Origin of the sequence: Luteolibacter sp. (assembly GCF_039920825.1) — a bacterium.
GTDB lineage: Bacteria > Verrucomicrobiota > Verrucomicrobiia > Verrucomicrobiales > Akkermansiaceae > Luteolibacter.
Window position 1 is genome coordinate 1 of sequence record NZ_JBDSCX010000086.1, and the last position, 44,015, is coordinate 44,015.

General features: G+C 59.3%; 33 protein-coding genes and 1 tRNA gene. 12 read left to right on the forward strand and 22 right to left on the reverse strand.

Annotation, left to right across the window (positions count from 1 at the left end):
• Positions 1 to 536: 536 nt before the first annotated feature.
• Positions 537 to 4,307 (forward strand): CotH kinase family protein, encoded by a 3,771-nt coding sequence (locus tag ABIQ96_RS25030; protein WP_348217396.1) that lies wholly within the window; start codon positions 537 to 539, stop codon positions 4,305 to 4,307.
• 179 nt (positions 4,308 to 4,486) lie between these two features.
• Here ABIQ96_RS25030 and ABIQ96_RS25035 read toward each other — a convergent pair whose 3' ends face one another.
• Positions 4,487 to 5,872: an FAD-linked oxidase C-terminal domain-containing protein gene (locus ABIQ96_RS25035; RefSeq protein WP_348217397.1), complete on the reverse strand. Its 1,386-nt coding sequence runs from the start codon at positions 5,870 to 5,872 to the stop codon at positions 4,487 to 4,489.
• A gap of 273 nt (positions 5,873 to 6,145) precedes the next feature.
• Here ABIQ96_RS25035 and ABIQ96_RS25040 point away from each other — a divergent pair, with 273 nt between their 5' ends.
• On the forward strand, positions 6,146 to 6,757 hold the full coding sequence (locus tag ABIQ96_RS25040) for a hypothetical protein (RefSeq protein WP_348217398.1): 612 nt from the start codon (positions 6,146 to 6,148) through the stop codon (positions 6,755 to 6,757).
• Positions 6,758 to 7,584: 827 nt separating this feature from the next.
• Here the strand turns inward: ABIQ96_RS25040 and glgP are convergent.
• The 7 genes from glgP to ABIQ96_RS25075 all read right to left on the reverse strand — a co-directional run bounded on the left by glgP (position 7,585) and on the right by ABIQ96_RS25075 (position 18,408).
• Entirely contained in the window at positions 7,585 to 9,246 is a 1,662-nt protein-coding gene (glgP, locus tag ABIQ96_RS25045) for an alpha-glucan family phosphorylase (protein ID WP_348217399.1), read from the reverse strand.
• A gap of 207 nt (positions 9,247 to 9,453) precedes the next feature.
• Positions 9,454 to 10,581 carry an acyltransferase gene (locus tag ABIQ96_RS25050; RefSeq protein ID WP_348217400.1) on the reverse strand — a complete coding sequence of 376 codons (1,128 nt, stop codon included), beginning with the start codon at positions 10,579 to 10,581 and terminating at the stop codon, positions 9,454 to 9,456.
• 49 nt (positions 10,582 to 10,630) lie between these two features.
• On the reverse strand, positions 10,631 to 13,339 hold the full coding sequence (locus ABIQ96_RS25055) for a hypothetical protein (protein WP_348217401.1): 2,709 nt from the start codon (positions 13,337 to 13,339) through the stop codon (positions 10,631 to 10,633).
• Complete coding sequence (locus ABIQ96_RS25060) at positions 13,336 to 15,807, reverse strand: hypothetical protein (protein ID WP_348217402.1); 2,472 nt, start codon at positions 15,805 to 15,807, stop codon at positions 13,336 to 13,338. The genes ABIQ96_RS25055 and ABIQ96_RS25060 overlap by 4 nt, the downstream gene beginning before the upstream one ends.
• Positions 15,808 to 15,809: 2 nt before the next feature.
• On the reverse strand, positions 15,810 to 16,535 hold the full coding sequence (locus ABIQ96_RS25065) for a hypothetical protein (RefSeq protein WP_348217403.1): 726 nt from the start codon (positions 16,533 to 16,535) through the stop codon (positions 15,810 to 15,812).
• Positions 16,532 to 17,677: an AAA family ATPase gene (locus ABIQ96_RS25070; protein ID WP_348217404.1), complete on the reverse strand. Its 1,146-nt coding sequence runs from the start codon at positions 17,675 to 17,677 to the stop codon at positions 16,532 to 16,534. Before ABIQ96_RS25070 ends, ABIQ96_RS25065 begins: the two co-directional genes overlap by 4 nt.
• Positions 17,674 to 18,408 (reverse strand): hypothetical protein, encoded by a 735-nt coding sequence (locus ABIQ96_RS25075; protein WP_348217405.1) that lies wholly within the window; start codon positions 18,406 to 18,408, stop codon positions 17,674 to 17,676. The genes ABIQ96_RS25070 and ABIQ96_RS25075 overlap by 4 nt, the downstream gene beginning before the upstream one ends.
• Positions 18,409 to 18,443: 35 nt before the next feature.
• Between ABIQ96_RS25075 and ABIQ96_RS25080 the strand changes: the two genes are divergently transcribed.
• Positions 18,444 to 18,791, forward strand: a complete 348-nt coding sequence (locus tag ABIQ96_RS25080) for a PQQ-binding-like beta-propeller repeat protein (RefSeq protein ID WP_348217406.1) — start codon at positions 18,444 to 18,446, stop codon at positions 18,789 to 18,791.
• Positions 18,792 to 18,797: 6 nt separating this feature from the next.
• Here the strand turns inward: ABIQ96_RS25080 and ABIQ96_RS25085 are convergent, their stop codons facing one another.
• Positions 18,798 to 23,168: a lamin tail domain-containing protein gene (locus tag ABIQ96_RS25085; protein WP_348217407.1), complete on the reverse strand. Its 4,371-nt coding sequence runs from the start codon at positions 23,166 to 23,168 to the stop codon at positions 18,798 to 18,800.
• Positions 23,169 to 23,369: 201 nt separating this feature from the next.
• Between ABIQ96_RS25085 and ABIQ96_RS25090 the strand changes: the two genes are divergently transcribed.
• Both ABIQ96_RS25090 and ABIQ96_RS25095 read left to right on the forward strand, forming a co-directional pair.
• Positions 23,370 to 25,712, forward strand: coding sequence for a choice-of-anchor D domain-containing protein (locus tag ABIQ96_RS25090; protein WP_348217408.1), 2,343 nt, complete (start codon positions 23,370 to 23,372; stop codon positions 25,710 to 25,712).
• Positions 25,713 to 25,749: 37 nt separating this feature from the next.
• The gene (locus ABIQ96_RS25095) at positions 25,750 to 26,256 is read left to right on the forward strand and encodes a GNAT family N-acetyltransferase (protein WP_348217409.1); all 507 of its coding nucleotides are present in this window, start codon (positions 25,750 to 25,752) and stop codon (positions 26,254 to 26,256) included.
• A 47-nt stretch (positions 26,257 to 26,303) separates the two neighbouring features.
• Here ABIQ96_RS25095 and ABIQ96_RS25100 read toward each other — a convergent pair whose 3' ends face one another.
• The 3 genes from ABIQ96_RS25100 to ABIQ96_RS25110 form a co-directional block, all read right to left on the reverse strand.
• A complete protein-coding gene (locus tag ABIQ96_RS25100) occupies positions 26,304 to 27,419 on the reverse strand; it encodes a hypothetical protein (RefSeq protein WP_348217410.1) in 1,116 nt (371 codons plus the stop codon).
• A gap of 4 nt (positions 27,420 to 27,423) precedes the next feature.
• Positions 27,424 to 27,792, reverse strand: coding sequence for a DUF2089 domain-containing protein (locus ABIQ96_RS25105; RefSeq protein WP_348217411.1), 369 nt, complete (start codon positions 27,790 to 27,792; stop codon positions 27,424 to 27,426).
• 130 nt (positions 27,793 to 27,922) lie between these two features.
• Complete coding sequence (locus ABIQ96_RS25110) at positions 27,923 to 30,718, reverse strand: hypothetical protein (protein ID WP_348217412.1); 2,796 nt, start codon at positions 30,716 to 30,718, stop codon at positions 27,923 to 27,925.
• A gap of 173 nt (positions 30,719 to 30,891) precedes the next feature.
• Between ABIQ96_RS25110 and ABIQ96_RS25115 the strand changes: the two genes are divergently transcribed.
• Positions 30,892 to 31,644, forward strand: a complete 753-nt coding sequence (locus ABIQ96_RS25115) for a hypothetical protein (protein ID WP_348217413.1) — start codon at positions 30,892 to 30,894, stop codon at positions 31,642 to 31,644.
• 202 nt (positions 31,645 to 31,846) lie between these two features.
• Here ABIQ96_RS25115 and ABIQ96_RS25120 read toward each other — a convergent pair whose 3' ends face one another.
• Positions 31,847 to 32,827, reverse strand: a complete 981-nt coding sequence (locus ABIQ96_RS25120; RefSeq protein ID WP_348217414.1) for an alpha/beta hydrolase-fold protein — start codon at positions 32,825 to 32,827, stop codon at positions 31,847 to 31,849.
• Between the two features lie 78 nt (positions 32,828 to 32,905).
• Positions 32,906 to 33,307, reverse strand: a complete 402-nt coding sequence (locus ABIQ96_RS25125; RefSeq protein ID WP_348217415.1) for a cupin domain-containing protein — start codon at positions 33,305 to 33,307, stop codon at positions 32,906 to 32,908.
• 87 nt (positions 33,308 to 33,394) lie between these two features.
• On the opposite strand from ABIQ96_RS25125, the gene bcp reads away from it, so the two are divergent.
• On the forward strand, positions 33,395 to 33,868 hold the full coding sequence (bcp, locus tag ABIQ96_RS25130; RefSeq protein WP_348217416.1) for a thioredoxin-dependent thiol peroxidase: 474 nt from the start codon (positions 33,395 to 33,397) through the stop codon (positions 33,866 to 33,868).
• 19 nt (positions 33,869 to 33,887) lie between these two features.
• Here bcp and solA read toward each other — a convergent pair whose 3' ends face one another.
• Both solA and ABIQ96_RS25140 read right to left on the reverse strand, forming a co-directional pair.
• On the reverse strand, positions 33,888 to 35,006 hold the full coding sequence (gene solA / locus ABIQ96_RS25135) for an N-methyl-L-tryptophan oxidase (RefSeq protein ID WP_348217417.1): 1,119 nt from the start codon (positions 35,004 to 35,006) through the stop codon (positions 33,888 to 33,890).
• Positions 35,007 to 35,244: 238 nt separating this feature from the next.
• The gene (locus ABIQ96_RS25140) at positions 35,245 to 35,811 is read right to left on the reverse strand and encodes an ATP-binding protein (RefSeq protein WP_348217418.1); all 567 of its coding nucleotides are present in this window, start codon (positions 35,809 to 35,811) and stop codon (positions 35,245 to 35,247) included.
• A gap of 209 nt (positions 35,812 to 36,020) precedes the next feature.
• On the opposite strand from ABIQ96_RS25140, the gene ABIQ96_RS25145 reads away from it, so the two are divergent.
• The gene (locus ABIQ96_RS25145) at positions 36,021 to 36,584 is read left to right on the forward strand and encodes a hypothetical protein (protein WP_348217419.1); all 564 of its coding nucleotides are present in this window, start codon (positions 36,021 to 36,023) and stop codon (positions 36,582 to 36,584) included.
• Positions 36,585 to 36,603: 19 nt separating this feature from the next.
• On the opposite strand, the gene ABIQ96_RS25150 is transcribed toward ABIQ96_RS25145, so the two are convergent.
• The 5 genes from ABIQ96_RS25150 to mutS all read right to left on the reverse strand — a co-directional run bounded on the left by ABIQ96_RS25150 (position 36,604) and on the right by mutS (position 40,597).
• Positions 36,604 to 36,759 (reverse strand): hypothetical protein, encoded by a 156-nt coding sequence (locus tag ABIQ96_RS25150; protein ID WP_348217420.1) that lies wholly within the window; start codon positions 36,757 to 36,759, stop codon positions 36,604 to 36,606.
• A 41-nt stretch (positions 36,760 to 36,800) separates the two neighbouring features.
• On the reverse strand, positions 36,801 to 37,028 hold the full coding sequence (locus ABIQ96_RS25155) for a toxin-antitoxin system HicB family antitoxin (protein ID WP_348217421.1): 228 nt from the start codon (positions 37,026 to 37,028) through the stop codon (positions 36,801 to 36,803).
• Positions 37,025 to 37,453, reverse strand: a complete 429-nt coding sequence (locus ABIQ96_RS25160; RefSeq protein WP_348217422.1) for a putative toxin-antitoxin system toxin component, PIN family — start codon at positions 37,451 to 37,453, stop codon at positions 37,025 to 37,027. Before ABIQ96_RS25160 ends, ABIQ96_RS25155 begins: the two co-directional genes overlap by 4 nt.
• 304 nt (positions 37,454 to 37,757) lie before the next feature.
• Positions 37,758 to 38,087 carry a hypothetical protein gene (locus tag ABIQ96_RS25165; RefSeq protein ID WP_348217423.1) on the reverse strand — a complete coding sequence of 110 codons (330 nt, stop codon included), beginning with the start codon at positions 38,085 to 38,087 and terminating at the stop codon, positions 37,758 to 37,760.
• A gap of 14 nt (positions 38,088 to 38,101) precedes the next feature.
• On the reverse strand, positions 38,102 to 40,597 hold the full coding sequence (gene mutS / locus ABIQ96_RS25170; protein WP_348217424.1) for a DNA mismatch repair protein MutS: 2,496 nt from the start codon (positions 40,595 to 40,597) through the stop codon (positions 38,102 to 38,104).
• A 112-nt stretch (positions 40,598 to 40,709) separates the two neighbouring features.
• Here mutS and ABIQ96_RS25175 point away from each other — a divergent pair, with 112 nt between their 5' ends.
• Positions 40,710 to 40,946 carry a type II toxin-antitoxin system VapB family antitoxin gene (locus ABIQ96_RS25175; RefSeq protein WP_348217425.1) on the forward strand — a complete coding sequence of 79 codons (237 nt, stop codon included), beginning with the start codon at positions 40,710 to 40,712 and terminating at the stop codon, positions 40,944 to 40,946.
• Positions 40,936 to 41,346, forward strand: a complete 411-nt coding sequence (locus ABIQ96_RS25180; RefSeq protein ID WP_348217426.1) for a PIN domain-containing protein — start codon at positions 40,936 to 40,938, stop codon at positions 41,344 to 41,346. The genes ABIQ96_RS25175 and ABIQ96_RS25180 overlap by 11 nt, the downstream gene beginning before the upstream one ends.
• A gap of 50 nt (positions 41,347 to 41,396) precedes the next feature.
• Here the strand turns inward: ABIQ96_RS25180 and ABIQ96_RS25185 are convergent, their stop codons facing one another.
• Entirely contained in the window at positions 41,397 to 42,962 is a 1,566-nt protein-coding gene (locus ABIQ96_RS25185) for a glycine--tRNA ligase (RefSeq protein WP_348217427.1), read from the reverse strand.
• A gap of 93 nt (positions 42,963 to 43,055) precedes the next feature.
• Between ABIQ96_RS25185 and ABIQ96_RS25190 the strand changes: the two genes are divergently transcribed.
• Both ABIQ96_RS25190 and ABIQ96_RS25195 read left to right on the forward strand, forming a co-directional pair.
• A complete protein-coding gene (locus ABIQ96_RS25190) occupies positions 43,056 to 43,607 on the forward strand; it encodes a DNA-3-methyladenine glycosylase I (RefSeq protein WP_348217428.1) in 552 nt (183 codons plus the stop codon).
• A gap of 316 nt (positions 43,608 to 43,923) precedes the next feature.
• A tRNA-His gene (locus tag ABIQ96_RS25195) sits at positions 43,924 to 43,998 on the forward strand.
• Positions 43,999 to 44,015 lie beyond the last annotated feature (17 nt).

Consider the following 44,015-nt stretch of genomic DNA (forward strand, 5'->3'; position numbering starts at 1 on the left):
CCGATTTCGTGTTCCTCGCCACTCCATCCTTGATTCAGAACCCATGCTCTCCTATCAATCTCCCGCATCCCAGCACCATAGCTTAGTTTAGCCCATCAGTGGCCGGACTTCTGGGGCCAGCTCAGAAGCCGCGACAGCAATATCGCGGCTTTTTTTATTTCAGCCCGGGAGCCTTCCGGAATCCAAGGGACGTTAGGATTCCGCGCCTCCTTGAACGGCCGGTGGATGGATATGCCGGGGGCGATTCATCGAGTTTCCACCCCACGGATTCCGTTGGGACCTCGAAAGCACCGCACCGGCCGAGCCGCACCTAATGGCGAAATTCCGAACCTACCGCCGCTTCCAAAGTGAGCCTGCGCTCCGGAAGTTCATTCTGGCAGCAACGGGTGCGGGAGGTTTTGACACCGGCCGGAACTCGGCTGCGGAAATTTCGCTTGAAGGGGAGTCAAAGTGGCGTGCAATTGGTTGCAATGATTGCCCGGTGCCTGCTGATGTTCACATGGATCCTCTCCTTTCTTCCGTGTGAGGGCGCGCCAATGATCTCGGAGTTTTCCGCCAGCAACGACAACGGCATCAAGGATGAGGATGGCAGCCGTGAGGATTGGATCGAAATCCGCAACCCGGATGCGACCGCCATCAATCTGGAAAACTGGTATCTCAGCGACCTTGCCACCAACAAGATGAAGTGGCGGTTTCCTGCGGTGACCATCCCCGCGAATGGCCATCTGGTGGTTTTCGCCTCCAGCAAGAACCGCGTGGTCGCCGGCTCGACCTTGCACACCAATTTCGCACTTTCGGCGGGCGGCGAGTATCTCGGGCTGACGCAGCCCGACGGCGTCACCACGGTCAGCGAGTATGCGCCGTCCTTTCCCGCTCAATTTTCCGACATTTCCTACGGCGTCCCGCGGGTGACGACGGTGACCACTGTGTTGCCCCAGAATTCGTCGGTAAAATGGACGGTGCCCACCTCGTCGTCGAACCCCGGAGCCGCCTGGATGACCACCGGATTTTCCGATGCCTCCTGGCATCAGGCGACCCAGGGGATCGGTTATTCCACCAGCAGCACCAGCGCTTTCCTGTCGGAAATCGGGACCGGCGGAAACACCCAGAGCGCGATCTATCAAAATACCCAGACCCAGAGTTGCTACGTGAGGATCCCGTTCACCGCTCCTGCAGGAGTGGTCTCGCTCAAGCTGCGGGTGAAATATGACGACGGGTTCGCGGGATGGATCAACGGCCAGCCCATCGTATCGGCGGGTAATGTTCTGACGCGCAACGCACCCGCCACACTGGCTTGGAACAGCATCGCCACCCAGACCCACAGCAACACCCTGGCGGTCGTCTACGAGGAGTTTGATATTTCGGGCAACGTTCCAAATCTGTTGGCGGGAAGCAACCTGATCGCCTTCCAGGTCATGAATCAAAGCTCCACCAGTTCCGACCTGTTATTCCGCGTCGAGGTGGTGGCGACCACCGAGAGCAATCCGGCGGGCGTCGCGCCGGGATATTTCGCCACGCCCACACCCGGTGTGGTCAACGGCGGCCCCGAAACTCTCGTGATTCCGAGGAAGGTCACATTTTCAAAACTCCAAGGAACCTTTGGTACGAACTTCTCATTGACCTTGGCCGGTGCGACGGGCCCGGAGGAAATCCGCTACACGCTCGACGGCAGCGCGCCCACCGCGTCGTCGACGCTCTACACGGCACCATTTTCCATCACAGGCACCCAGTTGGTCCGCGCACGACTGAGGGATACCGTTAGTGGGAAACTAGGCCTGTTGTCCTCCGCTCATTTTGAAAAACTGGAGACGAACCTCACGAACTACAAGGGAAGCGGCCAGCCGTTCCGCTCCGCCCTGCCAATCATCGTGCTCGACAACCTAGGATACTCTGGAGAGTTCCCCAACGACGGGGTGAAACGCATCATGCGCCTCCATGTCTTTGACCGCGATGAGTCGGGATATGCCACCATCACCGACGCTCCCTCTCTCTGCACCATCGCCAATGGCGCCATCCGCGGTTCCAGTTCGTCCGGCTTTGCGAAAAAGCCCTACAGCGTCGAGTTTGCCAACGAGGAAGGCAGCAGCGTCGACGCCACAATCCTCGGCATGACCGGCGAGGATTTCGCCCTGATCTCGTGTTATGACTACGACCGTGCGTTCATGCGCAACGCGTGGATCAATGAGGTTGCCCGCCAATCCGGCTACTGGGCCGCGCGCACGCGGCTGGTCGAGGTCTTTTTCAATCAGAACAATAACAATCTCTCTTACGACACCGTGACAGCCGCCGACTACCGCGGGGTCTATCTGCTTGCCGAGACCATCCGAAGCGACAGCGACCGGGTCGATATCACCAAGATAGAACCCTCCGACACCACCCAGCCGGCGGTGAGCGGCGGTTATATCCTGAAAGTGGACCGCTCGGATCCCGACGAGTTTGTCTGGCTCACCAACCGTGATCTGCCGACCGGTGACAGCGCGGGACTCGTCATCCACCGGCCGAAGCTCGCTGATCTCGTGCCCGCGCAAACAGCCTACATCAAAAATTATTTCCAGCAGTTCGAGGACGCGCTCTACACCGAGCAAGCCGCCGGATTTTCCACACGGAACTATCAGAAATATATCAATTCGCGATCATGGGCGGATGACAACCTGTTCAACATGTTTCCTAAGAATGTGGATGCCCTCCGCTTGAGCTGTTTCTATCAAAAAGACCGCGGCCGTCCGATCGAGGGTGGGACCGTCTGGGATTTCGACCGCTCCGCCGACAATGACGCGCTCGACAACCGCGATGCCAGTCCGACGGAATGGAATGGCACTGGTGACGCCACCACGTATTTCACCTACGATTGGTGGGGCAAGCTGTTTCTGGATCCCGAGTTCCGCCAGCTCTATGTCGACCGTTGGCAGACCCTGCGCCGCGGTCCGCTATCGCAGGCGAACATCAATGCCATCCTAACAAGTTATTACAACGAGTTCCGAAGTGACGCCGATAGTGCCGACAATCCCGCCAAGCGCGACTACGCGAAGTGGTACAGCGGGGCGGGCACGCTGGCTGGCTACACCGATAGACTGAAAAATTGGCTAACAGCGCGCGGAACCTGGATCGATTCCCAGTTCACCGTTCCGACCACCCATTCCCTCGCGGCCGGTCCGGTGACGGCCGGGACGCAGGTTTCCATTACGGTCCCGCCGCTTGCCACGGTCTATTACACCCTCAATGGCAGCGACCCGCGCGCGGTCAACGGCGGTGTCGCTGCGGGAGCGGTCGCTTACAACGGGGCCGTCGCGCTTCAAAACACCACGTTGCTGACCTCACGCGCGTTTCGTTCCGGCTCGTTCGCGATTCCGGTAACGAACTGGAGCGGTCCGCTTCAGTCACTTTACACCATCAATGAACCGTATGCCTCTCCCGGCAACCTGCTGGTGACCGCCATCCACTTCAATCCGGCGGCGCCGACGGCCGGCGAGAAGAGCGCCCTACCCGAGGTGGACGCGTCCGATTTCTCCTGGATCGAGATCCGCAACATCTCCGCCGGACCGATCAATCTGGATGGCATGTCATTGGTGAAATCGCGGCCGGTATCGGCGGTCACGCTGTTGCCGCGCACGCTGGCTCCTGGCGAGAAAGCCTTGCTGGTGAAAAACCGCGCCGCCTTCGTGCTGCGTTATGGCAGCGGAGCCGCGGCCAAAATCGCCGCGGAATGGCCCGGCGACAAACACCTCGGTCTGTTCATCGCGGACATGCGCTTGCTCGCCCGCGACGGTACGACGCGCATCGCCAATTTTACCTATCAGACGAGTTGGATCGGAGCCGCCGCAACGGCTGGCAACGCGATGGAATACACGTCCAAGCTCACCACCACCGCCGCCTATCAGACCGCGGGCAACTGGCGGGCCAGTACTGCCCTGGGTGGCAGCCCGGGCGAAATCGCGCCCGAAGGCTACGCCGCGTGGCTGCTCGAGGAGTTTGGCGGAGTAACCGCCAACACCGGCCCGCTCGACGATTTCGACCGGGATGGACTCGCGAACCTGATCGAGTATTTGTTAGGAAGTGATCCCAAGGCCTTCACTCCCGATCCCGGAACCTTTGTGAAATTGGGGGAAAGCGGGCTTGCCCTGGATTACACCTGCCGAAATGACCGCACGGACGCCACCCTCTCGGTCTGGCAATCCAACGGCCTCGATCTGTGGATACCTGCGGTGAGTGACACGCTCGTCTCCACCGAAGGCGATCTTCAGCACCGCCGCGCTCTTTTCCCGGCAGGCGGAAAAGGTTTCCTCCGCTTCAAGGCCGTCGCTCCCTGAGGACTTGGACCGATTCAGAAGTGATTGCCGAAACTCGCTCAGGCATGTGCCAACGAAAGGCTGTCCGGAGTTCACGGTTTACCGTGCTCTTCATGAAGACAAGCTGAAGCTTGAACTCCGGACAGTGGAAAGAAAACCTTTGCCGGGAACAAGTTTCGGTCATTCATTTTGTAAACGGGCTAATCCAGAAATTTTCCAGGATTCAGAATTCCGTTAGGATCGAGGGCGTTTTTGATCGTGCGGTGGGTGGCGAAGGACACCTCGCCGAGTGCCTCGTGGATCCAGGGTTTCTTGGCGAGACCGACGCCGTGCTCGCCAGTGATGGCTCCGTGATTTTCGAGGACCCAGGTGAATAACAGATCGAGCGCCGCATCGGCATGGGCGCGGATGGCGGGATCCTCGTAATTGCGGACCATGAGGTTGGTGTGGATGTTGCCGTCGCCCGCATGGCCGAAGCAGGCGATGGGGATGCCGGTGTCTTTTTCCAACTGCCGCGCGAAGGTAACCAGCTCGACGAGTTTGGAGCGGGGGACGACGATGTCCTCGTTGAGCTTGGTGAGTCCGGTGTCGCGCAGTGAAAAGGAAAACTCGCGGCGGAGTTTCCAGATGCGTTCGCACGACGCTTCGTCCGGAGCGCGCTCGATGAAAGTGGCTCCGAGGTCAGTTAGGAGCTGATGGAGTTCCTCGATCTCGGCGGCGGTGGCGGCCGGGCGGCCGTCCACTTCGACGATGAGATGGGCGTCGCCCGGTGGAAAGGTTTCCGCGCCGAGCTTTTTTCTCGCTGCTGCCAACGTGAAAGCGTCGGTGATTTCAAGAGCGGACGGAAGGTGGCCTGCGTTGAGGATGGCTTGCACGGCGGCGGCGGCCATTTCGAATTCGGGGAAAATCGCGGCGAGCATCGCACGGCTGGCGGGCTTCGGAATCAGGCGCAGGGTGGCTTCGGTGACGATGCCTAACATGCCCTCCGAGCCGGTGAAGATGCCGATCAGATCGAAGCCGGTTTTGTTTTTGTGGAGCCGTCCGCCGGTGCGGAGGATTTCCCCGCTGGCGAGCACGACTTCGAGGCCGAGCACGTAGCTACGGGTGACGCCGTATTTCAAACAGCGCGGACCGCCGGCATTGGTGGCGATGTTTCCGCCGATGGAGCAGTCCTTGAGCGAAGCCGGGTCCGGCGGGTATTCCCAACCCACGGCGTGGGCGGCGGCCTGCAGGTCGCCGGTGATGACGCCGGGCTGGACGATCGCCACGCCGTCTTCCGGATGGATGCCGAGGATCCGGTTCATCCGCAAGGTGGAAAGAACGATGCCACCATCGACCGGCACCGCGCCGCCGACGTAACCGAAGCCAGCACCACGGGTGGTGACCGGAATTTTTCGCTCGTTGGCGAACTTGAGAACGGCGGAAACGTCAGCCGTGGATTCGGCGAAAACCACGACGTCCGGCGAGTGGCTGGCGGACCATTTGTCACCGGAATGCGCCGCGAGGATCTCCGCGGCGGTGGTGACTTTTCCCCCGCCAATGAGGGAAATCAGGGGAGCGAGCCAGTCGGGCGAGGGGGCGTTCATCGGATGCCGGGCAGGTTCGGCAGCGGACCCGGCACCGTCAACTCAAGATCGGTCCTTTCAGGTCAGGATCGTGTTTTCCGCCGGCTCTTTCACATCATTGGGAAATCCACCGCACCTGTGAGCCTCTCATGACTCTATCGCGGCATCCACATCTCATCCACAGCGTCCTCCGGCGATACCGGAGCAGAGCCTGATTCCGTTCTGTTCCCTCCACGTGCCGAGGGTAATTCCACTGGACTTCGCCATTTGCCAAAACATTGTTACCTCATCTCCATGAAAAAATCCATTGCCGCGTCCGTCCTCATTGTTCTATCCGCCGGCCGCATGTCCGCCGCCGACGGCGAACTCTCCGGCGACTACGAAAAGCTTACCAAATCCTACCGGACCGCGCTGGAAGATCTCCAGAAACGAGCCGCCGTTGCCGCGGACAACACCACGGCGAAGAAAATCCAGAAGGACCTCACACAAATGGAGAGAGCTCCCTCCGATATCCCCGTTCCTGTCCCGGTAAAGGCAACCTCCAACGGAAAGCCGAACGCCAATTCGGCGTGGCAAGGAACCGTGACCATCAAGAAAGAAAGGGACCTCAACGATTACAGTGTCAAGGCGACCATCCTGGAGAGCGACGATTCGGGATTCACCCTTGATGCCAAGTTCCTGAACCGCGAATGGGTCTACAAGTTCAGGAAGGCTAACAACAAGCTTGAGCTTGCCAGTGCAGAAGCGAAATCAGGAGCCGGGATCGTGAAAGGCATCACGAAAATCTATGACAGCAAGATCGAGGTCATCACGGAAGCGGGAACGGATGTGATCAAGATCCATGCCGTGCGAAAGGACGGCAACGCCGTTATCGATGCGTCCTATGTCTTGAGACCCGAACCTTGAGAGAGCCATCCGCCGGGTGAATGACAGGCCTGACCGGCAGAGGGAAAAATTCTCAAAACGGGAGAAATGCCTGTGAGTCGAGACTCTTTAGATGGATTAGGGACCTTGAGGAACCGCTCCCAGAGAAACTGGAATCCTGACTAATTATGGGCGTATAATCCCCATGATGCCCTTACTCTGAAAAACATCTTCGATTATATTGTGCATCATCATGATCCATGCTGTCCCTCTACTGTCACCTTTGTCTCGCAATGCTTCGCACAAACTGTCAAAATTACTGCATCCATACTTAACGATGACGTCGGGGATGATAGACGGGCTTACGCTATCGAGACTGGGATCTATGGAGTGAGATAGGAATTCGAGCTGCCTTTGGGATGTAGCGGGATACCTATTTATGTAAGCAAGGACTGATTCTTTCGCCCAAATCGTGTAAAACTGTTGTTCAGTAATTTCGTGCACGACAAGACTATCAACAAATGAGCTCCCAGATATCGTGGCTTCGCGCTTCATTATTTGAAGCGCCCCCGCGAAATATTCAGCGTGGTCCTTAGCGCTCTTTTTATTCAGCGCGAAAGTGGCAGTGGTCAGAAGTTTGTTGAACATGTACTTCTATGATAGAGGTTGAAGTAGGGACATCAGTTGACCGGAGCCTCCCCGGAGCTCCTGGCGTATGGAATTACCGCCCTTGATAACTCCGCGTCCATGGTTGGTCTGTTTTCTTTTTCGGATCATGCACGCTCTCAGGTTGCGCCAATGTAGGATTACGAGCTTTTCTACCGCCGATGCGGCAAGTTCCGGTCACTTTCCAGTCACTTCGAAACGCTTCAGGCGTAGATGTTCTTGTAATACTCGTCCACCATGCGGTCGGCGTCGAAGAAGGGGACGACGTCGTTCATGGAGTTGAGGACGAGTTTGTTCCACTTGTCCGGAGTGTCGTAGTAGAGCGGGAGGATTTTCTCGTTCATCGCCGTGTAGAATCCTAACAAATCGTGGCGGTCGCGGTCCTCGTGGCTGAGCGACGGATCGGCGGGCGGGATGATGAAGGAGTTCTTGCCGTCCTTGGCGAATTCACAGACCCAGCCGTCGTAGGTGGAGAGGTTGACGGAGCCGTTCATGGCGGCGGTCATGCCGGAGGTGCCGGAGGCTTCGCGGGTGACGACGGGATTGTTGAGCCAGATGTCGGAGCCGTTTTTGAGGAACCGGGAAAGCTCGAGTTCGTAGCCGACGAGGACGGTGGCGTTCGGATAATCCTTGGTTAGGCGGATCAGGTGGTTGAACGTGTCGATGGCGGAGTAGTCGAACGGATAGGGCTTGCCGGCCCAGATGATCTGGATCGGGTATTTGTTGTTATGGACGAGCTCGCGGAAGAGCTTCATGTCGCGCGCGATGAGGTCGGGGCGTTTGTAACCGGCGAAACGGCGGGCCCAGACGAGGGTCAGGACATCGGGTTTGAAAAGCTTGCCGGTCTGGTCGGCGACGACGCGGAAGAGGCGTTCCTTGAGCTCGCGCTTGCGGTGTTTCAGCTCTTCGATGTCGCCGCGCTGACGGGCGTGTTCGAGTCCGTGGTCGGCCCAGTATTTCTTGTTCTGGGCGTTGGTGACGTGGGTGATCTTGCAGATGTTAGGGTAACCTTCCCACATGTGGCGGGAGACCTCGCCGTGGAGTTTCGAAACTCCGTTGGCGATGCGGGCGAGACGCAGGGCGGCGAGTGAGTGGTTGAATTCCTCGCCATCGATGCCGGTGATCTTTCTCACATCCTCCTCGGGGAGGCTGCCGAAGAACGAGAAGTCGTGAAGCAGCTTGAAGCCGTGTTTTTCATTTCCCGCTTCCTCGGGCGTGTGGGTGGTGAAGACGAGGCGCTTCTTCACCTCCTCCAAACTACGGTGTTTCTCGTAGATGTGGAAAGCGGCGGAAAGTCCGTGGGCTTCGTTGAGGTGCCAGACTTCGGGATCAATGCCGAGTTCGTCGAGCAGGCGCGCGCCACCGGCACCGAGAATGATGTATTGGGCGATGCGGCGGAGGTGGTCCTGGTCGTAGAGCCGGTGCGTGATCGCACGGGAGAGGCTGTCGTTTTCCTCGAGATCGGTGCTGAGGAAAAACATCGGCACCGTGTTGAAAATATCGCCCGGCAGGAACATCGCCTTCACCCATACCGGGTGGCCATGGACGGGGACGGTGAAACGGATGCCGGTGTCCTGAAGGAAGGCGTATTCCTTTTTGCGGAACTGGACGGCGAGTTCGCGATCCTCGCCGCGGGCTTGGTTGTAGTAGCCGTAAGTCCAGAGAATGCCGATGCCGCAGAGGTTCTGCTTCATGGCCGCGGCGGCGCGCATGTGGGAGCCGGCGAGGAAACCGAGGCCGCCGGAGTAGATCTTGAAACTCTGGTCGATGGCGAATTCGCAGGAGAAATAGACGGCGCTTTTCGCGTATTCGGGAGCGATTTCGTAGGTGTGGGCGAAAGGTTTGGGAAGAAAAGAAGATGCCATGAGGAGTCGGGTGGGTGATGGAAAGGGTTGTTTGGGAATGTCCGGTTGCGGGCGATGGTTATCGGCAAAAAGCCCGTTGCATGGATTTTCAGCGGGCGGGAAAGTGGGCGATCGGTCGGGAGTTGTCGAGTCCGGCGCAGGCAGCTCTGCGGATTTCATACCAAATCCGGGATATTTCCCGAATGAACTGAGGCCGGGAAATCCCGTTTATCGCGAGCCGATTTTCGCCCGGACTTCCTGTAGCGGGGTCTCGATCCAGCGCCACGACGCCATGGTCAGCGCCCAAGTGACCGCCGCGTAAACGGGAATCCGGATGATTTCGCCGTAGATATTGTCGAAGCAACCGAACCACAGGAACCAGAAAATTTTCCCCGCCACCAGCGGCGCGATGTTGTGAAACAAATAAATCCCGTAGGAAACCTGTCCGATCCGTTGCAACCGGCCGTTTTCGAGAAATCTTCCCAACGGCCCGCGAAATCCCACAAATCCCGCCGCGATGAATCCGCATAGCGCGATCGCCAGAAATGTTTGTTGCAGCGCGCGCAAGCCGTAGGTCGGCCAACCCAGCGCATGGGATCCGAAAATCACGACATAGCCGGCCAATCCCGCGACTGCCAATCCGCGCAGGACCGGGCTCTCCAATGACACCCCCCGGTGGACCGCCAGTGCCAGCAGCCCGCCGATTCCGAAGTAGTCGAAGGTGAACCACGTCAGCGTTTGTGGCCACGCGAACCACGGCAGGAACAGGTCATGATAATGCCGCGAAATCGGACCGATCGCTGAGAAAATCAGAATGGCGGGCAGCAGACATTTTCTCGGCAGGAACCAGATGACGAACGGCCAGATCAGGTAAAACTGCTGCTGGATCGCCAGCGACCAGAAGTGGTTCGTCCCGCCCGGCCAATCACCGAGCTTTGCGATGTGGAAATTCGAGAGATGGAAAAAATACCAAGGAAACCCCTGCCACGAGTCGGCGGCACGTCCCATCCATGCATCCGGTGCCTGGATGAGCAACGCAAGAGCAAGCGCGGCATAATACGGAGCGAGGATCCGCAGCCCGCGCCGGATCTGATAGGACTTCAGTCCTTCCCATTTCCACGGCCCGCCGCGAGCCTCCTTGCGGTCGCGTTCCCGCAGCAGCGAACCGGTGATCAGGTAGCCGGTCAGCACGAGGAAAAAGAACAGGAAGACCTCGAAGGGGAATATCCGCGGCCAGGTCGGCGGGCACCAGTGATCCCAGGAAATCGCGATCATCGCAACCGCCCGTAAACCATCCAGTTGCGTCGCACGGCCACTCACTCGATGTTTGAAACCATGATCCGGGGCTCCATGCACGCGCTTTCCTGCGAAAACGGCACTTTGCCGGCAAAAACGGCGGATCGGTTTACCTACCGAACACCACTAGATTGCCGGTCGAAGTGAGGATGGCGAATCCGCCGGTGCCGCGGGGACAGAGATCGACAGGAACTCCGGCATCCGCCGGAATGAAGAGTGTCGCACAGGGGTTCACCCGGTCTTTTGGCGAATAGATGACCCCGCCGCCCGGATAAGCGATGACTATCGAGCCATCCGGCAGGTAGCACGAAACCGGAGGTTTCGACGCGGATGGATTGGAGTAAAGGTTCACGGTTTCCAGATTCTTTCCGGCCTTGGGAATTTCTATCAGGAGCACGTCCGTCGAAAGCGAGATCAGCGCTTCTTGCGACGAAGCGACGGGTGAAAGCTGCAAGCTTGCCGGGCTTTCGCCGAGATTCATCGTCACTAACCGCCCTCCGGGATCGCGCCATGCGACAAATCCCTCCGCTGCCAGGCACAGGTCTCCGCCGCAACCGGCGATCCGCCAGTTCAGCCCGGCGACCTCGGGAGGAGCCAGGTCGATAGGAAGAGTGCGGCGCAGCACCGCAGCTTCGGAATAAATACTCACGCTGAGCGACGAGGTGTTGGTGAATTGAAGCAGAGCGAAATCGCCGTCGTCACCGTGGCGGCAGGCTGCCAGCACATTGCGGAGGGTGCCAATGGCATCGTCGTCCGGAGTCCGGATACGGTCGATGGCGCGGTAGTGGAGGCGCTTGAAGGCGGTGAAGTGAAACAAGCGGCTGGTTCCTCGGGCGGAGGTGACAGCCAGGTGCCGGACCTCGCTTTTGCCTGGATCGTCAGGCGTGCGCAAGGCGGAGGAATGGCAACCATTGTCCCGCAACTGGGCGACGCCGAGCATGTCCTGCCCATATCCGGCGATCGAGACTCCTTTCGGCAGAGTGGCCACGGAATCCCAGCGCATTTGGCTCGAAAGCGGGATCACTTGCTCCGGCTTCAACGCTCCCTGAGGCGGGCCGGTCACCGGAATTTTCGGCGGGTTCTTGCGAATCGAGAATCGTTTGGCATCGCGCGACAGAAGCAGATCGTCGGCATCGAGTTTGGGTAGAAAACCGAGCAACGTGGAACTGTCGCCCCGACCCGATGACAACACTTGGCCGATCCGGCGGTAAGCCTCGTTTTCCAACGCCGTGGACAGTGCCGGTTCTTCCCAGCGAGTGGCTTCCTGATGGCCGAGATTCAACTTCGCGATCAGCGGAAATGATCCGGACTCGCTATCAAACATTCTCGCTAACAGGGCGATGGCTTCCTTCATCGCCTCGTCCTCGCGATAGATGGTGAACATCGCCGCCAGCGCGAGTTCAGGCCGGTTTCCTGATTGCCAGGTGGATTCCAGCAGCGCGAGCGCCGCCGGTCGATCTCCAAGCTTTTTGGCAAGAATCCTCGCCTGCTCGATTGGGTCGCGCAGCGCATCGATTTCGGCCTGCCAAAGCTCGCGGGCCTGTGCGTCATTGCCCAAACGGGCGTGGAGATCGCCGGCTTTTTCAAACTGTTTGGCCTCGGCGTAAATCCCCGCGGCCTGAAGCAGCAATCCGGCGTCTTCGAGACAGCGCCCGGCGGCGGCCCGGTTGTTGAGCTTGTGCAGATAGATCGACACCGCATCGCGATGCCGCCCGCAATCGGCGAGGGTCTTGGCGGCGCTGTTCCAATCGCCTAGCAGGTTGCCGTAAATGTAGGCGGCTCGATCATGACGGCCGAGGGCGATCTCCCGCTTGGCCGCTTCGCGATACTGGCGTTCCAACTTGAGGCGGGCTTCGTTGGCGAGATCCCAACCGTTGATCGCCCCTCCGCCGTGGCCTTGGGAAAAACGCGTGCCGCGCTCGCCGAGTTTCCACGATGGCGCGGCAATCCCGCGCGATTGCTCGATGCCGGCCAGCGGCAACGCATAGCGCAACCCCGCGTCCGGATCCTTTTCCATCAGTTCCATCAACCGGTCGATCTCGCGGCTGCGGCTATCCACGAGATGTTGCCAGTTTTTCTCGGCCCACTCTCTCAGGCGGTCGAGCGAGCCGTTGGCCGGGCGTTGTGTGCCGCCGCCGATGAAATTCACGGCCTTCCCGATTCCTCCGAGAACCCAGCCGGCTCCGAGCAAGGTCCCTCCTGCCAATCCCATTCCCAGCAGGGCGGCATTGCCTAACATTCCTTCGCCATCCTTGATCGGTTTGCCGGATTGGTCGCTGATTTCCTGACCCGCGTCTGCTAACATCTCGCCCGGATCGGGTGGTTCGGCGATCAGGATTGCCTTGAGTGACGGTGCGAATCTTGCAACGGGGATCGCCAGGTTCCACCGACAGCTCCGCTCCGGGGGCATTGCCAGCAACTTCGCCGGTGACAGTTCGTCCTTCGGATCGAAGCCTATCAGCCCGATCGACGGATGGAAAAAGTGGATCTGATACGGGAAAAAGAACTCCCGCTCATTGGCCAGGAGTCCTGCTGACAAGGCGGCATCGAGTGGCGCGTGGACGCCCGGCATCAGCTCGGCCAACGGCAACACCCGAGGCCGGAATCGCGGCACTCCCTGGCGCGGTATCAGCAGGATTCCCACTGCGCGCGGATCCGCGGCGGAAGCCGACACCGGATAGATCGCCACCGCACAGCCTTGCGTCCGGCAATGGGCGATTTCCCTCAGCCACTCGGCCGGATCGGACGACGCCAGCCAGCCCGCCGACACGAGTGGTGCCGGGCGCGTGACGCGGATCAGTGCAAGTGGCTGATTCATGGCGAGGCAGGTTGTTCGTTTAGAAAATGACGAAGAAGCCACAGCTGACGGTCGTCCGGTTTTCCCGCATCGGGCAATCGCAGGCGCGGCTCCATCGAGCAAAGTCCCCAGTCCGCGTGCCAGGCGCTGGTGGCAACGGTTGAAAGCAGGATACTCCACGACGACTCGGGTTTCGCCGGTTGACGGAGGTGCAGCATACCCCGGGGATCGTGCCAGACCTCGATCCAAAGGCTCAGGCGCGCGACCTCTAACCGAATATCCGGGGCTGGTGAAAAATCGCTCTTCTCAAACGAGGCGAAGGGGATCTTTGATAGTATCGGTGCTTCATTCCACTCCACGTCGACCGGGTTGAATTCGTAAAATTTCTCTCCACATCTCACCGCCAGCAAGCCCGAAACAATCGCTACACCATCCGGCACGATGAAATGCGGCCAGGACGCTTCGCCGAATGGCCAACCCTTGAGCGGCAGGCCCGGCTCAGTTCCCGGGTCAATCAGCCGGATTTGCTCGCCATCGAAATCGATTACCCGATTACCCGACCAAGTTTTCACGGACAAGACCGCCACCCGTTTTCCCGAGCCAAGTGACAACGCCTCCACGCTGTCCGAATACGCGAGCAACACCGCGCCTCCGCTCACCGTGGCAAGCCGGGGAAAAGCATGTTGTGACGCTGCAATCGTGATTTCCAACAGACGATCCTGCTCGACCCGGAACACCCGGACCACATCGCCGGGCTTGCGGCCGGACGCGATGATGATGACTTCACGTTGTTCGTTGAACCCCATCCAATGCTGCCTGCCAGGAACCTTGGCCACCAATTCCTGTCCGCCCCAACCCGTCCGCGGCCACTGCATCAGCCGACGGCCGCTCGATACTCCGATGACCGGCGAATCCGGCAAATCATTTTCTGATAGAATTGCCGAGCCCTGCGGGATTTCCGGGAAAAGGAAAGGCAGCCGGTCGAGTGTGTAGATGTATAACAGCGCGTGCAACGGGTCCGGTTTGGCACGAAGGGGTGGCGCTATGGGTTGTTTCGGTGACTCCGGCGGCTTCGGAAAAATTTCATCAAGATCGACTTCTCCCCGGAACAACGTGCGGTTGCCGCCGGGCGACCACATTTGGACTTCGACTTCGCCGGTCCGACCCAATGCGATCACGCGGAACTGCCCGGCCTTGCCATGAATCCAGGTCGCTATTTCTCCCAGTAATCTCCGGGTGCTGGCGTCGCCGAGGTGGGCTTCCGCGGTGATGAAGGTAACGTCGGGCACGGCGTCGTCGTCCGCAGCCAGCGAGGCATCGTGCCAAGCGGTGAGAAACGCATCAGGCCCCGGGGCGGGGATGAGTTCTTCCAGTGCGGAATAGACCCCCGCCGGAGTTGCTAGATCGAGCGACGCGAAGCCGCCGATCAATGCCGCCACGCAATCGAAGGTTTCGCCGGTACGGCTCAACGCGGGGTGATGCCGCAGTCCGAGCGCCACACCGAGGGCGAACACCCGCCCGGTTCCCCACAGCCGCAAGCCTCGATCCAGCAGGATGGTGTGACCCACCACGAGATGCTGCGGCGGGATTTCCCGGCGGAAATAGAGCGCCTCGTTGTGGACCAGGCGCGCGGCGAGCACGAGATCGTCCCAAGCCAACTCGCCGGGCAGCAGCCGGTCCACCGTGCCGCGGTTGGTGATGTCCGAGATTCCGCCCACCGGCAGGTCGTGCGGGGTGCCGAAGCTGCCGGGTAGATTCATCATCGCGATGGTCCGCTTCGCAACGGCCGCAGCCGCCCCGCATTCGCCGCCGGTGATTGCCAGTCGGTCGAGTAAGAGCAACGGGTCGTCGGCCGGCGTTTCCGGAAATGATGTTGGCAGAATTGTGGAGTTTTCCAGCCCAGTACGGAGACGGGCTTCCAGACTGCCAGCGTCGTGGCGGGCGAGCCCGATCCGCAAGGCCCGCAGATCGCGGAGAAAGCGCGCCTTCGCGTTCATTTGAGGCGACGACCCTAGCAGACCGCGCGGACCGTGAATCGAAAGTTCCGCCAGGATCTTGTCCGATTCCTCCCTCGGCAAACTGTGTGGTCCGCCTTCGAATAGCGCGGAAACGAGAAGGCATTTTGCCGGGAAAGACGCCCTCAGATCCTTGGGCAGATCGTTCACGCTTTTCAGCCCTCGGACGATGAGGTCCTTGATTTCCGGGGAAATGGAGTCGCTGTTAGCCACGTCGAGAATCGACATGACCTTTTCGTGAAACGGAATGCACAATCCCAGCCACTCGTCCCGGCACGCCGCCAGCAGGAGCAACACAGCCCCCAATGGAGGCAGTCCGCTGTCATCGCCGAGAAATTTCAACACCCCGTGCAACTCCTGCCACATCGCCAGCGTCGAGCCATCATACCACTCGACGGCATCGTACTCAGGACTCCAGACCCAGAACGATCCGGGTGGCGGCGAGGCGTAGTTGATGGTGCGGTGGGAAAGCATGGTTAGGAGATGGCCGGGCTTCCGTGGCGTGTGGTTCTAACTGCCGCGCGGGTGGCGGGCACCAGATTCTCCTCATCGAGCTCCTCGTGGCTGCCGTCCGGATGGAGGATTGCCATCCGGTTGCGCCCGAGACCGAGCAATTCCTCGATCAGCTCGGGCCACGCGTGCTCCGGCAGGCGGTAGCCGCAGGGAAGCCACAACCTGCCGAGTCGGTGAAATCCCGCGCCGGGAACCGCCGGCAACGGCAGCCCCGCGACAAACGTGCGTCCATCCTCGCAGCAGGCGAAGCGCAGGCACTCCAAGCGCGGCGAGAAGGCCGTTTCCACCCACGCGGCGAAGATTTCACCGGTGCAAAGCAAAGCGTCCGCCGGATGATCCGCGTCGTCGGTTTCCAAATGAAAGGTGATTGCGGGCGGCGGCATTCCGGGCGTGCTTCGTAGCGGCTGCGTTACAGTTAGATAAGAGGCGGACGGCTGCCAGCCACTTGCAGGCAACACGGCTTCCGGCACGCGACGGCCGTCCCGGACCAGCGAGCCGGCGGCAGTGGACGTCCAACGGCCCAGCAGCGGGAGCTTCCGGAAAATTTCCTCATCTTCCGCCGGGACCCGCAGCCAGAACTCATGTGGCCCGGCGGGGCACAGCGACCAATCTGCCAGGCCGCGGCATCCGGCGAGCGCGGCGAGGTCCGTTGCTGCGATCAGGCCGACCCGATGTTCCGTTGCGCTCACTGGCTAACAGGTGCTGCGATTTTCCCCCACAGCGCGTCCACCCGGTTGGACAACGATTCCTTCGCGACACCAGCGGGAATCCAATCGAGCCGGCTGGCTAACAGTCGTAACTCGTCCGCCGCCGCCGTATCTGTGGGATTGCCAGCGAGACGCGCTTCCACGTCGTCGAGCCCGCGTGCCAAAACGTCGGGATCGGGCGACCGTGCCGCACGGGATTGCGGGTGGTCCGCCGGATCATCGTCCGCCGTGGCCAACGCGGCGGCAACGATCGATTCGATGACTTCGATCTGCTCCTCGCGGTCCCACACGTGGCGCAGAATCCATAGATCCGAGACTCGGCCTTCCAGCCTCCCGCAAAGCAGCGCACTCGCTGCGATGACCCGCTGCAACCGCACGGCGCGGCGGTCGGAAATGTCCATCCCGGCATGGCGCAGCTTGATCACCAGATCGAGATAGGACCCGCGCACCGGCGCGAGATCGACGCCGCGCACGGCTTTTTGAAACTCGCGAAGATCGCTTGCGGTGATCGACGCTACCTGAAGAATGCCTTCTTTTTCCAAATTCCAACCGGCTGATAGGACGCTGCCAAGCTGGCTCTCCGGCACCGGTCCGCAGCGCACGCGCAGCAGAAAGCGATCGAACAAAGCGCGCAGACCGTCATCTTCCGGCAGATGGTTGCTGGCCCCGGCAAAAAACAACGCCGGAATCGCCCGCGTTTCGCGACCGCGGCGGAAGATGCGTTCGTTCAAGGCCATCAGCAGGCTGTTGAGGATTGCGCTGTTGGCATTGAGCAGTTCGTCGAGGAAAACGATATCCGCCTCGGGCAGCATGCCTTCCGTGTTTGTCACCAAATCACCTTCACGCAGCCGCCGGATGTCGAAGGGACCGAAAAGCTCGTTAGGCTCGGTGAAGCGCGATAATAGATAATCGAAAGTATGGCCGTGGATGCGTCCGGCGAGCGAATGTACCAGCGCGCTTTTGGCGGTCCCCGGAGGTCCGAAGAGGAAAAGATTTTCTCTGGCGGCGAGGCTCACGCCCATCAGGTCGATGATTTCGTCCTTGCCGACATAGGCGTTTTTCAGCGGCTGCAGAACCTCGGAGTCCAAGCGGCGGGCGAGATCGGTGATGACGTCGTGGTTCATGATTCAAGTGAGGATGAGAGTAATCCGCGGCCGAGAGTGGCGGAGTAGGCACCGAGTTTCGAGCGCACAAATGTGCCGATTTCCGGAACGGCGAGGCTGGCATGATCGGCCCGCTCCAACGCGCGCTCCGCGAAAAACTGGCGCAGCCCCGCATGTCGCAGCACCACGCTGTCAGCAGAAACAGCCACGTTCATTCCCAAACAAGAGAGGGGGAATTCCACAGCCAGTCCGTGCATTACTTTCACCAGCGGATCGTCCTCCGAACGAGCGCGTGCCATGCGATAGAGGTGCGGCCAGTGGCGCAGGCAGAGATCTGCCGAAAAATGAGCCGCCGGGTTCGAGCTGTCCGGCATCGGGTCGCCCTGCAGCAGTTCGTGAATCTCCTTTTCACCAATTTCGCGGAAGGAAACGAGGCAGGCGGCCCGGAAGAGAAGAACGGAGCCCCAGATGGCGGCTTCTCCATGAAACCCGAGCGCCGGGCCTGCCAGATCCATCACCGCTTCCGCGTGCCAGCTTTCCAGCATTCGTCCGATCGTTAGGGCTTCTCGGGACTCCTTTCCCGCTGTTCTCAGGGCAGCAGCCAGATCGTGATCCGGCTGCGCAATCTCGGCGCGGCCGCAGTCATGGAGTGTTTGGAGAAAGCGCGGCAGCACACAGGTTAGAGGTGGCAACAAATTGTCAGCAGGGCTAGTCCATGCCAAGGCGTAAATCCCCGGCTGAGAAATCGACATTGAAAAGCCGGGACTGCCGGGTAAGGATTCGCGTTGTGAAAATTTCAGATATGGTCTTCACCGGGTTCAATCGCCGCGTCGCCGCGCTTCATCGCCTAACAGGCCAGATTGTCTGGCAATGGAAGGCGCCGAAAGGATCGAGTTATGTGAGCCTGCTTCTCGAGCAGGATCTGTTGGTGGTGTCGGTCGATGGTTACATGTATGGCCTCGATCCGCTCACGGGCGGACAGCTTTGGTACAATTCGATGGACGGCTTCGGAAGCGGAGTGACCTCGCTGGTTTCGGTCAATGGAGCCGCCTCCAATTCCGTAAGCATCGCCGCGGCGCAAATTGCCGCGAGGCAGGCTGCGGAATCGTCAGCCCATAACACGGCCGGCCATTGACGGCGCTTAGTTCGCCCGGGCTCTGAGGAATTTCACCGCGTCATCCCGGACGATGCGGTAGGTGGTCCGCACGTAGCCGGTCAGTGTGGGATGCGGGACTTCGGCAATCTGGGTCGGCGTGATGACCGACCAGTGGGTGAGATCGGCGGAGGATTCCAGGATGTAAACGAGCGACGGATCGTTCGAGCGGCGGGTGATCGTCCAATCCTGATTTCCGGAGGCGGCCATGATCGATTGGGCGGGCGCGCCGTCCGCAAGGCGGGGGTTGCCGCCGAAGATATATTCCGCGCGGTTGGTCCTGCCGTCTCCGTCGGGATCTCCGGTCGGATTGGCGGCGGTGGACCAGAGGTCGTTGGCAGCCGACCAAATGTCGTAAGGCGCGGTGAAGGTGGCGGGATCGGCGGCGGCGAAACCGGGTGATCCGAGATCGGCGACGACCTGGGTCGATGAAACCGCGGCGTATTTCCCGATCTGGCTGTAGCCCCCGGGAACGGCCAAGCCGTTGAGGAACCAGGCGCGGGATCTGCCACTGACATGCTCGGGGTAATCCGAGCGGGCGGTCTGGGTGCCGTTGGGCAGATAGACAACGACCGAATCACCATCGCCCAATGAGCGCAGGGAGGACTGGTTGAAATTCGCCCGGGTGAGGATTTTCACGCTAACAGGAAGATTCCAGACGGAGCGGAAGACCGCGGCTTCGTCGTCATCGTCTTCGTCGAGGATGATGGCGCTTTCCCCGGCGTTGAGGGTGAAGGGCGGGAAAATGATCTGGCCGGGGAGATTGCGATTGTCGTCCCATGAGAAACCGTCGAGGTCGAGCGAGGCGCTGCCGGTGTTGGTGATTTCCCACCAATCGCCATTGATCATGCTGTTGGTGTGGGCGCTGTTGGAAAGAATTTCAGTGACGGCCAGGTGCGCGGCGGGCGCGGCCGGATCCGCGGCGACCGTGGTTTGGGCGACGAGTCCGCCGGTGGCGTTTTCCAATCGTAGGTTTTCGCCATACTGCGAGAGGTGGCCGCTGTAGGGGCCGACCACGAGGCGGTTTTCGTTTTTCTTGGGGGAAACCGTGCGGTTGCGGAACGCGACGACGTTCGGCGAGATATAGATGGACCCTGCGGCGGGGATGACCGTGCCGCCTTTGAATTTAAACGGACCGCCCGAGCTGCGGAGAGTCCAGTCGCTGATGTCGATGGCGGCGGTACCGGGGTTGTTGAGCTGGATGTATTCCTGGTCCTGATTGCCTGTCGGGTGGGCGAGAACGGCGCCGAACGTGACGACCGGTGAGGCGATCTGCGCGTCTGGGATGCCGGCCTTGTTGTTGTTTCCGGTGCCGAGGGTTTTGGAGAGGTTGTTGATCGAGTGGGTGGTGTAGAAATGGGTGCGGCGCGGCGCGAGGAAGGAGGTCTTGAGCGTGGCCAGTCCCTGCGCGGGTGAGATGTTAGGGCCGAGGCCGTAGGCTCCGGAATTGGGCGGCCAACCCCAGCGGGTGCGGTCGATGTCCGCATCCGGCCCGATCAGCGCGCCTATGGTGTTGAAATTGGTTTCCAAGGACGAGGTGGCTGCGGTGGTGGACAGGTAGCGGTCGGTGAGCGTTCGGATGCGGCGCAGAAGCATTTCACGGGTGACCGGATTCTGGATGATGGCGTCGTAGAGACGGTTCCATTGGCCGATGTTGCCGGTGTTGGAAAGACAGGTGGACGAGCCGTAGAGCGGGTGGCTTTTGTTCGCGTCGTCGGTAGCATGGATCACGGTATTGGCAGACGAGCCTCCGTAGAAAAGCTGGCCGAAAGACAGGTTGAGGTCGAAGGGGATGGGGCGCCATTCGCCGGTGCCGTCGCTGTCCCGATAGATGACCATGTTCGCCCAGACATCGTCGGCTTCCTGTGCCAGACGGGCGACTGCCAGATAGTTGATGGTGGCGGGAAGATTGAGGTTGTCGAAAACATAGAGCGATTTCGTAGCGGCGGTGGCACCTGAGTAGATTCCGGCTTTGAAAGCGGTGTAGTCGGCGTTGGTTTCCCACTTTCGGGTTTTTTTCTCGCCACCCGCATTGGTGTCGAGCTGGCCGACCTGTTTGTAAAGCGCCCCCCGAGGATCAAGTCCCATGGTTTCTATCAACTCGCTGTCCGCCGAGTAGGAGTGGAACGCGAGCTGCCAGTTCACGCCGTTCATGAGCATGCGGACCGGGAAATGGAGGGTGCCCGCGTTGCCGGAGTCACGGTGCATCCAGAGCTGCTGGTTCTGCCGGAGGTAGCTCGGATCGTTGTACTCCGAGTTCATGTTCAGCTCGCGCTGGGCGGGGTGGTCGGGCGACCATTCGAAGTCTCGCCCCGGATTGAAATCGATGCGGTGGGAGCGCTTGAAGAGATTAAGGGAAGTGGTTCCCTTGATCCGGATCAGGACGTTGTCATAGAGTTTTCCATATCCAAAAACAGCGCCGCGCCCGCCGCCGGTGCTGTCGATACCGCTCTGGGAGGTGTTCACTGGAAATGTGTAGCCGGAAACGAATACCTGATAGACAGGGAGCGCCTGTCCGGCGGTGTTTCCACCGATGACCGTGCCCTCGTAAACCGGCAACGGCAGGGAACCTGTGGAATTAATCGGCCAGCGGGAGGTCACGGATTTGCTGACCAGCGAAGCCCTCCAGCGGACCATTTGCCCGGCGGTCGCTCCGGATGGGATCACAGCACCCCACAGGAGGTCTCCGGCGGCTCCGTCTCCATGCAGGCCGTCGTCGGCGAAATTCATCGGGATATCCGATCCATACATGACCCTGTAGTAGAGGACTGGCGGGGTGGTGAGCACGGCTTCCGGCGAGGTGCGGATGGTGACGGTGATGGGGTTGCCAGCCAGCGGGGCGGCAGGAGACCAGTTCATCGAGGAGATCGCCGCACCGGAATATGCCGTGCTTTGCGCGGCTGCGGGAGTGGGAGAGAGATATCGCCAGCCAGCCCTGCCGTCGGAGGGTTTCCCCGTAGCCAGCAGGCCGAATGAGACATTTCCCTCCTGATTCGGATAGCCGTCGAAGACATGGACGAGATTTCCAGATGGGTCCGACAGGGCGAGATAGCCGCCGTCGTCGGCGAGTTTGAAATCTGTATGCAAGGTGCCGGCGGCGACGGTGCGGTTTTTTCCCGAGGCGAAAACCAGCTTTCTAGCACCCGGGCTGAGAATGAGGGAGGGCAATACCCAGCGGCGGGGCTTCGAGGGATCATCGGTCAGGGCCCAGCCGGCGAGATTGACCGAGGCGGTGCCGGGATTGACCAGTTCGATCCAGTCCGGCGTATCGTGGTCCTCGTCCTCCTGGCCGCCGGCGTTTTTTGTCAGGAACTCGGCGATCATCAACTGTCCGGCAGGCAGGACGGGGACGAACAGGCAGGACCACCCCGCAGGTTGTGCGGGGACTCCGTTGAGCCCGGTGATGCCGTGGCCCGCGGCCCAGGTGAAATTCACGTCGCCTTGCGGAGGAGCGGTGAAGGTGAAGTGATAGTTCTTGGAATCGATGGCGTTCACGGCCGTGGCCGGCACTCCGTTGACGAGAAGGTCGGGTGCATCCACGCCGCTAACAGGAAATGAAAACGTGACGTCGGCTGCCACCAGCGCGGTCACGCTCTGGCCGGGCAGGGGAGCCGTGGTGGTGATCTGCGGATAGGAAATCGACTCGACGCCGGACTGGAAAACCGAGGTCATTTCAGCGCCGGTCAGCACGTGGTTGAACAATGCGACTTCATCGATGGCACCGGTGAAATTGTGGACCGCACCGTCCATGCGCGTGCCGATGTTGAGTCCGGCGGCGGCGTTGTTGGCGATGCTGCTGCCGAGGGTGTCGATGCCGGTGGTGGTCGCGGCCTGTATGCCGTCGATGTAGATTTTCACCCCGGCAGCGGTGCTGGAGCCATCGTAAGTGAAGGCGACGTGGTGCCACTGGTTGTTGAGGACGGGGGTGGTCGCGTTGACCTGGATGGCGATGGCCGGATAGTCGTTGATGAGCCAAACCGTCACGCTGTTCGCATTGCCGCCGTTTTCGATGGTGCCGACATGGAGTTCCCATCCTTGGAATTCCTCCGACTGGACCATGTCACCGATGATCGTGCTGTCCTGCGTCCCTCCCTTGATCCAAGCCGTGGCGGAAAATGTCTGGTGGCGCTCGAAATTGATACCGGTCCCGGCGTTCAGCCAAGTTCCGCCGAAAATCGCCGCAGCGGTGCTGTTCGGAGCTGCGACGGACGAGGTGTAGGCGGGTGCGCCGGTCCAAACCGCCGGAAAATCCGCCACTTGGTCGGCTGGGGATGAGTCCAGTTTCCAGTGAGCGAGAAGCCCGGCCCGCGCGGTCGCGCACAGCAGACAGGAAATCAAAATCAGACGGGAAAGGGTCATGGAAGCAGCTGGGTTTCTCGTAATCGTTCACGCTTCGGATCATATGGCAAAGGGGAAACGGAATTTCTTGCGGAATTGTCAGGCCGGATCGGGAAATCGCCAAAAAGTAATTTTCCCGGGCGGCGGTCCCGGTGGACTTCAACGCATCACCTTGACTGCGGCCTCGTTTTCAATGAGTTTCCCGACCCAGCCCGCCATTTCATGAAACCCATTTTTCTCATTTTCGCCCTGTGTTCCGTAGTCGCCCATGCGCAGCTCGTGATCACCGAAGTCATGGCGTCCAGCTCCCACCCTTCCCAATCCTCTCCCACCCCGGATGCGAATGGCGACTGGTGGGAACTGACCAACATCGGCTCCATCACGGTGAATTTGAGCGGATATACCTGGGATGACATTCCCACTCCGGCGAATCCGACCGTCAGCACGTTTCCGTCGGGCGTCAGCATCCTGCCCGGTGAATCGATCGTCATTCTGGAAGAGCCGGTGGAGAATGTTTCCACTTGGAGGGCGGCATGGGGGCTGACTTCCGCGACCAACGTGATCAACCGCACTCAGGTCTCGAACACTGGTGGCGAGGGGTTTTCCGGACTCGGTGTGAGCGGTGACGAGGTGAATTTGTATAACGTCGCGGGAACGCTGGTCGCTCACGTCGAGTTCGGCCCCAGCATTGTCGGCAGGTCGCAGGCGTTTCTCCGCGACGGCACGCCGATCCACGCCTTGCACAGCGTGGCCGGTCAGCAGGGGGCGGTCGCTTCCAATCTGAGCCCGTCCGATACCGGTTCGCCCGGAGATGCGGGGATCCATTTCACCAGCACCCCGGTGGCTAACGGGAAGTCCACCTACAGCTACCCGATCACCGCCGTAAAATCCGGTGCGGCAGCGCCGACGATCACAGCGACGGGATTGCCGTCATTCCTCACCCTCACGGCAGGAGCCGCTGGCACCGCCACTCTCGCCAACAACCGCCCGCTGACGATCGAAGACACCGGCGACTATCTCGTGCAGCTCACCGCGACCAGCGGTACCAGCACCATCCAACAATATGTGCTGACCATTTTGAATCCTCTGCCCTCGGTCATTCTCAACGAATACAACGCCGTGGCGGCTTCGAATTTCCTCAACGGCGGAACCGAACTGGCGGACGATGACGGCGGGCCGGCATCCGCCGACACTCATTTCGGCCGCGTCTTATGGAATGGCGGACAGTGGGTGGAGTTTGTCGTGGTGGGAGAAAGCGGATCGCCTGTGGACATGCGCGATTGGGAAGTGGAAATCGGAACCAACTCGGGCTCCGGCTTCACCGTGAGAAATACCGTGGTCTTCTCCAACAACACCGCCTGGCAGGCCGTCGCGCCCGGAACCATCCTGACAATGATCGACCGAACCACCGCTCAAGGTGGTTTGGACACGGGTTTCGCCTTGCGCGACCGCAGCGCCACCGTGGGCGACATCTGGACCAACGTCTGGATGGGAGATCCCACCTACATCACGTACACCAGTCTGGAAGTGAACGGCTACACCTCGGGGGCGGGCGTGGTCAGCGGCATTGTCATCGATAACAACGCCACGCAGTTCCGGGTGAGAAACAACTTGGGCCAAATCGTATTCGGCCCTGTCGGTGAGGGCGTGGCCCCGCGCAACGGCACCAGCAGCAAGGAAATTTTCGAACTGAAAGGACATCCCACGCCTGCGGTCTCACCGGTCGTCGCCGCCACCGCCTCCACTCGCGGCTATGACGATGGAGGATCCGAATCCACCTTTGGCTTCCCGAATAACTGGCCGGAGGGAGCCACTGTGGTCACCCAGGATTTCATCAATTTGACCGCGCCTGAAATCGTCGTGGAACAACAGCCCGCGGGCACCGACCTCGCCGACGGCAGCAACGTCAGTTTCGCCTCCCTGTACGTGGGAACCGACGTCAGTCTGACTTTCACCATCCGGAATTCCGGCACCGCCAATCTGACCGACCTCACCATCACCAAGGACGGGACCGACGCCGCTGATTTTACCATCACCGCCAACCCGACCGCTCCGTTGGCTGCGCCGGACGGAACCACGACCTTCACCGTGAAATTCGCTCCGACAGTGGCTGGCTCGAAGGTCGCCGCGATTCATATTGCGAGCAACGATGCGGACGAGGGCTCCTTCGACCTCAACCTTTTCGGCACAGCGCTCGTCAATCTGCCGGAAATCACCGTCAGCCAGCCTGCCGGCGTCAGCCTGAACGACGGCACCGCCAAGTTGAGCTTCGGCACGGTCGTAATCGGCAAAACCGGCACCGCCAAGAAATTCATCATCAAAAACAACGGCAAGGCCAATCTGACGGGTCTCGCGCTGACCAAGAACGGTCTCAACGCGGCGGATTTCGTGATCACCGCTCCGGCCGTGACCGTCCTTGCTCCCGGTAAGTCCACCTTTTTCAATGTGAGCTTCAAACCCACGGCGAAAGGCACCCGCAACGCCGCCATTCACCTCAAGAGCAACGATGCGAACGAAAACCCGTTCGACATCAAACTCACCGGTGCCGGAGCGGTGAAAAAATAGCCGGTGGTTGGGAAACATTCTCTCTTCCCGGACATCCATGTTGAAGATTCGAAGAGCTGTCCCGGCCGACTGCGGGAAGATCGCTAGGATCCAAGTTCGCGGATGGCAGGCGGCCTATCGTGGCATTCTTCCGGACGACTATCTCGATGGATTGGATGCCGGACGGAGACTGGTGGTTTGGCAACAATTTGTTCTCGATGGGGTGGGCACGATGCTGGTGGCGGAGGTGGGTGCGGAAGTCGTCGGTTTCTGCCACCTGATTCCTTCGCGCGATTCTGATGCGGATCATGCCGCCGAAATCGCGGCCATTTACATCGATCCCGATCATTTGCGAAGAGGCCATGGCACGCTGCTCTGCAAAGCCGCATGCGTTTCTGCCCGCGAACAGGATTTTCGCCGATTGACCTTGTGGGTTCTTCGCGACAATGCCTCCGGTCGCGATTTTTACACGAAGATGGGCTTGCTGCCGGATGGAACTACGAAGGTAGAGGAAAGGCCGGGGTTCACTCTGGAGGAAGTCCGCTACAGCATGGAACTGCGGTAATTCCGGAAGTTTCTACGAAATGGTGGTAGGCTCAAATTCGAAACATCTCAAGAGGCGCGGGACACCAGAGGACTCCGGCCTTCCCGGAAAACGCCGATGCCTTCCAGCACGTATCCGCAAAAAGCCATCACCAGTCCGATGCCTACGAAGCGTGGATTCTGAGTGACCAGATAGAGGACGATGATCCCGCCCATGCCGAGGCAAAGCATCCGGATAGTCCGCGCTGTGGCGGTATCGAGTGTGGTGGCAACGTAGGGAAGAAACGCTGCGATCAAGGCGAAGGCGAGAGTGGCCCAGCCCAGCCCGCGCTGGATGTCACCGCCGCTGACCGACACGGATTTCATCTGGATCGGTCCTTCGGAGAGCGATTCGGTACCCGGGAAATTCATTTCCATACCGAAGGACGAATTCATCGTGGATTGCATGTCGCTCATTGCCCGGTTCAGTTCTTTGCCGGGATTGATCACGAACCACGGCAGGAAAAAGCCGAGCCCGACCAATGCCGCGCCGATGAGCATCAGGCGCTGGCCGCTGGTCAGCGGCATCTGGCGTGGCGACGCGGGCGGGGATTGGCGGAGCGCCTGGAGCAGTTCGGCGCTTTCATCGGCGGTGAGTTTGCCGCTCTCTAACATGGTGAGGATTTTCTCACGTTCGGCGGAGAGGTCGTCGGCCACGGGCACTTCCACGGCAGCCGGCGATTCCATCCGGATCAACGGATAGGCGATGAGCGACCCGCCGATCGCAGCGGCGATGAGCCATGGAGAAAAATCGAAGCCCTGCCAAAGTGTCAGGACAAGAATCAGGCCGACCGTCATGTTTGCGGTGGAGAACCAAGCGCGCACTCCGGGTTGGCCGGGTTGGCGTTCTTCCCAAGTGGCGTTTTCCCCCACCCAACGGCCCCAGAGCCGGAGGACGAAAGCGGTCAGAAATACGATGGCGATCGCCGCGGCGGCATAGCGCATCATTATTTCCGCTTCATCATGGTGACTAAACATCGATTCGCGGCGAATCATGGGGACCATGACCAACACCACGCCGGCGACGACGCTGGCGGCAAGTGCAAGCAGTGCTTTTCCATGAGAGAGGCAGGTATAAGGGCGGAACCAGAACGGCCCGGTGAAGAGCAGGAGCGCGGGGATTCCGAGAATGGCGAGGTGGATCATGGATTCAGGTGGATTTGAGGAGTTGGGTTGCTTCTTGCACGGTGATCTCGCCGCGCTCGAGTTGTTCAAGAATGTCCTTTCGGCCGGAAGGGGCGGCCTGGTTGCCGAGGAGCACGTTCACCAGATCGAGGCGCTTGATGACCGTGGGGTAGGAGACGCCGAGTTCCTTTTCGACATCACGGATTTTCCCCTGGCAGCGCAGGAAGATCATGACGAATTCCTGCATGTCAGGCGGCAACCGGAAAAAGGCAGGAATCGGCAGCGTCGTCTCGATCGACGTATCGCACTGGACGCAGCCAAGACGGCTGATTTCCAGTTTCCCTTCACAGAACGGACAGCGGGAAATGAGTTTTTTGACAGGCTGAACGCTCATTTTTCAAGATTCATTGTTTAAATAACTTAATGCGTCAATTGAATAAATTCATTTTTAGGCCGTGATTCTTCAATGTGGCATCGAATTCGAGGAGGAGGACCGATTTCTCAAAACGCCCGGAAATCCAAGTTCAGGGAGTCTCGAAACGCAGCCGGGCAAATCCTTTCGAACCGCTGGCCAGCGCCAAACTCACCCGGTAGATGCTGCCGGAAACCAGCACGGGCGTGGTGTTGGTCCATGTGCCGGCAAGTGCGGCCTGGGTCTGACCGGTCACCTTCAGAGGCGGCCCGCCGCTGCCGTCGCGCAGCTCGAGAAAGCCGCCGTTAGTGGTGACGGTCAGGGCGGGATTGATTGTGAAATCGAGGCGCAGGTGGGTGGCGTTGCGGCTGACGGTGATCAGCCCGGCCCCGCTGCTGGCGGCGCTGTTAGGATTCGTCCCGAGCATCAGTTCGGTGGCGTTGTTCCTGCCGTCCTGATCGGGATCGGCACCCGGCAGGGCGTTGTTTCCACTGAGCGAATAGGCTGTCGTGAAGGCGGAATACAACGAGACGGACGGAACGGTGATCGTGAAGAAACGGTCGTTCACCTCCGGATAGTCATCGCCACCCTGCCCGTAGGAATTGGTTCCACCCGTTTTGTCGCGGACGAAAATCCGGACCTGCCACTGGCCCAGAGCGCTGCCCTGCGGCAGCGTTTTTGAAAACTGATAGGTCCCGGAGATATCATTGCCGCTGGTGCGGTTGGTTCCGTCGAGCATCGTGGACAGCGACCCTTGGAACACATTTGAGGGATTGTAGAAATACGCGAAAGCCTGAAGCAGTCCGCTGACGTCGTCCTGAATTGATACCGTCACTTGGATCTGGGCGGAACCGTTGGTGGTGACAATCTGCGACGGGGTAACATCCATGGAAGTCACCACGGGATCGTTCAAGTCGATGGTCCCCGTATCGGTTACGGTGAAATTTTCGAGGACATCACTGGGGAAATTGAGGTCGTAGGGATACTCAAGGTCGTTTCCAGCCGTATCGATTGCATAACAACCGACCGACCATGTTCCCGGCCTGCCGTGTTGGGGGACGATAATCTGGAGTTGATAGATTCCGTTGAACGCGTCGCCCGAGATCCGTTTTGAGCCGTCGAAATCGTAGGAACCCGTCCACCCGTCCAAGGGGTTGTAAACCGACACGTTGCCGAAGTCGAAGCCCGCGATCGTATCGGTGACCTGCAGCGTGACCGTGGCGGTTGCCGGGCCCGTGCTGACATTCACCGCGCCCGGAGTGACTTCGAGCGCCCGGACGAGCGGCTTGGTGGTATCGGAGGCAGACGGGTTTCCCGCGTGGAACGATTCGATCGAACTGATAGGAAACGCTTCGCCGGTCGGGCCATAGTGCCGGGTCGCGTTCGAGCCAGCTTCGGTCAGCGTGATTTCCGCCCGCCACATGCCGAATCCGGCGGTGTTGGAAACCGGCAGGCTAACCTCGTAGGTGCCGGCCAGCGAGTCACCTTGAATCCGACTGGATCCATTGAACGTGGTGCTGGACCGCGGATTTCCCGATGGATCGAACAACTGGATGATCCCCCCCGACAGACCGTTGGCATCATCCGTCACGTCGATTTGAAACGTCACGTTTTGCGGTCCACCGTTGAGATTCACCGATCGCGACGACATCCTCAAATCCTGCAACTGCGGAAGCGATTGATCGGTGCTTCGCTGGAAGCGCACCTCGTCCACCCAGCCACGGTCATCGCCATCGGCCGAGCTACCGTTCTTTGCATAACGCCAGACTACGGTGTGGGAACCGGCAGTTAGATTGGTGGAAAACAGGGCCCAGTCCGTGTAACCGCTGATTCCATTGATGACATTGCCGTCGATCGAGACAGAAAGAAAATCGGCGCCCTCTTCCGAATCAACTCTCCACTGGAACGAAAGCGTGCCGGGGCCCGTGACCGTGGTTTGGAAAGTGCTTTGACCGTTGTCCGGAGTCGGCAGGCTCATCGCCGCATCCAAATCGTCGTGGCTGTCGATCGACTGCATGACCCAACCGCTGCCGCCGGTGGACCATGACAGCCCGATGGCATCCACCGCCTGGGCGAGGAAATTCCGCGTGGCGAGGGGAGCTGGTTGCGGGCCGGACGTGACGGTGACGCCGCCGGCTGAAGGGAACGACGAATTTCCCACCCTGTCCTTCAGATACACATCGAAAGTCCAGTCTCCCGCGTCGCTGCCTTGTGGCAGGGTGATCTGGATTTGATAGATTCCGTTCGCCGCATTTCCCGAAGTCCTCTGCGAATCGGAAAAATACGTGATCAGGCCGCTTTGGAGATCTCCGTTTGGATTGTTAGGGTAAATGAATCCGTAGTCGAGTCCGCTGGGTGAATCTCCGCAGTTGACGGTGATGGTGACGGTGGCCCCTCCATCCGTCACGTCGGCGGATTCCGGCGATATCAGGGCCGAGAACAACCCGGGAGGAGCGCTGTCAACGGCGCCGCTGTTAGCCAGCGTGAAGGTCATCGCCGCGGGGATGGGAAACGTGTCGGGATTTCCCGGGCCGATGTTGCGGCGGTTCAGATCCATGTCCTCGACCAAGGCATCCACCCGCCATGTGCCTGGAGCGGCATATTGAGGAACCGCCATCGTGATGGTGTAAATGCCGTCCAGCGCCGTGCCGCTGGTCCGCTGGGCACTGTCGAAATAGACGGCATCGATGAAATCACCCGTCGAGTTATACAGGAAAAGATTTCCAAAATGGACGCCACTCTCGCTGTCGGTGATCCGCAGGGTCGCCGTGATGGAGCCATTTCCGCTGCTCACATTGACGGACGAGGGTGAAATCGAAGCGGACGGAACAGAAGGTGCAACCACATCGGCGGCAAGGCGGGACGCGCAAACAAGCGCGACCGCTGCAAACAGACTTAGCGTTTTCATGGAGGATCGGGTGGGGGGATTCCCAAAGTATGAATCGCGCCTGTGGAACGACTCAAACCATCTCGGAACACGAACATACTAGTCATTCAGGAGAAACTGCCAAGGTTTCTTTAGCGTGAGATCGTCCTTGGAAATCAGCATTTGTTCACTAGTTTCGTGGGAAGAAACGAGATATGACTTCATACGACATCGCCGGAAAAAGCCGGGCCACGCGCGAAGTGACGGCATCGTGCATTTTCGTGATGTTCCTATTGGCCGCTTTCGCCGGGCTGTCATCCTCGGCACAGGCCGGGACTCTAACTGCCACCGACTACGAAGCCACCACGATCGAAGGCTGGACCGTGTGGATTGAGAAATCGCTGGATACGCATCCGCGGAAGGCCAGTGCGTTGAAATTGCTTTCAACCAAGCTGGCGAAGATCGAGACGGTGGTTCCTCCGGCGGCGTTGCCGAAGTTGAAGAAAGTGCCGATTTGGCTCAGCCGGGACGTGGCGCACGGCGCGGCGTATCATCCGTCTGCCGGATGGCTGAAAGCGAATAGGCGTGTGATCGAAATGGAACACTCCATCGAGATCGCGAATATTGACGATTTCATCGATTGGTCGGTGGCCCAGCCTGAAATGCTGCTGCATGAACTGGCCCATGCATGGCATCACCAAGTGTTGAACAAGGGCTACGACAATCCGGTCATTAAGAAGACTTATGATGCGGCCGTGGCGTCCGGCACCTACGAAAGCGTTCACTATTACGACGGCCAAATGCGGCGCGCCTATGCCTTGAACAACCAGATGGAATACTTCGCCGAGTGCACTGAAGCCTATTTCGGGAAAAACGATTTCGAACCCTTCAATCGCGACCAACTTAAGACCTTCGATCCCGAAGCCTACCGCATGATTCGAAAAATGTGGGGAGTCGCAACACCCTGAGATCGTGTCAATCACGATGTTCCATTGAATCCGGAAAGCTGCTAGGTTGAATTTTTTCGACCGTCGCAAACCACTTGGCACGCCGGATGCTTTTTTACTTCTGTCGCGACACAATAGGCGGCCCGACTGAGATGCTCCAAGGTTAATGGGTTTTCCAAGGGGATGATCAGTCGGGCCGCTTCTATTTTCGGCCATCGCCCGCTTACTTCGCCGGGCCGAGGAAAGAACGCTCCACCGCATCGTTCGGATCGGAGGAAACCAGGTGATCCCGCCACAGCCAGCGCATCATGCTGGGAAAAATCGCCCCTCCTTGTTTCTGCCCGTGATTCCCGATGCCCCACGTGTAGTTGAGGTCGTATCCCTTTTTCACAAGCGCGTCCTTGAGCCGCACGTTCTGATAGAACCAGTCCTTGTTCAAATTTTCCGGCCGGCGGTTGTCGTTGCGCCCGTCCTGCATGAAGAGCCGGATCGGCTTCTTTTCGCTCTCCGCCACCAATTCCGGATAGATGTGCTCGCCGCGGATGTCCGTGAAGCTTCCGACGAAGGTGATGACCTTGCGGAAATCATTCGGACGAAACCACGCCACCGAGAACGCCGCGCATCCGCCCGAGCTCGATCCCATGATGCCGTGCTGCTCCGGGTCCGGTGAAATGTTGTATTCCTTTTTCAAAGCGGGCATCAGCTCATCGACAATCACTCGCGCGTAATTTTCGTTAGGCGGATTGTATTCGTCCGCGCGGTTGGTCGTCTTGTCACCCCAGTCGCGGGGATTCGGTTCGGGCTGGTCCGGACGGCGGCCCGGGTTGATGAACACCCCTAACATCACCGGGATCTCGCGTCGATAGATCAGGTTGTCCAACACGCGGTGCGCCTGTACATCACCCGGCTCCGACATGATCGCCTGCCCGTCGTTGAAGATCATCACCGCCGTTGGCTTCGCCGGATCATACTGCGCCGGAACATACACCCAGTAGGTATGCTGCGTGCCGGGAAAGACGTTGCTCGGAAGCACCTTGGCCTCGGTGAATTTCCCCTGCGGCACCCCATCCTGCGGTTTGGAATCGCTGGTAAGCTGATAGAACCAGTCGTTGGATTTTTCCGGCGACGCTTTGGTTTCGCCCGGCGCGGCGGGCTGGGCGAAGATCCGGGTGACGAGCAGGAGAAATATCAGGGATTTTTTCATGATGGGTTGTTGAGGTATCGGAAAGAACGTTCGAGGCCGGCGCAAGTGTTCAACAAACTCTGCGGAAAGCCGCGGCCCTCAACAGGCGGAAAAACCTTCGGGAGTCTCCCCGACGAAGAACACATCCCGATCCGGCCGCGAGCCGGGACAATGGATGTCCAGCATCACCAGCGCTTCCTCGCCAGTGACGAAACAATGAGTCGTCCCCGGCGGCAGGCGCAGGAAATCGCCGGCTCCCAGAGGATACTCCACCCCATCCAGCACGGCGGTGCCGCTGCCGGAGAGAATTTGATAGATTTCCTCGGCGACGCGGTGATAGCTCACGGCTGTTCGTTGATGGGGCTCGATCCGCACGCGATAGGCGGTGGCGGCGCCCTCGTCCTCTTCGGCGATGAGGGTTTCGATTTCGTAAGGGCCGAGACGAGCTTTTGCGACATCGTGGTGTTCCTTCACATGGAGCAGGCGCAGTCCCGATTTCATGGAGGGTGGTTATTCAATCGTTGTCACCTTGCCAAGGTGGATTGCCTCTTGAATTTCCACCACACGCGTCCAGCTTCACATGATTCCATGAGCCAACAACCCCAGCCCGGCACCAAAGCTCCCGCATTCTCCGCCCAAGCCGTCGGCGGCACCTACGTCACCCCCGCGACCGTGAAACTCTCGGAACTGAAAGGCGAAACGGTCGTGCTCTATTTCTATCCGAAGGACGACACGCCCGGATGCACCAAACAAGCCTGCGCCCTCCGTGACGGCTGGAGTGAAATTTCCGCGAAAGCGAAAGTCTTCGGCGTCAGCATCGACCCGATCAAGAGCCACGAGAAATTCATCAAAAAGCACGGCCTGCCGTTTCCCATCCTCAGCGACGAGGACCACAAGATCGTCGAAGCCTACGGCGTCTGGGTGGAGAAAAGCTTGTATGGAAAAACCTACATGGGCACCGAGCGCGCCACCTTTATCATCGGGCCGGACGGGAAAATCAAAGCCGTGCTGCCGAAGGTGAAGCCGGACGAGCATTTTGCACAGGTGCTGGCGCTGCTTTGAATCCCGTCATGGATGTGGATCACCCCGCATTGAAGCGGTCCGCCCGCCAAGGTGCGAACACCGGATCTCGGGTGCCGGTGGTAGCCATCGCCGCGGCGACCGATCCTAACAAGGGGGTGAATTTGAAACCATGCCCGATGCAACCCGAAACCATCACGATCCGCCTCGACCCAGGCGCGAAATCCACGATGAAACGCTCGTCCGGAGTGATCGTGTAGAGACAGGATTGAGTGGAAATCACATCACCTGATAGATCCGGGAAACGCTTCATTGCGTGCGCAACCACTTGCTCAAGCGGCCCAGGCATCATGGGGCGGTCCGCCTCTTCGGGATCGAAGTCGGTTCCGGCGTTGTGCGATGCGATCTTGATGCCTGCCATCACGCAGTCGGAAGGAAAACCATAGTAATCGGAAGGATGCTCGATCCAGACCGGTAGTTTTTCCGGCTCGAAATTCTCCGGTCGCCGCGCGATGCCGAGATACACCACCTGGCGAAGTGCGGTCCGCAAAGGGAGATGAATGGGCTCCATAAGCTTTCCGATCCACGGTCCGGCCGTGACGATGACAGCATCGTAGCGACTGGTTTCTCCCGCGGTGGAGAGGAACACCTGCCCGGCGTTCTCCTCAATCCGCAGGATCCGGGAATGCTCGTGGATCTCGGCCCCCTGCGCCCGCGCGATCGCCACCTGGGCAAGCACGCAGCGGGTGGATCTCAGAAATCCCGATGCGGCTTGATAGATGGAGCACGCACCCTCGCCGATATCAATCGCCGGAAAACGGGAGCGCGTTTCGTCGCGGGACAGGATTTCAAAATCGATCGCCGCATCCTCCAGCGCGCGGCGAGTCAGCTCCAACGTCGGATCTCCAGTGGGACCGAACGTGATCCCGCCGCAGCGGACAAAAAGCCCCGGGCCGTGTTCCTGCTCCAGCTCGTCCCACAATTCATAAGCACGCGCCATCAGCCGGGTGTGGAAGGCGTCCGGGTAGGCGTGGCGGATGATGCGGCTGTGACCATGCGAGCTTCCCATCGCGTGACCGAGCTCGAAGCGTTCGTAGCCGACGACTTCGTGCCCGTCTCTAGCAAGAAACCGTGCCGCCGCCGAGCCACTCCCGCCCATGCCAACCACCGCGACTTTCATCGCAGCCAGCCTAACCAACGCAGCCGCCGCAGGTCAACTCCGTGATCGTCATGGGGTATAACTGAAAGTGGTGGTCAATATAAGGAGAGTGGACGTCTCGTCCACTTGCCGATGTGTGGCGAAAGCGGTAGCGCGAAGCTCGTTTCTTTCGCTTCCCATCGGCAGGTGGGCCGTACGGATAGCGCAAGCCGCTGCCCACCACTTTAAGTTACACCCATCGTCATGCACTGCCAAAAACTCACCTCGCGCGTGTGGACTCGCCCGACGTATCGATCCAGCGATGGGGGAAAACCGGTGCCGTCTCGCGGCAGGTTAGAACGTAGTTTTCCCAATCCGCCAGCTTCGGCAGATCCCTCGCCGCGCCACGGGCCTGCACCCGGGATTTTCGTTCGGAAGGTGTGCACCAGACAAAATGGAACTCCGGCATGACACCTAACTGTTCCTCCATTAGGGCGGGCCACGAAGGATCGCCACCCTCGCGGGTGAACGGTCCCGCGATCACCACCGGCAGGCGGCCAATGTGTGATTTCGCCAGATCAAACAGCGTCTCATAAACCGTGTCACGAAAGGCGGACTTGTAAGCCGGTGAATCGCGGTCGTCCGGATCCATCCCCGCTAAGGTCATCCCGGCACGGATCAGGCGTTCGGTGACCTCGTCGTTATCTAGCAGAACTGCGCCGAGCTGTCTGGCGAGCTGTCTCGCGTAAGTCGTCTTTCCCGCCGCGGGTGGGCCGAAGACGAGGTGGACATCACATTTTGTGCTTTCTGCCGGAGAATTCATTTCAAGATCGAGGCTGGAGTTCATCGGTGTGAGGAAGGTCGTGGCATAGACGGGGAGATGAGTTCGCGCAATCCGGGATTAAACTGGATATTCGGGATAAAGATTCCACAACGGCGGGAAATTCACATGTCCTTCATACGGATTGCATTAACGTCTGGGCTTGCTGGCGAATGATTTCGTTCAGACGTCTGGTCCAGTATCGGATTTATCTGGTTCTTCGCGCGATAGCGATCATGACTTTAGTTCTGGTTCTCGCAGTAATGGCGTTGATTTGGGTCTCTATGTTTCATCCCCAGAATGCCTCGGATGTTTTGGATCCCGTCGGGAAATCGAATCGGGCGTTCTCAGAAGTCAGCGGTTTTACCGATATTTCGGTGAATCTGTATGCATCTGACTGGCCGTGGACTTTCGTCAAACCTGTCTATTTGGGGGATCTATTCTGGCCGGAGATTTACACCAGCCAGGCATATTGGAGTAAGGATGGCTCCCTCCTCGTGTTCCAGATACACCGAAATGACGCCACCTCACCTGACTTTCTAGCAGTATACGACTATCAGCAGCACCGGGTGTTGAAGCCCGACTATCGCAGCCTCGGGACCGTCGAGTGTGATCTCAAAATCAGGTCGCTTTTGAAGCAGCGCGGCGGGATTGGGCTGCAAGAGGGACGCATTGGTGATTTCAGAGGTGACCCGACGGTGGTCTTTCCCTTTTGGGGGTGGCTGCCTCCGATGATGATTCTTGCTGCAGGCGTGATGATCCTGCTTCGGCTTCGTAGAAGAAGGGCCTTGGTTCCGTGATGGATTCACGGAGTGAACTTTAAAAATCCGCAAACAGATCCATCTGCGGGGCATTGGGCTTGGGAAGGACGTCTTGGTCTTGGACCATATTCTTCGCCTTGGGGCCCTGTTTCTTGGCCTCGGGTTTCACGGAGTGGAGTTCGAGGTGGGAGAGGATGGATTTCGCGCGTTCCACGACGGGTCTCAGAACCTTTGGTGAATTGAAGAGCATCCGCATCACTCATCCGCTGAAAATGCGGCGTCGAGTTTGTCGAGAATGGCGAGGCCCTTTTTCACGGATCCGCGGGCGGCAAGGGCGCGGAAGCGCGATTCCGCATCGAATTCGGCGATGCTGATGGTGGCGAGTTCCTCGACGAGTTTGTTCACGCTGATGTCGCGGTGCTTGGCGAGCTGGCGGAGACGCGCGTGCTTGTCGTCCGGGAGGCGGATGGTGAGAGTGCTCATGGCAGGTTGGCTAGGAATTGACGTGGACTGAGGATGTTGAGGCCGGGAAATCGAAGTTCGCCATTCCGAAGATCGGCGAGGTTGTTGGTGACGATGGTTTCTGCGGAGCCGGCGAGAGCCAGTTCGATCAGGTGGTTGTCCGCTTCGTCGGGAAGATTGGGCCTCCAGAGGAAATAGATTTTCACCCAATCCGCCACCGAGAGAAACGCGCCCAGCAGGGCTTTGCGCTCGGATGCTGAAATCGGACTTTTTGCCATCAACTCCGGGCGCGACAGCACATCCTCATATTCGTGAAACAGCGCTGCTCCCATGAGCGGCCGCACCTTCCCAAGCAGGCAGGCCCGCACGATTTCCCGGTTTTCTCCTGCGGGACTGAGGATTGCGGCGATGAAAACACTGGTATCCACGACGATTTTTGCGGGCACTGCTGAATGATAGCACATGTGCTGTCATTGGGTCAAATTCTTCTTCGGACGAAGTCGTTCGATTCGTGGGAATGGCAGGATGCCGGGGATGTTTTGAGGGGCTTGTGGAATGAATTGCCTGAGGGCGAGGTAATCAGGGCATTGCCAATTTGATCAATGCCTCCTGCTATCGCAGATTTCGGATTACGCGCTCCGGTTCAAAAATCCGCGATGAGGCCCATCTGCGGTGAATTTGGTTTCGGAAGGTCGTTTTGATCCTGAACCATCTTCTTCAACTTCGGACGCTGTTTCTTGGCCTCGGACTTCATGGAGTGGGAGACTGCGGATCTTGTGCAACCAAGGGTCGGATCTTTGCTTTTTCCGCATTTCTAATAGCAAGCCATCCAAGGACTCCTGTCACTGATATCCCGACGCCTATGAAGCCCAGGGTTTGACGATAGTTGTTATTCGCCCTGTAGCCGACATAGAAAGGGTCCTTTTCATAAAGAGTCCTATCTCCAGACTCCTCGACTTTTGAAATTGATGCTTGGTGTGGACCACCAAATGGGAATGTCGTTCTATGGTTCGCGTCGAACATCAGAAAGATGATGATTCCTAGAAATGCGGCATATGAACCAAGATAGATGTATTTCATGCCATTGAAACAGGTCAAAAATCCGCGAAAAGATCCATCTGCGGAGCGTTGGGCTTGGGAAGGGAGTCCTGGTCCTGCACCATGTTCTTCGCCTTGGGTCCTTGTTTCTTCGCCTCGGGTTTCACGGAGTGGAGTTCGAGGTGGGAAAGGATGGATTTAGCGCGTTCGACGACGGGCTTTGGCAAACCGGCGAGTCGGGCGACCTGGATGCCGTAACTCTTGTCGGCGGCTCCGGGGAGGATCTTGTGGAGGAAGATGATTTCCTCGTTCCATTCTCTAACGGCGACGTTGTAGTTGGCGACGGCTTGCTTGGTATTTGCTAGATCGGTGAGCTCGTGGTAGTGGGTGGCGAAGAGAGTGCGGCAGCCGATGGTGTCGTGCAAATGCTCGGCGACGGCCCAGGCGATGGAGAGTCCGTCGAAGGTGGCGGTGCCGCGGCCGATCTCGTCGAGGATGACGAGCGAGCGGTCAGTGGCGTGGTTGAGGATCAGGGCGGTCTCGCTCATCTCGACCATGAAGGTGGATTGGCCGCGGGAGAGATCGTCGGACGCGCCGACGCGGCAGAAGATGCGGTCTACAAGGCCGAGCGTGGCGGATTCTGCGGGGACGAAGGCACCGATCTGGGCCATCACGGCGATGAGCGCGATCTGGCGGATGTAGGTGGATTTACCGGCCATGTTGGGACCGGTGAGGATCTGCAGGCGGGCGATTTCGGGGTCGAGTTCGGTGTCGTTGGGGACGAACTTGACGTCGGTTAGGGTTTGTTCAAGGACCGGGTGGCGGCCGTTGGTGACGAAGAAGCCTTTTTCCTGATTGAGGACGGGACGGCAGTGGCGGTGGTATTGGGCGACTTCGGACAGGGCGCAGAGCACGTCGATTTCCGCGACGGCGGCGGCGGTTTCCTGGAGTGTGGGCAGGTGGGTGATGACCTGGGTGCGGAGCTGGGCGAAGAGCTCGGCTTCGAGTTGTTTCGAACGCTCTTCAGCTCCTAACACCTTGTTCTCCATTTCCTTGAGCGCGGGGGTGATGTAGCGCTCGGCGTTGGACATGGTTTGCTTGCGCGTGTAGTCGTCCGGGACTTTGGCGAGGTGGCTGGTGGTGATTTCGATGAAGTAACCGAAGACGTTGTTGAATTTGATCTTCAGCGAATCGATGCCGGTGCGCTTGCGTTCGTCTTCCTGCAGGCGGGCGATCCAGTCCTTGCCGCCGCGGGAGGCGTTGCGGAGTTCGTCGAGCTCGGGCGACCAGCCATCGCGGATGACGCCGCCGTCGCGAAGGTGCGAAGGTGGTTCATCGGTTAGGGCCTGGGTGAGCATTTCCGTGAGTTCGTGGAATTCATGGAGGCGAGAGCAAAGATGCGGCTGGAGAGAGGGCGCGTCGGGCAGGGAAGAAAGGTCCTCCTTGAGCGCGGGAATGTGCGAGAGGGAAACGCAGAGGGATTGGAGATCGCGGGCATTTCCCGAGCCTTGGGAAAGACGGGAGGTGGTGCGTTCGATATCGCGGATGCCTTTGAGGGCTTCGCGGCATTTCGAGAGCAGGTAAGGCTCTGCTAGAAATGAGGCGATGAGATCCTGCCGTGCGGTGAGCGCGGTGAGGTCGCGGAGCGGATGGAGGATCCAGTCACGGAGGAGCCGGGCACCCATCGGCGTGGCGGTGCGGTCGAGCACGCCGAGCAACGTGTGGGCCTTGCCGGAGCGTGAATCGACGAGATCGAGATTTCGTTGGGAAGATGCGTCGATGAGGACGTGGTCCGCGCTTTCTCTAACGTGCGGTGGGTGGAGGTGGCCGCACGGCCGGCGGAGCTGGTGGATGAGGTAGTGGAGCACCGCGCCGCCGGCACCGCTGGCGGCGTGGAGGCTGGCGCAACCGAAGCCGTCGAGCGAGTGGACGTTGAAATGGTCCTTGAGAAGCTGGTTGGCGTGCTCTGGAAGGAAAGTATAGCCTTCGTAAACGAGGCAGTTCGTGAGTTTTCCGAACTCGGCGGTCTGGTGATCCGGGATGAGTAACTCCGACGGTGAAATTCTAGCAAGTTCGTCCTCGAGCTGTCCGATGTCGGCGAATTCGGCGATGGTGAACTCGCCGGTGGTGTGATCGACACACGCAAGCCCGGCGAATTTTCCGTGACGGCAGACGGCGGCGAGGTAGTTCGGGCGTTGATCGTCTAGCAGCGAAATGTCATCGATGGAACCGGGCGTGAGGATGCGGGCGATTTCCCGCGAAACGAGTTTTCCGGCGACGGGCTCCGACGTCTGCTCGGCGATGGCGACGCGTTTTCCCGCCTTGAGCAGACGGGCGATGTAGCCTTGCGCCGCGTGATAGGGCACGCCGCACATCGGCGTGCCGCCGCGTTTGGTGAGGGCGACGTTCATGATCGGCGAGGCATTTTTCGCATCGTCGAAGAACATCTCGTAAAAGTCACCGAGCCGATAAAACAGGATCATATCCGCAGGCAGCGATCTCCGCATGGACTGGTATTGGGCCATCATGGGAGTCAGCGCGGGTTCGGACATGGGGGGAGACTGGAGGGGTGATTTGGAAGAATCAAGGAGCGAGGGGATTTAAGGAAATTTGGAAAAATGGTGGACAAGTAGAGTCGCTTGCCATACTGGGTATGGCATGAAAATGACGATGCATATCGATGAGGCGTTGTTGAAACGCGTCATGGAGGAATACGAATGCGAAACCAAAACCGAGGCCGTGGAAATGGCGTTGCGGGAAATGGACCGCCGCATGCGCTTCCGTGAGATAGGAAAGAAGGGAATGGGAGCTACCTCGGAAGAACTGAAGGCGGCCGTAGATCCGAATTATGATCTGGAGTCTCTCCGGGTAGCCGATACCCCAAGGAAATATGGCAAATGAAGTCCTCGTGGACAGCAATGTCTACATTCGGTTGCTGAAACACGGTAAGGATTCGGTGGCCACGCTCTTCGACTGGTCGGAAGCCGAGGGCCGCAATCTGGCCGTTTGCGGCATGGTCCGGCTGGAAGTGTTGCGAGGAGTGAAGGTGTCGAGGTTCTATCAGGCGATTTCCTCGCTGATGGACGTGATGGTGAATGTGCGCAGCGACAACCGATTGTGGGACGAGGCCACCCATCTTGCTTGGAAGCTGGACCGCAAGGGCTTCGTCATCCCCGGACCGGATGCTGTCATTGCCGCCAGCGCCCTCCGTCTTGGAGCTGCCATCATGACCTCTGATGCCCATTTCTCCAAGGTCGATGGCCTGCGCGTCATCGCTCCTCCGGCGGAGTGGTTCACATGAAAAAGCGGACCCCATTGCCGGAGTCCGCTTTTTGGAATGCTTTGGATCTGTTAGCGAACGCGCTCCAGCAGCCAGGCGAGCAATCCGCTGATCGGAATGCGCTCCTGCTCCATTGAGTCGCGGTGACGCACGGTGACGGTGCCTTTCAGCTCATCGCCTTGCTCGCCGAGCGTTTCGAAATCGACGGTCACGCAGAACGGCGTGCCGACTTCGTCCTGGCGGCGATAGCGGCGGCCAAGCGCACCACCGTCGTCGTAGAAAACGTTCATCCACGGCTGGAGCGTTTTCTGGATCTCCTTGCAAATGCGGACCTGCTCCTCGTTCTTCTTGAGCAGCGGGAAAATGCCGACTTTCACCGGAGCCATGCGCGGGACGAACCGCAACACCGTGCGGATGTCTTCCTTGCCCTTGTCGTCGGTTAGGGTTTCCTCGTCGAACGCTTCGCAAATCAATGCTAGCACCGTGCGGTCGCAACCGGCGGACGGCTCGACGACGTGCGGCAGGAACTTTTCCTTCGTCTCCTCGTCGAAATACAACTGAGACTTGCCAGAGCCCTTTTCGTGCACGCCGAGATCGTAGTCGGTGCGGTAAGCGACACCTTCGAGCTCCTGGATGCCGAAGGGGAATTCATATTCGATGTCGTAAGTTTTCTTCGAATAAAACGCGCGCTCGCCATCCGGGATGTCGAGGATGTGCAGCTTCTCGCGCGGGATGCCGATCTCACCGTAGAACTTGAGACGCTCTTCCAGCCATTCATCCGTTAGGCGGAGACCGTCGTCCGGGTGACAGAAGTATTCGATCTCCATTTGCTCGAACTCCCGCGAACGGAAGGTGAAATTCCGCGGGTTGATCTCGTTGCGGAACGACTTGCCGCACTGCGCGATGCCGAACGGGAGCTTCACCCGGTTAGAGTCGAGCACGTTCTTATATTGGCAGAAAATCGACTGCGCCGTTTCCGGGCGGAGATAAGCGATCTGGTCGCCGGTCGCGCCGAAGTTCGTTTGCAGCATCAGGTTGAACTGGCGTGGCTCGGTGAGCAGCGATCCGTTCTCCGGATTGAAGCCGGTCGTGCCGGTGACTTCCTCGCGGCGGTCTTCCGTTAGTTCGAGTTCCTTCGGGGAAATTTTCTTATCCGGCATCAGCTCGCCGTAGAATTTGCGTGCCGTCTTGTGCGACTCGATCGGATCCTTGCCCGGAGCCACCAACACCGCGAAATTCCGCTCGATGCTCCAGCCGGTCGCCGGATGTTTCGCGCCCGAGAAATAGACCGCCGTGCCATCCTGCGCCGGGATCTGATCCGCCCGCAGACGTGCTTTGGAAAGCAAACAGTCACACATCGGATCCGAAAAACCACCGACGTGGCCCGACGAAACCAGCACCTGCTCCATGGTCAAAATCGCGCCGTCCATGCCGAGCACGTCATCGCGTTCCTGCACGGTTTTCCGCCACCAGTAGTCCTTCAAATTCCGCTTCAGCTCCGCACCCAGCGGGCCGTAGTCCCAGCAACCGTTCAGGCCGCCATAAATCTCCCCAGCTTGGAAAATGAAGCCGCGGCGTTTGCACAGCGACACGATTTTTTCCATGCGGGCGGGATCGGTAACGTCTTTATTGGCCATAGTTGGATCAGGTTGGGGCGCGAAGGGAAGCAGGCGCGGCGGCGGGCGGCAAGACGGGATTGCGTTCCCGGTCCGGATGGGGAAAATGCCGCTATGACTCGCTGCCCGTGGCTCCCGCTCCAACATCCGCTCTATGTCGAATACCACGACACCGAGTGGGGCGTGCCGTCCCGCGATCCCCGCTATCTCTTCGAGTGCATCTGCCTCGAAGGCGCGCAAGCCGGGCTTTCCTGGTGGACCGTCCTCCAGAAGCGCGAGCACTACCGCAAGGTTTTCCATAATTTCGAACCCGCGAAGGTCGCGAAAATGACGGACACCCAGTTGGACAAACTCGTCCTCGATCCCGGCATCATCCGCCACCGCTGGAAAATTCTATCCGTCCGCCAGAATGCCCAGGCGTGGCTGAAACTTGAGGACCCGGTGGACTGGCTCTGGAATTTCGTCGGCGGGAAACCCATCGTGAACAACCGGAAATCCGTCTCCGACTTCATCTCCACCTCGCCCGAATCCGACGCGCTTTCCAAAGCCCTGAGGAAAGCCGGTTTCAACTTCGTCGGCACCACCACGATGTATGCCTTCATGCAGGGCGTCGGCATGGTGAACGATCACACGGCTGATTGCTGCTGCAAAAAACAGCCCGTTTAGCGGCGGTACGTCATTGCGTAGTAGCCTTATGGCCGGAAATGGGATATCTCTTTTCCTGTCGCCGCAAGCAACCCCCCCCTCGACAGCGGGCGGTGACAAACCAGCACTCCCCCCGTGTTGAACCTTCCCCCCGAGGTTTGAAAAGGTCGGCGCAAATCGAGTTCCCCCCCGCTTCGATTTCCGCCGGCCTCTTTTTTGCCCATATCCCGGATCTAACTGCGGGTTTCCCTTCCCGCAGGGGCAAAATCTCACCTCGGACGATTTTTCCCTTCCCAAATGGGCATTCACTGCTTACTCCTCGCGCCCGCCTGAAATGGTGGTCGTAGTTCAATGGTAGAGCCCCAGATTGTGATTCTGGTTGTTGCGGGTTCGAGTCCCGTCGATCACCCCATCTTTCCCATCGGGACC

Coding starts and splice junctions, on each gene's coding strand:
- ABIQ96_RS25030 (WP_348217396.1), top strand. CDS start 537: ATGATCTCGGAGTTTTCCGCCAGCAACGACAACGGCATCAAGGATGAG.
- ABIQ96_RS25035 (WP_348217397.1), bottom strand. CDS start 5,872: ATGAACGCCCCCTCGCCCGACTGGCTCGCTCCCCTGATTTCCCTCATT.
- ABIQ96_RS25040 (WP_348217398.1), top strand. CDS start 6,146: ATGAAAAAATCCATTGCCGCGTCCGTCCTCATTGTTCTATCCGCCGGC.
- glgP (WP_348217399.1), bottom strand. CDS start 9,246: ATGGCATCTTCTTTTCTTCCCAAACCTTTCGCCCACACCTACGAAATC.
- ABIQ96_RS25055 (WP_348217401.1), bottom strand. CDS start 13,339: ATGAATCAGCCACTTGCACTGATCCGCGTCACGCGCCCGGCACCACTC.
- ABIQ96_RS25060 (WP_348217402.1), bottom strand. CDS start 15,807: ATGCTTTCCCACCGCACCATCAACTACGCCTCGCCGCCACCCGGATCG.
- ABIQ96_RS25070 (WP_348217404.1), bottom strand. CDS start 17,677: ATGAACCACGACGTCATCACCGATCTCGCCCGCCGCTTGGACTCCGAG.
- ABIQ96_RS25075 (WP_348217405.1), bottom strand. CDS start 18,408: ATGTCGATTTCTCAGCCGGGGATTTACGCCTTGGCATGGACTAGCCCT.
- ABIQ96_RS25085 (WP_348217407.1), bottom strand. CDS start 23,168: ATGACCCTTTCCCGTCTGATTTTGATTTCCTGTCTGCTGTGCGCGACC.
- ABIQ96_RS25090 (WP_348217408.1), top strand. CDS start 23,370: ATGAAACCCATTTTTCTCATTTTCGCCCTGTGTTCCGTAGTCGCCCAT.
- ABIQ96_RS25095 (WP_348217409.1), top strand. CDS start 25,750: ATGTTGAAGATTCGAAGAGCTGTCCCGGCCGACTGCGGGAAGATCGCT.
- ABIQ96_RS25100 (WP_348217410.1), bottom strand. CDS start 27,419: ATGATCCACCTCGCCATTCTCGGAATCCCCGCGCTCCTGCTCTTCACC.
- ABIQ96_RS25105 (WP_348217411.1), bottom strand. CDS start 27,792: ATGAGCGTTCAGCCTGTCAAAAAACTCATTTCCCGCTGTCCGTTCTGT.
- ABIQ96_RS25110 (WP_348217412.1), bottom strand. CDS start 30,718: ATGAAAACGCTAAGTCTGTTTGCAGCGGTCGCGCTTGTTTGCGCGTCC.
- ABIQ96_RS25115 (WP_348217413.1), top strand. CDS start 30,892: ATGACTTCATACGACATCGCCGGAAAAAGCCGGGCCACGCGCGAAGTG.
- ABIQ96_RS25120 (WP_348217414.1), bottom strand. CDS start 32,827: ATGAAAAAATCCCTGATATTTCTCCTGCTCGTCACCCGGATCTTCGCC.
- ABIQ96_RS25125 (WP_348217415.1), bottom strand. CDS start 33,307: ATGAAATCGGGACTGCGCCTGCTCCATGTGAAGGAACACCACGATGTC.
- bcp (WP_348217416.1), top strand. CDS start 33,395: ATGAGCCAACAACCCCAGCCCGGCACCAAAGCTCCCGCATTCTCCGCC.
- solA (WP_348217417.1), bottom strand. CDS start 35,006: ATGAAAGTCGCGGTGGTTGGCATGGGCGGGAGTGGCTCGGCGGCGGCA.
- ABIQ96_RS25140 (WP_348217418.1), bottom strand. CDS start 35,811: ATGAACTCCAGCCTCGATCTTGAAATGAATTCTCCGGCAGAAAGCACA.
- ABIQ96_RS25145 (WP_348217419.1), top strand. CDS start 36,021: ATGACTTTAGTTCTGGTTCTCGCAGTAATGGCGTTGATTTGGGTCTCT.
- ABIQ96_RS25155 (WP_348217421.1), bottom strand. CDS start 37,028: ATGAGCACTCTCACCATCCGCCTCCCGGACGACAAGCACGCGCGTCTC.
- ABIQ96_RS25165 (WP_348217423.1), bottom strand. CDS start 38,087: ATGAAATACATCTATCTTGGTTCATATGCCGCATTTCTAGGAATCATC.
- mutS (WP_348217424.1), bottom strand. CDS start 40,597: ATGTCCGAACCCGCGCTGACTCCCATGATGGCCCAATACCAGTCCATG.
- ABIQ96_RS25175 (WP_348217425.1), top strand. CDS start 40,710: ATGACGATGCATATCGATGAGGCGTTGTTGAAACGCGTCATGGAGGAA.
- ABIQ96_RS25180 (WP_348217426.1), top strand. CDS start 40,936: ATGGCAAATGAAGTCCTCGTGGACAGCAATGTCTACATTCGGTTGCTG.
- ABIQ96_RS25185 (WP_348217427.1), bottom strand. CDS start 42,962: ATGGCCAATAAAGACGTTACCGATCCCGCCCGCATGGAAAAAATCGTG.
- ABIQ96_RS25190 (WP_348217428.1), top strand. CDS start 43,056: ATGACTCGCTGCCCGTGGCTCCCGCTCCAACATCCGCTCTATGTCGAA.